The sequence below is a fragment of the Trinickia symbiotica genome (assembly GCF_003028655.1).
GTDB lineage: Bacteria > Pseudomonadota > Gammaproteobacteria > Burkholderiales > Burkholderiaceae > Trinickia > Trinickia symbiotica_A.
The window spans coordinates 114,747-172,291 of sequence record NZ_PYUC01000006.1; the positions used below are offsets into that span (position 1 = coordinate 114,747).

Sequence of the window (57,545 nt, forward strand, 5' to 3'; positions counted from 1 at the left end):
GGTATTCAGGCGGAGTGCTGGAAGGCCCGGCGCCCGCATCGCCGAGTGCCGGCGCGCGATAGCGATCGTGCGCGATCTACCGCACTGACGCGGGCCGGCCGCGGCGTAGCATTGGCCATGCCCCTGGGCACGGGAAATGCGTTCCCCCTGGTTATGAAAGGCATCGAGATCCCTTCGCCGTCCACCCTTCCCGTTCCGACGGCACGCCCGGCCGGAACGGCGGCGAGGCTTGGCCTCGAGGACGGATCGCAGCAGGCGTCGTTGGATGCCGCGGCGATGCGGCTCGACCGAGCTGTTTACGCCGCGTTCGCCCGCACGTCGGGAGGCGGTTCGCCCGCCGCGATGATGCTCGCATGGCTCGAGTGGCTGCTCCATTTCGCCTGCTCTCCCGGCAAACAGTACTTACTCGCGAGCGACGTGCTGGCGTATTGGCAATCCTTGATGACGGGGGCGCCGCCCGAACACCATGGCAACGGCGACCCGCGCGTCGACGACCCAGGCTGGAGCCTTTGGCCTTTCAATCTGTTGCGCGACGCGTTCGGCCAATTCGACTCGTTCTGGCAACAAGCGACGACGGGCGTGCGCGGCGTTTCACCGCGCAACGAGCAGATCATGCAGTTCGCCGCGCGGCAATTCACGGACATGCTCTCGCCTTCCAACTGCTGGTGGCTCAATCCGCAGGTGCTGCGCGCAATCACGGAGACGGGAGGACGCAACTTTGCCGAGGGTACGCGCAATTGGCTCGAAGACCAGGAGGATCTGCTGGAAGGCCGCGTGCCGGGCAGTTCGAGTCGCCGGTTTGCCCCCAACCAACTCGGGCATGTCGTGGCCGCCACGCCGGGCAAGGTCGTCTATCGCAATCAGCTGATCGAATTGATCCAGTACGAGCCGCAAACACCGACCGTATGGCGCGAGCCCGTCCTCATCGTGCCCTCTTGGATTCTCAAGTACTACGTGCTCGATCTCTCGCCGCACAATTCGCTCGTCCGCTACCTCGTCGAGCGAGGACACACGGTCTTCATGGTTTCCTGGCGAAATCCGCATGGCGAAGCGCGGGATCTCGGGCTGATCGATTACCTGGAGACAGGGCTCTACGAGGCGCTCGCGCAGGTGCGTCGCATAGCGAATGGGCCGGTGCATGCGGCCGGCTATTGCCTCGGCGGCACGCTGCTGGCACTCGCGGCCGCTGCGCATGCGCGGACTCGCCGCGGGGATGCGCCGGAGCTGAAGACCATCACGCTGCTCGCGGCTCAGACGGATTTCAGCGAGCCGGGCGAGTTGGGTCTGTTCGTCGACGCGAGCAGGCTCGCGTATCTCGAGGCGCTCATGTGGGAGCAGGGTTATCTGGACGGAGAGCAGATGGCGGCGGCCTTCCAGATGCTGCGCTCCCACGATCTGGTCTGGTCGCGCCTCGTGCGCGAGTACCTGCTCGGCACGCGCACCCAGCCTTCCGATTTGATGGCTTGGAGCGCGGACACGACGCGATTGCCGTACCGCCTACATCTCGAGACGCTGACGCACTTCTATTTGCACAACGACCTTGCCGAAGGCAGGTACTGCGTGCACGGAAAGCCGATACACCTGGGTGCGTTGAACATGCCGATGTTCGTGGTCGGTACCGAGCGCGACCATGTCTCGCCGTGGCGTTCGGTGTTCAAGCTGCACTTGTTGACGCATACCGAGATCGGCTTCGTACTCGCGTCGGGCGGTCATAATGCCGGTATCGTGTCTGAGCCTGGTCGCGCACGGCGTTTCCGCTTCCGCATCAGGCATAAGGGCGAGCATTACATCGGGCCGGCCGAGTGGTTCGACGTGGCGCCCGTCGAGCAAGGGTCATGGTGGCCGTGCTGGCAGCAATGGCTTGCGCAGCGCTCCGACAGTCAGATGGCCCCCCCGCCCATCGGGGCCGGCGCCGTTCTATGCGATGCGCCCGGGACCTACGTGCTCGAAAGCTGAAGGCAGGCGCCCTGCCGCCCATTCACAAAAGAAAATCCGCCGCGGGATCACTGAAATCGCCGCTCAGATCGGCGAAGCAGGTCGCACAACAAACAACGGCAAATTTCGGCCAGTGATTGACACGCTCTCGGACGTCTTCCTTCAGTTCGCCGCATTCATCGCAGCGATCGAAAACACGCACCTCGAGCGGGCGGGAATGCCACTGCTGCTTCATGTCAGCAGCCCTCGCGCTGGTCCTTGATGCCCGCTGCAATGATATTCGCCGCGATCTTCCTCAGTTCCGCTGAGTTCGGATCATCCCGGCGCAGTTCCACCAGATCTCTTGCGTTCGTGCTCATCGTCTCCCCCGTTTAATAGTCGCGCAATCAGGTACCGCGATGAGAGGAAGATAGTCCGACTGTTGAGAGAAAACGATTCTACGAACGGTCGCCGCAAGACCTCCATGGGAATGCCGCACTCATACGTCCGTATAGGGTACCGACGCGCCCACTTGCGATGTGCTGCTTCGATGGATCGGTACGGTGAACTGAAACACAGCGCCGCGCGGAGCGTTCTGGCTCGCCCAAAGCCGTCCCCCGTGCGCTTCGACGATCGAGCGGCAGATCGACAGACCGATCCCCAACCCGCCTGCCTTTGACGTGCAGAACGGCTCAAACAACCGCTCGGGGTTGTCGATCGCCAGGCCTGGGCCGGAATCGGACACTGAGATGAGGACGCCGCCGGCGTCGTCCGTTCCCGTGCTGATGATCATGTCTCGCGGGCCATCGTCGATCTCGCTCATGGCCTCGACGGCATTGATGATCAGATTCATCAACACCTGTTGCAGCTCGACGCGATCCCCTTCGATGGGGGGCAAGTTCTCCGCAAGATGCAAGCGCGTAGAGACGCGATGCTTGACGACCTCGCCGCGCGTGAGCGCGATGACTTCGCCAATTGCGTCATTGATTTGCAGATGTTCCTTCGAGGGAGGCGCGTTCTTGACGAGGCCATGAATGCGGTTCATGACTTCGCTGGCGCGCTTGGCATCCTTGAAAATCCGCTCGAACGCTTCGCGCGCTTCCGAGAGATTCGGCGGCTGCGCGCCTAGCCACAGCCGCCCGGCCTGAGCATTCGCGCCGACCGCCGCGATCGGTTGCTTGATTTCATGGCTGATCGAGGCCGCGAGCTGCCCCAAGGTCGTCACGCGGTTCGCGTGTGCGAGCGCCGTCTGTGCTTCCCGATAGCGCCGCTCGCTTTCGCGCAGTTCCGCTGCCGCACGCTTTTGCTCGGTGATGTCGCGCGAGATGCCGAGCAGGAACTGCGGCTCGCCGTGCAGGTCGAGGATCGGAATCTTCATCGTGTGCACCCAGCGCGGCCCGTGGCGCGTATGAACCGACTCCTCCGGCACGTCGACCATCTGCCGCGACTCGAGGACGGCCCGGTCTTTCAGCGCGAAGAAATCGGCCTCGTCGGCCGGAAACAGATCGTGGACAGACTTCCCGATGAGTTCCTCGCGGCGGTAGCCCAGCAGTTCCTCGCCCGCCTTGTTGAAGCGCACGAAGCACAACGTCGCCGCGTCTTTGACGAAGACGGTATCGGGGATGTTCTCGATGATGCTGTCGAGGAAGTGCTCGCTCGCACGCACGGCTTCCTCCGCGTGCTGGCGTTCGACGATCTCCGCCTTCAGGTCGGCGAGTGCCGCGCTGAGCTGGGCCGTGCGTTGCGCGACGCGCGCCTCCAGTTCGACGTTGAGCTCCTTCAACGCGGCCTCCGCTTGCTTGCGTTGGCGCCGGTCCTCGAGAAACTGCTCGACCGCGCGCGCCATGTCGGCAAGCTCGTCGCTGCCGCGCACGGGAACGCCGGCTCGCGAGCTGTCGGTGTCCCCGTGCAGCAGCGCGTGACTGACTCGGCGCAACCGTGTCACGACGTGGCGTCCGAAAAACACGTGCGCGATCAGCCACGCGAGCAGCAGGCTTACCGCGACTTCGCCGATGACCCAACGGCGCGTGCGGTCCGAATGCTCGGCCAGGTCCTGAACCGCTTCCCGGTAGGCGCGTGTGAAATAGTCCGATTGCTTTCGCGCAGCGGCGGACAACGCGTCGGCCTGGCGACGCAGATCGTCGTCGAGGCCGGCCAATGGCGCCCCGGCCGGCGCTGGGGGACCCGACGATGTCGCGCCTTGCGTGCCCAGCGCGGTCTCGCGCAACTGTGCCTCGATGTTGATCGTGGTGCGGAAGTGCTGACTCGCCCGATGCAACGCAAGCGCGTCGAGACCGATGCCGTCGCTCGTCGTCGCGGAGGCAAGACGATCGACCAGGCGATCGAACGATGTCAACTCGTCCATGATTTTGCGATGTGTCTCGCGCAGCGAGTCGACCGTATCGTTGCGGGCTAACTCAAACGTCATACGTTCAATCTTGAGCGTATGCTGCGTCAGGTCATGGGCATCTTCCTGGAGCGCCAACCGGTCCTCGGCCAACTGGCGCAGTGTGTAGGACGAGCCGGTCAACGAATAAATGGTCGTGGCTCCGACCGCGACGACCAAGGCGGCCAGGCAGGAAACCACGAGCGCGAATTGCGCGGTGAGCGACTGAGGGAGCGGAAGCTTCACGGTCGTTGCCAGATGTGGCGATAGATATCGCGGTATCCGTTGTCGGGGTCATAGACGAGGCGATCGCCGCCGTCGGCAGTGACATTGCCCGCCGTCACGAGATGCACTGGAAACACATAACCCGTGACGTCTTCGCCGGCAAGGAGCCTGTTCATCTCGTCGACGAGCTGCCAGCCGTGCAGATTCAGCGGTTCGGCCACTGTGCCGGTCTGAAACGTACCCGTCCTGATGCGCAGGAACGCGGACTCGCTGCCGTCGCCGGCAGAGAGCATCGACAGGGCTGAGTTCTGGAGCCCTGCCTGCGTGAGAACAGGGGCGGCATAGTCGAAATAGATGTCGTTGATTGCAAGCGCGTACGACCAGCGTTTGCCATAGTTCTTGAGCAATGCACGAGTCGTGTCCGGCATCAGCTCCCCGGCGCGCGAGATCGCAACGTCGCGTACTTCGAGCAGCTTGCAGCCGCTGCACGCGCGCACGACGGCGGCCATTGCATTGGCCTTGCTTTGGGCCACTTGAAAATTGGTATCAGTGAAGACGACGACCCCCGCGCTCCCGTGGGACTGGACGATGGCTGCCAGCGCGGTGACACGGGCGACCTCGAGCGGGTCTGTCGAGACATTCATCGCCACCGGCGTGCCTGGTACCGGTCCGGCCTTGGCCGCGACGTGCCAGCCGACGATCGGGAGGTGTCGCTCGGCGAACGGTTGCAGCCCGGGCAGCAGCGCACGGGCATCGCCGCCGACGATGATGAGACCGTCCGGACGACTTGCCAGCGCGTTCCCAAGCATCTTCAGCCGCAGATCCGGCATGCCGCCGGCATCGAATATCTTGACGCTCCACCCGATGACCTTCGCGGCCTCGAGCACGCCGTCGACGACGCCGAGGATGCCTCCGTTGCGCAAATCCTCGGCGACGACGGCGATCTGTTTCCCACGTTGAGCGCGCGGCCCGGTGCGTGGCCCGTCCCAGGGCGCCGCGGGCCGCGACGCCGCATCGACGACGCGCTCGGCTTCGGCCAGAAATTTATTCGTCGCGCTGACCGACGCACCTGGCGCGGCAGTCGACAGAGCCTGCGCCGCCGCAATCGCCGGCAAACATACGAGCGTCCAGACCAAAAGCAAGCCCTGGATGCTTTTGCCCAGCGTTCTCATCGGGATCGATCGGCCATTGAAAACGGATCCATATGGCGCTTTAGGGGTGAACTTGTGAACACAAGATAGTAGCCTAACGCCCACGTGTCATAGGGCCCCTCATCAGGGGGGAATAACCCTGATCACCCGCCAGTTCCTCCAAGCGCGGACTCATCGTTTGGACTCCAGTGTCGTACCGCGCGCGCAGTGGAACTCGACGCGTTCCGACTCATCGGTCGCGGACGGCCCGAACGAGATCCAGCCGTGCCCCCATAGCGTGACTTCGTCGCGGCGAAGGAGCAACTCGTGGCCCCCGTCGATGGTGATGCGCGTGCCGTTCGAGCTGCAATCGAGCAACACGTACCGGCCGTCGCGACGTTCGATCGATGCATGGATCCTCGACGCGTGCCGGTCATGCACGACGATGCTCATGTTCGCGCCGCGTCCGATCGTCACTAGGCCGGGCGTGGAGACTTGGCTCATTTCGATGCACCGGTCTGCGTAGCGCAGCGTCAATAACGACGACTCGGCCGAGGAATGCGAGTCGCTGCCCGCAACGGTCAAGTCGGCGCCCAGTTGCCAAATCGCTTCGTAGAGTTCGGTCGGCTGCCTTTTTCCGCGCACTTGTATCGAATAAAGTTGGCGCACCGTCTGGCGCCATCTCGTCGAAAGCAGGTCGACGGTGTCTTTGCTGGTGAGAATCTGTCCCGGCGATGCGAGCTCCCTCAACCGCGCGGCAATGTTCACGGTGTCGCCAAACACATCGCCCGAATCGTCTGGCAAAACGGAACCATGGTGCAAACCGATGCGCAAGGACATCGAAAGTCCGGCTATCGCAGGCAACTCCGCGACAGCGAGTTGCATGTCGATGGCGGCCTGCATCGCGTGCTCGGCCTCCGGAAACACCACCATGACTTCGTCGCCGATGGTCTTGACGATTCGCCCTCCGGATGCCTCCGCCTGCGATTTCATCAGCGCAATGCAGCGCGCGATCGCCTCGAAGGCGGCCATGTCGCCGACGGTCTCGTAAAGCTTGGTGCTGCCGCTGACGTCCGCGAACATCACCGACTTGCAAGAGGTGGCCGGTTTCGGTTGATCGTTCATGGGCAATTCGCCAGGTCGCGCATCAGAGGAATGTATCGGCGATGTTCGTCGAGGAGCGCTGTCCCAAAGCGTCGAAATTCGCTTCCAGCCAGGCATCGGCGCGGGCCCGCCCGAGCTCGAACAGTTCGGAGAGGAAAGCCCAGTCTGCATTGAATTTGCTCGCCGCGCCATACCGTGACATTTCCGCCTCGCCGTCGATGCTGTGGATCAGCATGCGGCGATAGCGCGAGCTGTCCAGCGCTCCGTCGTCGATGAGTCGGGTAACGAAATCGACGGCGCGCATCTCGCGCATCAACGATGAGTTGAAGCTAAGCGTATTGACGCGATCGAGGATTTCATAAGCCGTCGTCGGCACCTTGCCGATGCGGATGGGATTGACGCGGATGATCAGCACATCGCACGTATCGGTCTCGTAGATGAGCGGATAGATCGGAGGATTACCCATGTACCCGCCGTCCCAGTAGTATTCGCCGTCGATCTGCACGGCCTGGAAAAGCTGCGGCAGGCAACTCGAGGCCAGCACGGCGTGCACGGTCACGTCCTTCGTGGCGAACACGCGAATCCGGCCACTCAACACGTTGGTCGCGCACAAGAAGAGTTTCACGCTCGTATTGCGCCTCAGCAAGTCGAAATCGACTGTTTCGTCCAGCACGTCGCGCAACGGATTGAGGTTGGTCGGGTTGAGCTGGTACGGCGAGAAGATGCGCGTGAGAAAGTCGAAAGCGATCCAGGCAGGCGAAAACTCCAGGTGGCCGCCGGCCGTCCATTTCATCCAGGGATTGCAAAGAGGGCTCGCCCAAGCCCGTTCCGAGATCTTGCGCCAGAATGACGCCAGCGCGCGGCGCGCGCCCTCCTGTCCGCCGCTCACGAGACCGTACGCCAGCACCGTCGCGTTCATTGCACCCGCACTCGTGCCGCTGATCCCGTCGATTCCAATGCGATCGTCCTCGAGCAGTCGATCGAGAACGCCCCAGCTGAAAGCGCCGTGGCTGCCGCCGCCTTGCAACGCGACGTTGATTCGCCGCGTCGAGGTGTTGCCGGCAGTGGGATTTTCCGTGTCCATCGGGGTGTTCCTGGCCTATCGAGCGCTGCTGGAGGCAGCGGCGCGCTCACTCGAGGGGGCGCTGGGCTAGCCGCCAGGCGAGGTTCGAGCGGGCCTGCGCTTCGCAACGAGATCGGAACACGTCGGTATGGTAGACGTGCTCGCGAGCCAGCAACTCGTTCAGGAACCCTCGCACGGCCTGATCGTACGCGGCATCGTCGAGATCGGGACGCTCGGCCCTGAGCGACGCTTCGTCTCGGATAAAGCACGCGCGGTCGCTGGCGAGATCGGCCAGGTCGATATCGACGGTGAAACACGCGTCGAGATCGGCGGGTGTTCGTTGATGTGTCGTGGACAGAATTATGTCGCTAACGTGCTCGCAAACTGCGATGCGGCCTTGCGCTTCCGCCCGAAACCAATCGGCACTGCATTGCTCATTGTCGGGTGCGCCCGGGACGTAGATGACGTCGTGGCACCACAAGGCGAGTTCGACCGCATCGGGATCGGGGACGACAGCGCGCGCCCAGTCGAGGTCGCGAAGGCATCGGCGAATGTGGTGCAGCGTGTGGTAGTGGCGTGAGGGTTCGGCGTAACGTCCGACCAGGCACTCGTAGACGGATTCTCCGTCGGCGCCGCCGCAACGTGACCATACCGCGACGAACCGTGCTGTCTCGTTCATTGCCACCCCTTGCGCGAGGCGCAACCGCCGCCAACCCGCAGCCGAAGAGTCGCCAACTTCGCGAAGACCGCCAGACAGCGGCCGCTTCTATCATAATCGTTTGTCGGCGCTATCTGCCGAAACTTGACGAGGCATCTATGAGCTGGGCCGGCTCAGCATCGGACGCACGCGTCGCACGCGCGGCGCGCGCGTTGTCGACGTTCGACCATCTGCAAATCGCGTCGCTGTGGTTTGCGCTCTTCGCTCAATGGATGACCGTTGTACCGGTGCTTGTGCCCGATCAGATCGCGTGGCTGCTCGGACCGCACGCCGCGATGAAGGAAGGCGCGGCCGGATCGGTGATCGCGGCCGGCGCTCTGGTCGCGCTCGTCGTTTCGCCGATCGCCGGCGCGCTCTCGGATCGATGCGTCTCGCGCAAGGGCCGCAGGCGGCCATATCTCATCATCGGCACGTTCGGCATCGCGCTCGCCCTTTTATGGCTCGCCTCGTTCGGCTATCGAGGCAGCATCGTCGTCTACTCGATCGCGTTCCTGCATTTGCAATTCTGGTGGAACTGGGTCTCGGGCCCCTATGCCGGGCTGGTACCCGACGTGGTGCCCGAAACGGAGAGAAACCGGGCGAGCGCGTGGCTCAACGTGATGACGGTGGTCGGCATCGTGGGCGGCAACGCATTGCTCATCGCGCTCTATTCACCCCATCGACTTTATCCCGTCGTCGCCACGTTCATCGCGTTGACGTTCGCTTGCCTCTGGCTGACGATACGCGGCGCGCGCGAGCCGGCCGTTCATACGCCGCGCGAACGTTTCGATGCGCGCGCATTCGCGCGCTCGTTCTATCTCGATCCGCGCTTGCATCGAAATTTCTATTGGGTGCTTATCACGCGTTTCTTTTCCAATATGGGCGTGTGGTCCGTCTTCACATTCATGTTGTATTACCTACAGGACGTCATAGGCGTAAGTCGGCCCGTCAACATCCTCAACGTTCTGCTCGGCGCGGGCACTGTCCTCGCGATCCCCACTAGTCTGCTCGGCGCGCGGCTCGCGGATCGCCATGGGACCGTCGCCGTGGTGCGCGCGACGAGTTGGATCATGGCCGGCGCGGTGATCGGCTACGTGCTGCTCGCGCTTCGCCCCAGCCTCGCGATGGTCGTGCCGGTGGCGCTCGTGTTCAGCGCGGCATATGGTACCTACCAGTCCGTCGATTGGGCGCTGGCCCTCGAAGTCTTGCCCGACGGCGCCTCGGCCGGCAAGGATATGGGCATCTGGAATGTATCGATGGTGCTTCCGCAGATCGTCGGACCCGCCGTGACCGGTTGGATGCTCTCGTGGGTCAGGACGCTCGCCGGTGCTGGCCCCGCGTACATCGTGTCGTTTGCTGTCGCGGCGGGATGGTTCGTGCTGGCGGCATGGTTCGTCTCGCGCATCAGGCTTGCGCATCCAACACCGCCTGATTGAAACGGCAGGCCATCAGGGCCGGACACACCATCGCGCGAACCGAATGGGAATATCGGCGTCGCGGCAATGGTTAACATCCAATTGCCAATGAAAATTCTTCGTTTGAAGAATTAGGAGGCCGCGCCAATTTAGTGCCGTGACAAGCGAAAATTGGCGATATCCGCCAGTCCGAATCGGCTAGATTTTCCTTGTGGCGTTTTGATGAAATTGCGCTATAACGGACGAACAGCGGCCTTCAAGCGCTCTCGACCCACAAGGTCCCTCCAGGTGGCTTTAGGCATACCCAGGTTGTATGCCGACCCGCCGAGTCAGGCGTCATTCATTTCGCTTGACAAAGTAATTCCTCCACAAAAAACATTCCGGCCTCGCCGACAGCGTGCTGCGGCGAGCACATTCACTATCCGATCGCCCTTCTCGACGCCCGCGTCCATCGAGGAATCCTTCGGCCGCGGCAAGCATACGCGAGACGACGTCGTCTCTTGTGAGACGCGCTCGTCCTCAGCAAAGACAGAGGGTGTAACGGAGGAGATCATGCAACGTCGATTCGTAGCCGTCGGTATCGTTTTGCTTTTGGCCGCGGGCGCCGCGGGCGCACAGTCAGTGCCGAACGATCAGCAGCAGAGCGACCCACAACAAGTCACCGCGTCACCGCAGCAAAGCGATAAGGACTCGGCGGTTGGAGGCGTTCCCAGCACGCGAAGCGAGTATGGAAGCCCGATGACGCCCGGCTCCCGTTCTGATTGCGCGTTCCGGCCCGCCTGCGAAATCTACTTCGGCAACTAGCGGCCTCGTCGCTGGGGGAGAAGAGCCCATTCAATGAAAGTCGACGATCGTTGATGAGCGAAGCAGCTCACAATCGTGGCACCGACCGTATGTCCCCCGTCTCGTCGCCTGCGGCCGCCCGGTCGTCGGCAGGCGATGGCGGCACCGCGCCGGCCGCCAACGGCGTCACTACACCGCAATGGACCGCATGAGGCTCGCGCGGATAACGATCGTCGACCGTATCGCCGAAGCGCGCACGCACGAACGCTCGCGATAGCGCGACGCGAACATTCGCGCCTTCAGCTTCGGATGGACCGAGTCGATCGCCGAAGCGCGCGATGCAATGCGCCCTGCCTTCCTGTGCCTGCAGTTGCAAATCTCGGATCCGCTCCAGTATGTCGGCCGCGTCGCGCCACTCGTCGGTCGGCATGAAGCGCTGATTCAGTTTGCGAAACTCGCCGTGCGCAAGCGTCACGACGACGCCGGGCTCCACTTCGGCGAAACGGACTTCCTCTTCATCGTCGACGAGCGCCCGAGCACACCAATAGTCGAGCGCGCGCCCGTCGAGTTCACTGACTTTCATGGCTGCCTCCATCTGATTCGGACCTCGGCACCTCGATCTGCGCCACGAGCGGATAGTGATCGGATGCGCCGCGAGCCAGCGCGCTGCGATGCACGCCCACCGCGCCGAGCCATTCTCCGGGGTGCACCCAGATTCGATCGAGCGCGAATATCGGCCAGAATGTCGGAAAAGTGCGCGGCGCCGGCGCGCGCCGGAAATGCGTGACGAGCGCACGCAATGCGCGCCCGTGCACGAACCATTCGTTGATGTCGCCGAGCAGAATGACCGGAAGCGCGCGCGTATCGAACGCGGCGAGAAGCGTACGGACCTGCATGCTGCGTTCGCCGGCCGACAGGCCGAGATGTGTCGCGACGATTCGCAACAGCGTCGAGCCACATTCGATATCGGCATCGAGTGCGCCGCGGGGCTCGCGCCGGTGAAAGGAAAGATCGAGGACGCGCGCCTTGCGTATCGGCAGGCGGGATAGCACGGCATTGCCATAGCGGCGCCGCGGCGTGTCGAGCGTGGGCCCCTCGACTGCGTGCATGCCCGTGGTGTCGCGCAGATACGAAAGGACGTCGGGCGTATCTGAGCCGCCGAGCGGTACCTCCTGAAGCGCGACGATGTCGGCGTCGATCTCGGCGATCACGCGTGCGATGGGCTCGCCCGCTTCCCGCGCGGATCGCGTCTTGCGCATGCGCAGGCCGCCGTGGATGTTATAGGTTGCAATCCGCAGCGAGCAGACGGATGCCGATGCCCGGGCGGCGGTCTCGCGGTCGGCGGCATCGCCCGTCAGACGACGGACCGAATCGAGGCTGGTACTCATGCCGTCGTCTCGCTGGTCATTTGCGCGGCCTCAGCGAGCGTTGCAGAGCCACCGACACGCCCACGAGTGCGACACCGATGGCCGCCAGCGTCGCCATCGCGCCGATGCTCGGGTGACGAATGGCCGCGAGCAGTTGATGAGCGAACGTGACGGTCAGCACGATGCCGGGCGCCATGCCGAGCAGAGTGCCGATCAAATAATCGCGGAGACTGATGTGCGACGCACCGGCCACCAGATTGACGATCGCGAACGGCGCGATCGGGAGCAGCCGCAGCGCCATCATCGTGACGATGCCGCGCCTGCCGATTCGTTCGCTGAGCCGGTTGCCGCGTACGCCGGCCAGGCGCCGCACCGCGTCTCGGCCGAGCGACATACCGATGCCGTAGGTCGCCGCCGCCGCAAGCAGTGTGCCGACGAGCGAATAGAACACGCCGGGCCACGCACCGTACGCAAGACCGGTCGCCGCGATCAGCAAGGTGATCGGCACCGCGAGGATGGCGGCGATCACGTAAGCGGCCAGCACGATCGCTGGCGCGAACGGTAGCCCATCGATTCGCTTGGCGAAATGGGACAGCGAAGCAAGGTTCAAATAGTCGCCGAGCGAAGTGAAATGCCACAACGCCGCAAAGATAGCGATGACGAGCACCAGTGCGCCGAGCAATAGCAGCCGCGCGGTCAGCGATTTACCCTGCTCTCGCGGGATGAATTCGCGCACCAGCGCATCGGGCTTGAGCGGTTCCTCGGGATCGAGCCAGGCGTTCACGGGGATCACCTTGTCGAGGTCGCTGTTCGTCGCGGGCGCGAAATGCTGCAACGTGCGCCCTTCGCCGCGCATCAGGCTACCGATCGCGGCATTCAGGCGCCCTGTTCGATCGAGTGCCTGCGAAACAGCGGAGGCCGGCACCCCTAGATGCTCGGCGAGCAGCCGATTGCGCCAGGCGGCAATCACCGAGCAAATGCGCGGGTCGCCATTCGCGTCGATGACGATGTTGCACTCTGTGTCGAGCACCATCGACCGGTTGTTGAGGTTGGCACTGCCGACTGTAATCAGCGTATCGTCGACGATCATGCCTTTGCTGTGCACATTCAGGCAGCGATCGCCGAGTCCTTCGATATGTGGGCAATAGAGCCTGTAGTGATCGTACTCGTCCGCCTCGTTCAATACGCCGTGCAGGCGGGCGCGCAGTACGCCCATCGTCGCTTCGACGAGCCAGCCGCTTTGCATGCGTGGCGCTACGACGGCGACATCGGGCCCTCGCGGGTCGCCGAGCCGCGCGCGCAACGCCTCGCGCACGACAGCCGCCGTGAAGTACTGGTTTTCGATGTAGATGTGATGCCGGGAGGCGGCGATCATATCGGCGATGAGCGCACGCACCTGCTGGCGCGGGCCGTGCGAGCGATACGGCGGTTCCGTCAGCGAGATGCCGAGCGATACGTCGCGCAGATTGACGGGCGCCGAGCGCGGCCATGGATCGGCGGAATCTTCGCGCGCGCGTTCGGCTCGTATCGCGATGCGCTTGCCGCACGCGCGCCGCCAGCGCTCGCGCGCCAGCTCACCGATCGCGCGCGCGGCGTCTCCGTCGAACATCGTCTGGATGTCGTGAAACGGCCCATAGGTCGTGCCGTTCGGGTCGCGCCGGCGCGGATCGTCGGGCACATGCTCGGACGTATCCCAACGCGAGCGCGTGAGATCGATGCCGCCGACGAACGCGAGCCGGTCGTCGATGACGACGAACTTCTGATGATGCGATGCCCCGCGCGGATGCACTCCGTCCAGCCGGAAGACCACGCCTCGCTGCGAGCGCCAGCCCGTCTGATAAACGGGCATCCACTCGCGCTCGAAAGCATAGATCATCGCGAAATCCCACGCGAGCACGTAAATGCGCAGCCGGCGTCGAGCGGCCGAGAGCGCCTGCAGGAATTCGCCGAGCAGCTCCGGAAAGCCGTCGTTCGCGCCCTCGGGCACGAGCTTCACGCGGCTGTTGATGTCCCAGCCGACGATGAATACGGTGCGTTGCGCACGCGTGAGCGCATCGCGTAGGACTGCGAAATAATGTTGGGCGTCGACGAGCAGACTGAAACGATCCGCATGGCGGATCGCCTCGCAATTGCGCCCCGCTTCGAGCAGACCATGGCGCGCCATCGGCGCGGCTTGCGCCGATGGCAAGGCCGAGCGTTCGGCGGTATCCGGCGGAGGATGCCTCGATGGCTGCGTGGCGACGTCGGCGGTCATCGGCGCTCCTCGTCAAAGGATCGGCACGCCGCCCGTCACCGCGACCGTTGCTCCTGAAACATAGCTTGCTTCGTCGCTCGCCAGCAGCACGTACACCGGCGCCAACTCGGCCGGCTGGCCCGGGCGCTTCATGGGCGTCTGCTGCCCGAACTGCCGCACGTTGTCCGGCGGCAGCGTCGCTGGGATCAGCGGCGTCCAGATCGGCCCCGGCGCGACGCAGTTCGAGCGGATTCCGCGTTCGGCGAGCAATCCGGCGAGCCCGCCCGTAAAATTTTGAATCGCACCCTTCGTCGTCGCATACGGCAGCAGCGTAGGCCGCGGCTTGTCCGCATTGACCGAGGTCGTGTTGATGATCGCACTGCCCGGCTTCATGTGCGGCAGCGCCGCCTTCACGAGACGGAACATCGCGCCGATATTGACATCGAACGTGCGATCCCATTCATCGTCGGTGATTTCCTCGACCGATTCGTGGTCCATCTGGTAAGCCGCGTTGTTGACGAGCACGTCGACGCGGCCGAATTCCGCGATCGCACGGGCGACTACCTCACCGCAATGCTTGCGGTCCGCAAGATCGCCGGCCACGAGCACCGCCTTGCGGCCGGCCTTCTCGACCCACGACGCCGTTTCGCGTGCGTCCTCGTGCTCATCGAAATATGAAATCAGGACATCGGCGCCCTCCCGGGCGAACGCGATGGCGACCGCGCGTCCGATCCCGCTGTCGCCGCCCGTGATGATCGCCGCTTTGCCTGCGAGCCGGTCATGCCCGCGATAGCTCTGCTCGCCGTGATCGGGCTTTGGATTCATCGGCGCCGTCTTGCCCGGCACGTCGCTTTGCTGTTGCTCGGGCATCGGCGGTGTCGGCTTGCTTGTCATTTCGGCTCCTTTCAGTCGTAAAAGCGAAACTGAGTGAACCTCGACAGCGCAGCAACGTGCGTGCCTCGCTTTGCGCCATATGGAATGAAACCTGGAATGATGCGGGCTCGGGGTTCATTGCCGATCCGAGCTGCACGCGCTTCGGGATATCAACAGGTCTCGCATCGGCTTCCGACATGGCGCAAAAAACCCTCAAGCCGTATAGCTGGCCTTGGCCTCTTCCAGATACTCCGCAACCCGCTTCGCAGGGCGAGCGATGAGCGATTCAAGATGGTCTGTCACGATAGAAAGGTTGCCGGCTCGAATTTCCGCCTCTGCTGAGACCAATACAGGGATAAATTGGCCAGGAACCCCCGCCGCTCTCAGCCCCGCGGCGAACTGTTCGTCGGTCACCCGGACGACGGCAAGAGGCTGGCCTGTGGCCTGGCGAGCGAGGTCGGCGATTTCTTCGTTGGACAGCGCCTCGGGACCTGTGAGCGTATATGTCCGACTTTCAGGCGTCGGCGCAGTCAGCGCTGCAGCAATCGCTTCTGCCACGTCCTCCCGTGCGGCGTAAGACGTTCTTCCACCTTCAGATGCGAAATGCCATTGCCCACTCTTCAGGGCACCCGGGAGCGACATGAGCAAATTCTCCTGATACCAGCTATTTCGGAAAATCACGTGCGGCAGACCGGTGGCCTTGATGGCCCGCTCGGTTTCCAGATGGTCCGGTGCGAAGGTCAGAAGCGAGCTGTCCGGATTGGGCAGCGACGTGTAAGCGAGACGCTCGACACCTGCCGCGACGGCGGACGAGACCGCATTGCGATGCTGCTTCAGTCTTGTGCCGGCATCGTCGAGGGCATCCGTCGAAATGATGAGAACGGTACTGGCACCTTTGAAAGCTTTGGTCAGGTCTTGCGGATCTTCAAAGTCAGCTTGACGAACCTCGATGCCCGCTGCCGCAAGCTCGGCGAGCTTTTCGGGGCTGCGAGTTCCTGCGATGATGCGCTCGTGCGTCACGCCGCGCACAAGCAGGTGTTTGATGACCAGCCGACCCAGTTGACCGGATGCGCCGGTGACGAAAATCGTGTCGTTCATGGACTAGCCTCATTCTAAGTGTTACTCTCATTTTGAGAGCGACTCGATAATCAGGCTTTGGCTCTCTTCCGTAAAGAAGGCAGTTTTTCAGGAGATAGTTACCAAATGGGAACCACCAAAGCGCGGGCCAGTGCTCTCAAAACCAAGCTGGACGACGTCCGAAACAAATACGGCTCAATCACGAACTGCCCGGTGCGCGACGTCATTGACGTCATCAATGGCCGATGGAGCTCGTTGCTGATGATGGCGCTGGCCGAGCACCCGTGTCGATTCGGTGTGCTTCGCCGGTTGGTACCCGACATTTCGCAGCGAATGCTCACGCAGACACTTCATGAGTTACAACGCGACGGCTATGTGCATCGAGAGGTCTTCCCGACGAAGCCGCCGGGCGTCGAATACAGCCTGACCGACCTCGGTCGTTCGATGTTCAAGGCGTTGAAGGTCCTGATCGAGTGGGCCGACGAGAATCATGCTCGAGTCACAGCGGCTCGCCTGCGCTTTGATAACAAGAAGGAAGCTGCGTAAGAGGCGTCGCCCGGCGCTCACTGAATAGGCATGCATGCGGGGTGGTCGAGACCGCGCCGCCGCCGGGGCCGGTGGAGTTCACGATTTTCTGCCCGGCGAATCTGCGGCGAGCTCCTTGTCTGGTCGGGATGAAATAAAGGGCTCGTCGAGCTCATCGCGCTCGAAGCGCCCATAGCGCAGCGCGAGCGTCGGCAGCACGATCAGATTCAGCGCGGTGGAGGTAATCAAGCCGCCCAGAATGACGATCGCCATTGGCCCCTCGATTTCATTGCCGGCCGCGCCGCTCGTGAGCGCGAGCGGCAGCAGCGCCAGCGCGGTAACGAGCGCGGTCATCAGGATCGGCACCAGTCGTTCCGATGCGCCGCGCACAGCGGTATCGACCCGCCATGGCAGCCCATCCACATGCACGAGGTGCTCGTAGTGGCTGATCAACATGATCGAGTTGCGCAACGATATGCCGAAGAGTGTGACGAAGCCGACCATGCTTCCGAGCGAAAGATTGGCGCCGGTCAGCACGACGCTCAGCACGCCGCCCACGAGCGCAAACGGCAAATTCACCATGACCAGCCATACGCCGCGGCGGCTCCTCAACGCGAGGAAAAGCAGCAGCGTAATGCCGATCAGCGAAATCGAGCCATAGGCGATCAGATCGCGCTGCGACTGCGCGCGAGCCTCGCTTTGCCCACCGAATACCGCATAAGTGCCGGCAGGCATCGTGATGTCGCGGGCGAGCCGTGCTTGTGCTTCTTTCACGAAGTCGCTGATCGAGCGATTGCCCAGATTGACCGATACCGTCTGCACGCGTTGGCCTCCGTCGTGCGTGATCTGATAGCGGCCGGAGACTTGGCGAATCGTCGCGAGGGTGCCAAGCGGAACCGCAAGTCCATCGGTATTGCGCACCATGAGCTTGTCAATGTCGCCGAGCGTCCGGCGCGCAGCTGGGGCAAGCGTTACGGTCACGTCGTAGGTGCGGCTGCCCTCGTAAATCTGCGATACGGTGACACCCTCGTACGCCGCCTGGATCGCATCGAGGACTTCGACGGGCCTGAGGCCTAAGCGGCTCAGCTCGTCGGGCTTGAGCTTCACGTCGAGTTCGGGGATGCCTGGCGGCGAAGCGACCTGAACGCTTGCCACACCGCGAATCGTCCCGATGAGGCGAGCAATTTTCTGTGCGGTGCGGTCGATGACATCGAGGTCGTTGCCGAACACGTTCACCACGACGGGAGCCGTCACCCCTGAAATTGTCTCGTCGATGCGTTCGACGAGAAACGTATTGACGGATGTCGTGAGCCCTGGAAAGCGCGCGAGCGCCTGCCGAATCCGGTATAGGGCCCAGCGTTGCTCCGATGCGCTCATCGGCTCGAGATCGACCTCGAATTCGGAGAGCTGCACGCCGGTCGGATCGACGACACCATTCGCGCGTCCCGCTCTTTGTGCCACGAGGCGTACGCCGGGCACTTGCATCAACGCCTTGGATACGAGCGCGCCGATACGCATCGACTCGGCAAGCGAGGTACCGGGTCGAAGCCCCATATGCACCGTGTAGTTCCCCTCGCGCAATTGCGGGATGAAGTTCCCGCTCAGGAACGGCAGCGATGCCAGCGCCACCACGCACACGAGCGCCACAATCGCAATGACGGCCTTCGCATGCACCTCGATCCTCACCAACAGTGCGGTGTAGTACGACTTCAGACGCGCGATCATGCGCGGCTCGTGTTCGGGCAGCGGCGCGCGCACGAGGATCCCCAGCGCCATCGCGGGCGTAAGCGTCAGCGCCACGGCGAGCGAGGCCAATACGGCGAGGATGTAATCGCATCGTCGACCACCTCGCCCAGTGCGATGGCGAGGCCTCCGAGCGTCATCGTATTCATGCTCACGCCGAACGAGACGAGCACGATGATCGCGATGAGCAGCGAGAGCGGAATCGCCACCGCGGAAATCACGGCGGTGCGCACGTTGAGTAAGAAGAGGAACAGAACCGCGACGACAAGGACGGCGCCGACTACGAGCGCCGTGCGCAGATGACCGATCGCCATTTCGATGAAATTGGCCGGCCGGAACACGTTCGCGGTGACGTCGACACTTTGCTTCGCGAGCACCGGCTCCAGCGCAGCCAATTTCTTTTCGATGTCTCGGGTGACGGCCATCGTGTTGGTGCCATACTGGCTTTCGAGCTCCAGCATGACGCCGGGCGTACCCATGATCGGCGCTGCCCCGACAGGCGGTGCGCTGCCCCAAGCTACATTGGCCACGTCGCCCAGGCGAGCGGCCGCCCCATTACTCGTGCGCAGCACCACCCCGGCGAGCTTGCCAGGCGTGGCAATTTGACCGTCGGCATTGACGGCGATGCGCTGGTTGTCGTTCTCGACGAATCCCGCGCCGCGCACACCGGTGGACTGCCGTGCCGCGGCAATCACGTCTTGCATCGACAATCCATAGTGCATCAGCTTGGTCGGGTCGACCTGGATCTGCATCTGGCGCGCCTCGCCGCCGAATACGATGACGTCAGCCACCCCGGGTACGTTGAGCAGTTGCGGCGCGATGGTCCACTGAGCGATGTCGTACAGGTCCATCTGCGAGCGCGTCTTCGATGTGAGGCCGATGATGCGCACGACGCTCGTCGTCGTGGTGAGCGGCAGCAGCCTCGGCGGTCGAACGCCCACAGGGAGGGTGGCGGAGAGCCCGTTGATACGCTCGGTCACGAGTTGACGCACCTGCATTACGTCCGAGCGGTCGGTGAAGACAAGCGTGATGGCGGAAAGACCCTGGATCGATCTCGATCGCATCGATTGGAGGCCGAGCATGCCCCCGAGCGCGTTTTCGATCGGCTGAGTCACGAGGGTTTCGACTTGCTCACTCGTCAGCCCCGGCGCTTCAGTCTGCACGAGGCTCATCGGCGGGGCGAACTCGGGAAACACGTCGAGCTTCGCGCGCGTCATTGCGAATACGCCGTAGCCGGCTGCTATGACCGCCAGCGCGTAGACGATGCCGCGAAGGCGCAGTGAGAAGCGGATGGTCGAGTTGAGCATGGATCCGGGGGCGGCGTTGAACGGGGCTGAGAGCGACGGTCAGTCGTCACACTCGGGCGGATCCTTGCACGCCGCTCCGATCCCCTGTGGCTTGAGCTCCTCGGAGAGCAACAATTGCGCACCTTGCGTGACAACTTCATCACCCATGCGAAACCCGGAAGTCACAATGAAGCCGCGACTTCTCTCATCGCCGGCCGATACGTATCGGCGCGTAAAGCGATCGGAAGACGTGCGGACATACGCCCAGGTCTGTCCGCCGTACCAGACCACCGCCTGATCGGGAATCAAGAGCCCCGAACGCGCCTCGCTCGGCATGGGAATCTTCGCGCTCGTATGCAAGCCGGCGGGCAACGCCCGCGCCGCGACATAGAACCAAGGGTTGCCTTGCACGGCCGGGTCGGCGAAGGGCGACGCCGATAGCTTTCGCGCCGGCACGGGCTGCCCGTCGGGGGCCTGCACCGTGATCAGGGCCGGCGCGGCTTCGGCAAAGTTCGCGGGCAACGTGACACGCACGACGACCGCCTGCCCCGATTGCAACCATTCGAACAGGTCCGATTTCGGCATCGTCGCGGCGTTGGTGAGCGCATCGCCGAACTGCTGCCGCATCGCTGCATCGATCCCATCGAGCGCTGCTTTGGCCGACTGCAGTTTCGCCTCGTCGATCTGCATCGCCGAGCGAGCCTCCTCGAGGCTCTTCTGAGAGACGTTGCGATCGTCCGCAAACAGCGTGCGGTTGCGCTCGTATTGCGCCCGCGAGCTCGCCGCCTGCGCCCTGAATGTGCCCACGTCCGCTTGAGCCGCAGCCTGTCGATTGCGCAGGTCGAAAAGCGGCTGCAGATCGATCACCGTCGCATAAGCGCTGACATCGGGCTGATCGCTGACAGCGGCAAGCGGCGCGACCGTGATGTGGCTTGCGCGCTGCGCGGCTAAGCTCACGACGACCACCGTTTCCCCGTTGACGGTCTGCACGGCAGGCTGCGAGCGTGGCTGCGCGATCGCAGCGGGGGCATGAACAGCCGATGCGACGAGCGTCCGATGGATGTACCAGCCGGCGCCTCCGGCCAGCGCCAGCGAGACGACAATGAAGAGCATCAATCGAGGTTTCATCGTGCTTGTGCCTCGCTCATGGTGTGGCGCACCGCGCCGTGGCCGAACGGCTGCTGCATCGCGTCCTCGATCGCCCCGGCCGCCTGCTGCACGGCGACCTCCGCGTCCAAGCGTGCGATTTCGCTGGTTTGATAATCGGCGACGGCCTGGGTGTACGTCAGGCGGTCGATATTGCCGGCGGCAAAGGCCGAGGCCTCGCTGTTGACCTGTTTGCGTGCGTCGGCCAAATGCGCATCGGACAAGCGCAACGCCTCGAGGCTCGAGCGGTAATGTGCGAGCGCGTGATCGAGATCGCCGAGGATTGCGTCCTGCAACGCCGCCGTGCGCGTGGCCGCCTCTTTGCGCTTCGCTTCCGCTTCGCGAATGCCGCCTTCGTTCCGATCGAAAATCGGCAACGTAATACCGGCCAAACCAAACGCGATCCGGTTGATGCCCGTGTCGTACGAATAGCCCGGACCCAGATGAATGTCCGGATACTGCTTCGCGACTTCCAGCTGCAGTGCCGATTCGGCCGCGGCGTAATCGGCGAGCGACGCGAGCAGGTCGGCGCGATGGAAGATGGCCTCGCGTTGCGCATCCGCGGCCGGCGGTGCCGGCGGCGCCGCACGGAACTCATCGAGGTCGTACTGGACGCCGTCGAGCGCGGCAACAGGCAGGCCGATGGCCACCGCCAGCTGCGCGCGTGCATTCTCCTCGACGCTTCTTGCAGCGGCAAGATCGCTCTGCGCCTGGGTATCGGCCAGCACGGCCGCATCGACATCGGGCCGCGAGAACTGCCCGAGCTCGAGGCGCTTGCGGCTCATCTCGGCGATCCGCCGCTCGGCCTCGGCCTTCCGGGACAGAATCGCGATACGCTCGCGAGCCGCATAGAGCGCAAGCAGCGCGACACGCACCTGCGAACGAACCTTCCATGCTTCGCTGGCGATGGTGAGACGCGCGGCTTCGGAGAGGTGCGATGCCTGATCGACGCGATAGCCTCGCTTGTGCGCGGTCTCGATGGGAATATCGAGTGCGGGACCCGTTGTATAGGGCGCACCCGGACCGGGGTTGGGCGTCGCATATTGAAACGGCAGCGTGAGGACGGGATTGGGAATCGCATTGGCGACGTCGATCCCCGCGTTGGCCGTGCCCCACTGCGCGCGTGCGATGTCGAGTGTCGGGCTGTAGTACCACGCCGCCATGCTGAGCGTCTCGCTGTTCCACCGCGTCGGAGGCCACGGCGCGATATCGTGGCCCAATTCACGTGCGATGTAGACGTGCAGGCCTTCGCTCGTCAGCGAACGATGTTCGAATTGTCGGGCGAGCTCGATCGGGGCGATCGGCTGCGCGTGATAGGTCGCGCAACCGGCGAGCCAAGCGAACGCAATCAATGTCGCTTTGCGCATTGCGGACTCCGTTAGCCCGCTGCCAGTGGACTCGGCAGCTTTCTGGCGTGGATGCTACGGAACCGCGTGTGAAGTTTTCGTCAATAAAGCGTAAGAGCGCGGTTCGGATTCGTTCACGGATCGCGCGCATCGCGCTGCGCCGTCGGCGCCGCTTCGATAGGATCCGTTCGCTGAATGGCCGGGCTCACCGCGGCGGCGGTATGCGCGCTTTTCGCCTGTGCCGCGTGCCCGTCGAACCTCTGCGCCTGCGTCGTATCAGCCGCCGCCCCAGGCGCGGCCGAATTCGCATCGAGCGAAATGTAAAGGTATGAGTTGATGCCCGCATCGAGCGCGCGGGAAATGTACCAGCCTGCCCCCGCAGTCAATGCGATCGAGACGGCCATATAGAAAAGCAGCCGGGAATTCATCAATGTCCTACATTGGGTCCGCGGATGTCGCCCGGTCCAGCGTCATCCTGACCGCAATGCTACCCAACGCGTTGTGAAATTTTCGTCAAGAAGCCCTCTCGCCCGTCCCCTTCCCGTCCGGACTCTCGGAACGGCCGTTGCCGCTCACGGGCAGGCGCAGCCAAAGGCGAGTGCCGCGTCCGGTTTCGCTCTCGATCGAAACTTCCCAGCCATACCTTTCACCAATCTTGCGGACGATCGCCAATCCCAGACCGAAACCGTGAACATCGGATGCGGGCTCGCCGCCTCTGTAGAACCGTTCGAATACATGTGGCAATGCCTGCTCCGCGATTCCACAGCCCGTATCTTCGACGAGTAGCCGCCCACCTTCCCACGCTACGCGGATCTTCCCTTCGCTCGTGTAACGCACGGCGTTATCGATGAGGTTGGAGAGCACGATCGCAAGCGCTGCCGAATTGGCGTAGACGGTCACCGTATCATCGATGTCGACGACGCTTGCCAAGTCTTTGGCTCGCAGCGTGTCCTCGAACGGTTGCAAAGCGTCTTCGACGAGGCGTGCGAGCGCGACCGGCTCCAAGTGCATGGCCGATTCTTCACGCGCAAGCAACAGCAAGGCATCGACGAGTTCGCGCATGCCGTCGGCCGCGCGATCGATCTGGCCGAGCCGGGCGCGCGATTTCCCGGCGATCGCGGGATCCTGCTCGAGCAACTCGCAACTCGTCTTGATCGTGGTGAGCGGTGTGCGCAGTTCGTGGCTGACGTGGCTCGTGAACTCCTTCTCCCGGTCGATCGCGTCCTCCATGCGCGTGTGGTAATCGTTGAACGCATAGACGAGGTCGACGAGTTCCTCTTCGTCGTATTTGCCCGGGTTGATCGGAGCCGAGCCCGCGTGTCGCAACAATTTGACCTGGCGAGCGAGGCCGGCGACCTGCCTCACGAGCAACGCGGAGAGGCCGAACGCAAGCCAAATCGTCAATAGAGCGAATACGCCCGTGCCGGCCATCAGCGCGTTGATGACTGCCTTGAAGTGCTGCTCGTACGCACTGAAGTCGTAGACGCGGTAAAGCCGCGTCGACTCGAACGGAACGATCGCCACATGAATCTCTTGTCCGCCGAGGATGATCTCGTGGATCCCGTTCGACAGGCGGCCGACATACGCGGGCAGCCTGATCTCGATCGGTTGCCGGTAGGCAGCGGAGACGTAACCGCCCAGAGCCGCGTCGAAAGGCGGCAGGAGCGTCTCGTCGGCATGGTAGCGCCGCAGCACGCTGACCATGTCGTCGTGGATCAGCGCGTCGATGAGCCTTTCCTCCTGCCCCTCGGCCAGTACCCTGACACCGAACGCCTGCGCGACGAGGAGCACGATCGTCAGCGCCGAAAATACGAGCGCGACTTTTAAGCGCAGACTACGCCGCATGTTTTCCGCCCGCGGCGAGCCGGTAGCCGAGCCCGTGAACCGTCTCGATGAGCTCGGCCTCCCCGGGCAGGGTTAGCGCCTTGCGCAGCGTATAAATATGAGTGCGCAACGTGTCGCTGCCCGGCAGCGTTTCGCCCCAAACCTCCGCTTCGAGCTCCGCATGCCCGAATACGCGGTTTGGCGATTGCATCAGGATCCGCAGGATCTGTAGACACTTGGGTTGAAGCTTGATCGCACGGCCTGCCCGCTCGACGGTCAGCGTCGCGAGGTCGAGGCGAACGTCGGCGAAACACAGTTCGCGCGTCGCGACCTGGCCGCGGTAACGCTTGATCAGCGCGCCGAGCCTCGCGCCGACTTCCTTCAGTGAAAACGGCTTGACGAGATAGTCGTCGGCGCCGTGCTCGAATCCGGCGAGTTTGTCGTCGAGTCGATCTTTCGCCGTCAGCATCAGCACCGGCGTATCGCGATGGGCCTCCTGGCGCAGCTCGCGGCACAGGGTCAGCCCATCGACTCCGGGCAGCGCGAGATCGAGCAGAATCGCGTCCCACGCCTCGGCGAGCGCGAAACGCAGGCCCGCATTGCCACTCGCGGCAACGTCCACCTCGTAGCCGAGGCTTTCGAGATAGTCGCAAAGATTGGCGGCGATCGCCGCATCGTCCTCGATAATGAGTACTTTCATCGCTTCGCGAAAGTCCGTGGAAACGGCACGTTAGCAGAAAATGCTGCTTGCGGAATCCGCACGCATGCATGCTAACGCGACTTGAATCGAGGGGATATCTGGCCCCCGGCGAGCAACTCCCGCGGCCCTGACCAGATTCCCGGCTTTCAGGATCGGCGCATCTGCCGCGAAGCGCTCAGTGCAACAGCCGCGCACCCGAAGCACAGGCGATCCATAGGGACATGCGCCGAATCGGTGGTCAATGAAAACGCAATGGTGCATTTGCATCATTGGCCGATCCCCTCGTCTGCCCTACCTTCATACACAAAGAATCGGCGGTCGGTGTCCGCTCGGACGATTCGATTTCGCACGAGAAGTTTCAGAAGAACACGTCTGTAAATCGACCAAAGGGGAAAGGAAATGGCACAGTTATCGAGCTTTCGCAAGCGTGGTTGGCTGCCGGTCGCCGCCGCGTATGTCGTACTGGGGACGGCATGCCATGGCGGTGGGGATGGCGGGAGCGCCACTGGCGGCGGAGGGAGCACGCAACAAGCTGTCGTACAGGGCACGGTCGCGAGCGGCAACGCCGTGGCGAACGCGGTCGTTACCGCCACCGACATGAACGGCAAGACCGCCCGGGCTGCGGCTGACGCGAACGGCAACTACACGCTCATCGTAACGGGCCTGACCGCACCAATCGCGCTAGTCGCGACTGATCCAAGCGGACAGGTAAGTTCGATGGTGTCCGTGCTCGCGGGCCTTCCTTCCGCCGGCCAGTCCACCGTAGCCAACGTGACGCCCCTCACCACTGCGCTCAGTTCGCTGCTGACTCAGGACGGCAACGCGATGGATTTCGTCACGGCAAGCGGGACCACCACGCTCAGCGCAGTGACCGCGGCAAATGTCCGGAAGGCTGTCAGCACGCTCGACGCGTATCTGGTCAATCTGCTCGCCGCCAACGGCCTGTCCTCGAGCTTTGATCCCGTCGGTACGCCGTTCGTGGCGAATCACACGGGCGCCGATGCCGTAATCGACCTCGTTGCCGTGCAGCAACAAGGTGCGGCGACCTACTTGGTGAGCAAGATTCCACTTCCGAACGGCACCACCCAGGCAAGCGGCTACCTCAACCTGAGCACGACCGGCGAAGCGAATCCGCCCGCGCCGCTGCAGGCTCCGGCGGCAGGCTTTTCCACCAATTTCTCGAACCTTTCGACTTACCTCGGAGCCTTGCCCTCGGCGCTTACCTTATGCCTGACGGGCTCGAGCGCCTCGGCCTGCACCGCGGTATTCGATGCTAGTTACAAAGATAATGGCTACACTAGCATCCAGCAGTACGACACCGACCTGAGTTCGTCATCGGTCTCGCTCGGCACACCATCGATCGTCAAGATCGCAGCCGATGGATCGAACGCGGTGATTCGTGTGCCCTACTCGATCGGGAGCGGGACAGCGCTTTCGCAATACTCGTTCGTGACGACCGTGCAAGCAGTTTCGAGCCCGATCACGTTGCCGGGGGGTACCCAGGTTTCCTGGGACATCGTCGGCAATCAGCTCAAGTACGATGCGTCCGTCGAAACGCGCATCACCCGACGGATGTTCTACGACAACTACCCGAATGGATCCAACAGTAGCGATGTCAATTTCTACGATGCTGGCGTGATCCTGAATTTCAACCTTAGTGGACCCAACGCGACGAATGTCAATTCAGCGCTGGTAACGGGGCCTGGCCTGCCGACGGCAGGAGTCTACATGACGATCTCGGCCGTCACCGGTGACAATTCGCTCGCGATTATGACCAAACAGCCGGCATCGCCTCCGCTGGCTGGAACGACTACGCCGAGCAACACGGGGGAATACCGTTGGTCATGGACATCGATGTCGGCGTCGGAGCCATTCACACCGCCAACGAAGGGCTTCTGGAGCACGACCAACCTCAATGTTACGCAACTGCCTGCGAATGGGACGTATACCTTCACGCTCTACAACGGGAGCGGGGTCCAACTCGATCAATTCTCGGTCTTCAACGCCACCCCTCCGGCAGACTCGACTCTTGGCGCGCAAACGCCATGGGCGACATTGGGCAGCGACGTCCTAGCGAATTTCCTGAGCCCCACTGGCCCGGAGGCTGCAGCGATTGCGTCCGTGCCGGTCGACTTTACGGCCGCGCAGAATCAGCCGTCGCTGTACGGCGTGGAGATCATGACGGAAGACTCGGGCGGTGGCGTGCAGAACTTCGCGCAACTTGCGGCGGGCGCCTCGTCGGTGACGGTCAACGCCCCCGTCTGCAGTCAGGCTTGTCCATTCCTCGCGATCAACAATACGAACGATCCGAGTTATCGCGTCGTCCAGTTGCGCGGTAAGAATCCTCAGGGAATCCGGTTCTATGACAACCAGACTTATCGCAACAGCGCCTCGGCACCCAATGCCTCGTAGTCGGTGCTCGCCATAAGAGTCTGTTCCCCCGCCTGCCAGAGGGTACTGGGGGTGGGGGTGGGGGAACATCGGTTTCGCTATCCCAGGCGGCCCTTGCCGTCCGTATGACGCAAATAAGTCATTGTGATTTTTATTCTCCGTCGTTGGATAACCGACAGACGCAGCCAACTAGATCCGTCCGGAGCCCATTTTGTCCACCTCTCGAGCAGGCGCTGAATCCGCCCCGAATCTCTTTCTCCACGGCGGCCCCGGCCTGAGCTGTATTGCCGAGCGCGAACGCTACGGAAGCGCCTTGCCAGTCGAATGGTGGGACCAACCGCGCGGAGTGGTGCTCTTCGCGCATCCGTTCGGCGAACTCGTAGAGATGGCGACCGACCTCATCGCCGAACGGGCGCGACAGTACGGGCAGCCGGTCGGACTGATCGCCAATTCGTTCGGCGCGCATGTCGCCTTGCGCGTCGCGGCCCGGATTCCAGAGCGGATTCACGCGCTCACGCTGCTCGCTCCCGTCTTCGACGTGGTCGATGGGCTCGCCCGCGTGGCACGCCGCGTGGTTGATCGGCTACCCCACTCGGAGTCGCTCGTCCGTGCACTGGACCTGCTCTCTGCCCAACCGTATAACCGCGATTGCTTCTGGCTTCTGGTCGACGAACTAATGGCCACACCCAATTTCCTGCGCGTCTATTTTAGCGCTCGTGCTGACGCGCAATATGCCGAGTTTGCGGGCCTGATGGCGCGCGAGGCGCTGTTTGACGTCTCGGCATTCCGCACCATCCTTCAAGACTTTTGGAATGCGCCCGCGCTGGAAGGTCCCCCGCGTGTCGAATGCCCGGTCGAGATCGTCTTCGGTCGCGAGGACGTGCTGACCGACTCAGCCAGTGAAAGCAATGTATGGGCGGCGTTCTTCCCGCACGCGAAAATCCGGCACGTCGACGCCGGGCACTTCGTTCATCTCGAGTTGCCGCCGGAGCAATGGTGGCCGCCGGCTAGCCGCGCGCGCGCGTGAGCTTGGCCATTCGCTGCGCGTCGGTGCGCCAGTACTGCTCTAATGCTTATCGATTAGGCGCCTTCAGTGAGTGCGCTCTGAAACCCATAGTTGAGTAGAACCGTTTTTACTTTGGCTGGCGAAGGAAGCCGGCTATGCAACGTCGGCATGGGGACCCGGGCAATTGGTGCCGGAGACAGCACCGCTGATTTCTATGCAGATGACGAAACCGGGACATCAGGTGCTTGACCGTCCTTACTTTCCACCTGAGCGATGTCCCTCCACGAGAAGAGAGCGACAACGGTGCTCGGCGACTTTTCTGTTGTTTAGGACGAGCGCCATAATCGCCAACGCTGCGAAACATTTCCGCAGCTGCGGCGATTCGCGCTGGAAAAAGTTCGTCGCCGGTAGTCTTGGCCTGCAAAGCTATTCATAACCCATCACACAAATCCGCCGTTCCAGCAGGATACAACAACGTTCCCAGAGGAGCTTGCGCAATATGTGCTAGGACGCCTCCAAGGTTAGCCATCCGCGAAAAAGAGCTCGGTAGCAACCGAAAGTTGGCGGTAATTATGAATTAAATCAAATATCGTCTTGGCGCCAAGGTTTTTAACGATAATAAACGTCCACCGTGCATTGATACACCTCATCTCGGAATGCATCTATCGTGGGGCCCGAACACTCACATTCACTAATGCTTGAGATGTTTTTAGTTCCTGCATATCCACTGAGCACGGAATTTTTAGCTGCTTGGCATGCAGCAGCAGCCGTTGGGCCAGTGCCGGAGCCGGACGTAACATTAGCCAGCGCGGCAGCGGAAAAAAGACAAACAAGGAGAAGTGCGTATTTATAATTCACGATTAGCCTATATCGTTGAATCCAATCCAATTGGAAATAGTTGTTCTTCAATAATCAAACTTCCTTGATTATAATCTAGAACTTGTTTTGTTGAACTTTTTGACAAACCCCCTCCAGGTGAACGGTCCTGTCAAAGTTTTTGTTTGGATTGATGAGGTGTTGGTCTTCGCTTACCCTGCCACTTACTCTGTCGACGGTAAGACGAATGTCACTCATTGCGCCGCTTGATGCTTGGACGGTCTCACTTGCGAAGAGTGAGTCTTCGTATACGGACGACGTCTTTTCAATCGAATTACCATCTTTTGATTTTGAGATTGATGGACCATTTACTGTCATTTTTACTGTGTCGACAATGAGAGTAACATCGTGCGTCATACCGATGTTGTTGGGGCCAAGATGACATTCGAGTTTTATTGTTTCAGAGAAAGCTTGATTAATTGAGCTGAGAGTAAGGCTTGATAAGCAAGCAAGTATTCTGACATAAATCATTTTTCACACCTCCATAATTTATTGCAATCTAGCATCATTGCGTTTACGACGAGGCCAGCGCGGTTCTGTCTAGTTGTCTCGAGCCTCACATGCTCCGGCCAAGAGTCTATTTTTTATTTCATCTGTAAACCACCGCCGTTTTTATTGATTAAATATGAGCCGCTTGCTTTTGAAGGGTGGCTATATACGTGAGTAAAAAATTCATCATCTGCGCGGGCTGCCGTATTGACGGACATCGAGACTATTGCGGCGAGGAGGGTACGTATTTTCATGGCGATCCCTTTGGCGAGCGTTGGGGCGGGCGCCCGGCATGACGGAAAGACAATGACTCTACGCTCTCCTTCTGCTGAGCGGACGCCTGATAGCAAGTAAAGCGGTAGATGGCCGGCGACGCAATGATGCAAATGCACCATTGACCCCCGTCGTCACGCGAGATTGAATCGGCAACGCATCGAGCGGTTCCAGAGGCTCCTCGGTTGTCGGCGGCGACGGATCATGGACGGTGAACTATGTCTTCCCCGCGCCCGAGACGCGCCATGGTCGAGCGGCTGCCTCCTTCTGCATCGCTCGTCCATGCACTGGAGCAGCATGCCGCGCAGGCACACGACCGCGGCCGCTTCTATCCGTTGATCGACGAACTTATGGCGACACCGGACCTTCTGCACGTCTATTTTGGTGATCGTGCCGACACGCTCTTCGCCAGCATCTTGAAGCTTGATGGCGCGTGAACCGCTGATTGACGTATCCGCGTTCCGCACCCAGTCACGAGGTGCCGACCGATCCGTCCAGCGAAGTGGCGACCTCACGGCGTCGTTCCCGCGCACGCGGCCCGATGCGTCGATGCGGGGCACTTCTTCCATGTCGAGTTACCGCCGCAGGAGTGGTGGCCCGAGCTAGCCGCGCGCCTGCCTGAGTTTCGCCACCAGTTGCGCGTTGTTGCGTACGTCGAGCCGCTCGTGGATCGACTGGATCTGGTTACGCACGGTCGCGGGCGACAGGGCAAGCCTGCGGGCGATCTCCTTGTGTGTAACCCATCGGCGATCTCCGCAGCGATCGCCCGTTCCCGCGGCGTGAGGCTGTCAGCCGCGACGCGGGAGCGAATCTTCAGGAACAGCAGGCGTCCCGCCACGACCGTCGTGACGACGATCTGGGTGCCGTCGAAGCGTCGACCGGATCGTTCAAGCAGGACATGAATGGCATGCTCCGGCAATCGGTGTGTGGGCATGCCCGGCCATTCTGCCTCAAGTAGCGGCCAGGCATCAGGCTCGACAAAGTGCAGGAAACCCGCAGGGTCGGCCATTGCGACTGTCCACTGACGCTCATCCGGTTCAATGCGGATTTTCTCCGCGTGTAACGCCTGATTGATCGACCATGCTTCCATTAGGTGCGGAAAAAGCCACTGCATGGTTTGCCGCTGATACTCCGCAAAAGGACGCTCCGGCATGGCGCCATAGAGCGAAATCGTGCGGCCGAGACCGGGCGCATCAATCTCGCCGGCAATCAGCGCGTGTGCGTGACGAAAGCGTCGGGCGTAGCCCCAGATGCCCGCTTGATCCGGCGACGAACAACTTTTGCGCTGGTTAAAATTCCCTGTGCATCGGAAATGGGTTCCTACCAAAGTGCTGCTGTGTCGTGCGCGCGAACGGCGTCGTAGTGGATCCCGATTTCCGGATCATTGTCAAAAATATGATTGACCGGAAACGTGCATCCGCCGCCGTCCTGTATTCCAATGCCCCATCGAGCCATATCGAACGGCACGGCTGTCTTTAGCAGTCCCAGTGCCCAGTCAAGAAACTGATCGACAGGGACTTCCCGGGCGCGCCGCGATATAACGATAGCAGGATTTCATGTCCGCTCACGGGAGCCTCCCCCCTAGAGCAGGTCGCCTCACCCGGCGAACCGATGAACGTTCAGTCTGACCGTAGTGCATTGCCGAAATCCCCTTTGCGCTCAATATCCCGCCCGCAGCAGCACGGCGACGAGCTCTGCGTTGGTGCCGACCTCCAGTCGATTGTGAATGGCCTGAATCTGATTGCGCACGGTCGCCGGTGAAAGGTGCAGGAGCCGCGCGATTTCCTTGTGGGTGTAGCCGCGAGCAATAGCCTGCACCACCGACAGCTCGCGCGGCGTCAGGCCATCAGCGGGTACGCGAGGCCGCGCCCGGACGAAGATGATGCCCGCCTCGGCGACGTAGCGCATGATCAGCGTCCGCCCCGTGTACTGTCGGCTCCCATCGCCAGAGGTCAGTGCAACGTGTGCCGCGCCCGGCAGCCGCCGCACGGTACCGGCGGGCCATTCCGCCTGGATGAGAGCCTCGAACTCCGGGTCAGCGAATTGCAACACGCCGGCATGATCGACTATTGCGACTGCCCAGTGCCCTTCCGCTGCCGCACGAAAGCGTGTCGCGGCAAACAGCCGGCTGATTGTCAGCGCCTCGTTCAGATGCGGCACGATGTATTCGATGGCGCGCCGTTCATTCTCAGAAAACGTATTGTCCGAATCGCCCCGATAAATCGACACGGACTGTATGGCACGGTCATCGACGCCGGGTAGACCCGTGATCAGCGCGTTCGAATGGCGATAGCGGCGCGTGTAGTCGGCGATCGCTGAGAGGCCCTCGTAGAACGACGCGAAATGAAAGTTGCCTGTCTGCCCCCGATGGCTAATCGCCCAGAACGCGGCACGGTCCTGATGACGCACCTCGTTATAGACTGCCGCGCCCTCGGGATCATCTTCGTGAAAATGAACTGACTGAAAGAGCACGCCGTGATCATCGATCGCGCTGGCTCCCCACTTGCACCCGTCGAACCGGACGTGCGACTTGACGAGCCGCAGCGCAGCGTCCTGAAATTCGGCTATGGGCGCTTCCCGCGCCGCCCGGTACAGCGATAGCACCAGCGGATTGAGCCGATCCATGACCGTTCCCCGTGTGATGTCGGTCCGTTCAATAGCCGGCGCGCTTCAATTGTGTCGCCAGTTCAGCGTTATTGTGGACATCAGCTCTTTTCAATATCGCCTGGGCATGATTGCGCACTGTCGCCGGGGCGATACACAGCCGCCTCGCGATCTCCTTGTGTGTCATTCCTTGCGCAATGAGCTGCGCGATCTCGCGTTCGCGTGCGGTCAGGCTATCGACCGGGAGGCGTCGACGCGCCTTCAGAAAACACAATGACCTCGAAGGCGTGCCCGTCGCGATGAACGTTCGGCCTGCGTACCGGTTCTGATTCGTGCCAAAGATGGTGTCGTACATCGGCGCAGGGAGGACTATGTGTCGCGACGCGGGCCATTCGGCGCAGAGCATGGATTCAAAATCGCTCTCCGCGAAAACGAGATGGCCCGCCGCATCGGCGATCGCCATGCTCCACCGCGCTTCTGCTGCCGTCGCCCGGATCTGCTCGAGGTGGACGATGTGATTTACGGTCCACGCCTCCATCAGATGCGGAGCGGCGGCCTGCATCATTCGTCGCTGTTGCTCTGTGAACGGCCGGTTACTATAGGCGCCGTACAGGGAGACGGTTTTCAGTAACCCGGTCTCGGGGTTCCGGAAAGCGGTGATCAGACCATGTTCATGACGGAAACGCCGCGCGTACGCGAAAATGCCGGCGGTTTTCCGGCTGGCCCTGTACTGCGCGGTGAGGGCAAAGTTGCCGGTCCGGCCGGGCCGGTCAATGACATACCGCGCAGCGCTATCCTGCTCGCGAATTTCGGCGTAGTTTTCGAGCGTTTCTGGCGGATCCTCCAGCACGCAGGGGCGATGAAAATCCACGCCTCGGTCATCCCTTGCGCTGGTCCCCCATCGCGCCATGTCGAACGGAATCACGGCCTTGAGCTGCCGCAGCGCATAGGCCTGGAAGTCGTCGGCCGGGATCTCGCGCGCACCGCGGTAGACGTCGAGCAACAACTGACCAAATGTTTCCATCTCTCCCCCCGGAAGCGCACGTTGTATGGCCCGACATTGAGATGTCCGTGCGGCTTTCGGTGATGGTCCGTGCGTTGCGCCGTGCCGCTCGAGTCAACGCTGTTGCATAGTTCTTTGCGCGCTGCCGGAATCGCCTTCAGCGGGCAGTCATCGCGCCGGCTACCCCATGCCACCGCCTGCGTTTTTTACGCTTTGCGCAATGATACCGACGAATTATCGGAGGAACAATCATCAATGGCGCGCCGAATTCGGTTTGTTCCACTTTCAATCCAGACCATCGCGGCGGGCCCGCAGTTCGGAACGCAGATCTGCAACGTTGATCTCGATCGGTTGTCGGTAGGCCGCGGAAACGTGACCGCCCAGAGCCGCGTCGAAAGGCGGCAGAAGCGTCTCGTCGGCATGGTAGCGCCAATCAGGCTGCACGTAATCCTGCACAACACGCTGACGAATCGGCCGATCGAGGAGCCGCCGCGAGGAAGGCGGGCACATCGGCGTGCGCCCGGCAAGAAAAAAGGCTCCTCGAAAGGAGCCTCTTCCAAAGACTAATCGGACCTCTTGGCTATCACCACACTTGGGTGGCGACCCTTTCGGGGCGGGAGTAACGCACGGCTTTCGCCGCTCCGTTCATACGCTACCAATAGCAATCATACAAGGCTCCCGCGCTCGCTAGAAAGTGCCCTTCCCCCACCATCCAGCTCGGCGCCGAGCAACCGCTTTGCCAGCACCTCACGGGCGAGCCATATCGGCGTCTCCGGCTAGCGCCGGCGCATCTGCCGAGATGCGCTCAGTGCAGCAGCCGCGCACCCCGAAGCACAGGCGATCCACAACGCCGTGCCAATCGGCCAGCCCGTCGATGAGCCTTTCGCGACTGCCTCGCCCGCCTGGGTGAAATTCACCAGCACGACGGCGACGAGCGCGGCGCCGATCGATTGCCCGAGCGTGCGCGCCGTCGCCAGCACACCCGAGGCCATGCCGGTGCGTGGCTTGTCGACGACGCTGAGCATTTCGCGATTGTTCGGCGTCTGAAACAGTCCGAAGCCGGCCCCTGCTACAGCCGCGCGCCAGATGATCGCCGCCTCAGCCGGATGCGCACCGGCACCGGGCAGCATGGCAAGCGCACCGAGACCGAACGCGAATAGTGCGAGCCCCGTGGTTGCTACCCGACGGCCGTCGGCTCGGTCGGCGAGCCGCCCGGCCAGCGGCGCGGCGACCGCCACCGCGAGGGGCCAGGCGAGCAGGATCAGGCCCGACTCGATAGGCGTGTAGCCATAACCGGTCTGCAGCAGGAACGGCAGCGCGACGAGCGCGGAGCCCTGAGCCACGAAGGTGAGCATCGATGTGATTGCCGCTGTGGAAAAGCGCCGCGAGCAGAGATCCAGCGGAAGCAACGCGCGTGGCCCAGCGGCCTGCTGCACTAGCGCGAAAGCGAGTATCAGAAGAGCGCCGCACGAAAACAGCACGATCGACCCGACGTGCGAGCGCCGGCCCAGCCCATCCACGCCCGCGACGACGAGGCTCATCGCGGCCGCGGCGAGCACCGCGCCAGGCCAATCGAAGCCGCCTTGCAGGGGCGGCGCGACGGTCCGCACGGCGGCGAGCGCCTTGCGCGCGATGACCCAGCCGGCGGCTCCCAAGGGCACGTTGACATAGAAGAGCGCGCGCCAATCGGCCACCGTCAGCAAGATGCCGCCGACGGCGGGTCCCGCCGCCGCGCCGGCTGCCACCACGAGAGCATTGATGCCGAGCACGGAGCCTAACATGCGTGCGGGCACCACACTTCGATAGAGCCCGATGCCCACGCTGACGATCGCGGCACAAGCGAGCCCTTGCGCGGTCCTGAACGCGACGAGCCAACCGATCGTCGGCGCCAGCGCGCAGGCGAGCGATGCGGCCACGAACGCGGCAAGCCCGCGTGCATAGACCGTGGATGGTTCCAGACGTTGCGCGAGTGCCGCGAATGTCAACACCGTCGCGGCGCTTGCCATCTGATAAGCGGTGACGGCCCACGTGGCGGTGGCTGCATCCGTGTGCAAGCGAGCGGCGATCGTCGGCAACGCGATGTTGACGATCGAACTATCGAGCGTGGCCATGAACACGCCGATCAGGATCGCGGCCGCGGCCCAATAGCGCAGCGGCGCACGCAAGCCGTCGGCGGCCTCGTGGCCCGTGCTCTCATCGATGAGTGGCGGTGACACCGCCAAGGATTCGCTGGCGATGTCAGGCTCCTTCGTGCAAAGCCGCTTCGGTCAGCTTCGAGCTCGACAAGCGGTTGGTCACGAAACGACGCGAGCGGCCAAAGCGTGCCGCTTCGACATACTCGTAGCACTGCGGGTCTTTCAGGATGCCGTCCTGGTGAATGCCGGCCGCCGTCGAGAAGACATGTTCGCCGATGACGGGCTTGTTCGATGGGATCGGCTTATCCGCGTAGCGAAATACTTGCTCGCAAGCCGCGACGAGCGCCTCGGCGTCGAGCTTGACTGCGGCGCCATACTGCTCGCCTTTGTAAAGCAGGCACGCGTAGATCTCTTCGAGCGCGCAATTGCCCGCGCGCTCGCCGATGCCGCCGAGCGTCGCGTGCACGACGTCGGCGCCCGCGCGCACGCCGAAGAGCGTATTGGCGGTGGCAAGCCCCAGATCGTTATGGAAGTGAACGCCCCAGCTCACACTCTCGCCGAACTCCGCGACGAGCCCGCGCATGGCCGCCTCGACCTCGGCAGGTGTGCAGTAGCCGACCGTATCGGCGTAAGTGATCATCGATGCGCCGGCCTCGAGCGCGACAGCGATCTGCCGCTTAAGAAAAGCCGGATCGGCCCGCGAGGCATCCTCGAAGATGACCGCCGGCACAAGATCGCCGCGGGACTTCACACGCTCGATCGCCGCGATCAGCTCGATATGCGCGGCGGCTTCGTCGATGCGCCGTTTGCGCAGCAGATGGATCTCGGAGCCGACCCCGAGCAATTGCACAATGCCACCGCTCGCCCGCAGACTGTCCGCGGCACGATCGACGTCGCGCGGGGCAAGACGCGCGAAAGCCACGGGTTCCGAGCGAGTGTGCCGGCGCAGATGCACGGCCGCCCGCTCGACGAACGCGTACTCCGCCTCGGCGGAAGCGGGGTAACCGAGCTCGACATAGTCGGGCTCGATGGAAGCCACGGCCTCGAACACACGCCATTTGTCCGCGTGGTCGAGCAGAAAGCCGATGCCCTGCTCACCGTCGCGCAACGTCGTATCGAACGTCTTGATCGTCTTCATCGTCTATCTCCGATGAGGTCCATGACGGAAAACGCGAAGGGCGCCCACAAAAATCGCGGCGCCACAAACGTTTGCGAACGCCGCGCAATCGTTTGCGCCCTTGCGCGCATTCAAGCGCTAGGCGGCAAGGCCAAGCTCGCCCGAGAGACGCTGCTGATACGGGCCGACCTTCTCGGGGAATTTCCAGCCGATGTATCCGCCTCGCACGGTACCCGGCTCCGTCGAACCGTTGTAGGCATCGACGAACGTGGCCGGCAGCGGCCGACTATTGCGCGTCGCGAACCACAGGCGGTACAGATGGCGCTTGTGGTCCGTTTCCTCGTGATCGTGAAACTCCGTGCGCGAGTGGTAGATCACGTGGTTCGACAGCAATTGCAGGTCGCCAGCCTCGAGGGTCATCGGCAGCGTCAGCTCCGGGTCGCCCGCGATCGTCTCGATCAGCTCGATCGCTTCGCGCTGCGCGTCGGTGAGCCGAGGCGCGTTCGGCAGCTCGGAAGCCGCGTAGATCCGCTTCGCGTAGAACTGGCTCGTGAAATGGCCTTCACGGAAGCCATAGATCGGCGAGAGGTAGTACGGCACCGCTTCGCTCTTGGCGAGCTTGATGAACGGGAACGGCCGATAAAGGACTTGCAGCAAGTCCGGCCTGCGGCGCGCGATTTCATTGTGCACGGTGAGCGAGCTCGTCACGAGGCTCAGTCCGCCCGCCTTCGCGCCGCGGCGGCAGAGCAAACCGACGACGTCGCACGGATCGACGTGATAGCGGATCGCATCCTTCGAACTGTTGCCACGCAACGTGACCGCGCTGTCATACCCCTTATCGCGCACATCGACGATCATCTCCACGTCGTCGTTCTGTGGCAGCGCAACCCCGAGATACATTCCCACGCCCCAGGCGATCAGGCGCGCCTGCTCGGGCGACTTATCCGCGACGGGCAGCCCGCGAATCACGAGGAACCCGTAGCCGCGCTCGAGCTTGTCGAGCAGCGTGGCGAGCTTCGGGCCGAGCGTCGGCAGCGGAAAATCGCTTTGCGCGGCCTCGAGAAGGCCGATCCGTCGATCGGTAAAACGCTGAAACGCCGCTTCAACTTCGTTGGCTTCGGCATCCGTGAGCCGATATTGCCAATCGTCGCGCCCGACGAGCTCGGTTCCTTTCCAAGCCGAGGGCGATTTCAGTTCGCAAGGGAGATTCGATGCGTGCATGGGTTCCTCCGTGACGTGACGGTTCAGAGATGCGATCGATGACGCGGGAACAGCGCGAGCGCCGCCAGCCGACGGCCGGCGACCGGCGGCACTCGCAGGGAAGCCGAACGGCCAAGAACTACTTAGCTAAAAGCGGCTGCATCTTGGGAGCCTTGGGCGAGGCCATCCTCGTGGACGGAGAAATGCCGCGCGACTGAAATCCGCCGCCGGACATCGCCGCGCCCTGCTCGATGCGGAACGAGCCGACCGCCACGGTCAACCCTCGAGCCTGCTGCTCGAGCGCTTGTGCTGCGCCGGCGGCCTCTTCGACGAGCGCGGCATTGTGCTGCGTCACTTCGTCGAGCTGCGCGACCGCACGGCCGATCTGCTCGACGCCCGTGCTTTGCTGATTCGAAGCGGTCGAAATCTCGCTCATGATCGAGACGACGCGCGCATTCGAGCGCTCGACATCGTGCATCAGCTCGCCGGCGCGATCGACGAGCCGCGTGCCCGACACGATCTTTTCGACCGAGCCTTGGATCAGGTCGCGAATTTCCTTCGCGGCCGTCGCGCTGCGCTGCGCGAGCGAGCGCACCTCACCCGCGACGACCGCGAACCCGCGGCCGAGCTCACCCGCGCGTGCCGCTTCGACCGCGGCATTGAGCGCCAGGATATTTGTCTGGAACGCGATGCCCTCGATGACCGTGATGATGTCCACCATCTTCTGCGATTCGCTCGAGATCTCCTGCATCGTCTGCACCGCCTGGGCGACTACGTTGCCCCCTTCCTTCGTGACATCCGAGGCGGCCACGGCCAGTTGCATCGCCTGCTGCGCATTGTCGGCGTTCTGTTTCACGGCTGCCGAGAACTGCTCCATGCTCGCCGCCGTCTGCTCGAGCGAGGCCGCCTGCTGCTCGGTGCGGGAGGACAGATCGGCGTTGCCGCTTGCGATCTGCTCCGTCGCAACCGAAATGCTGTCCGCCGATTCCTTGATGCGAACGACCATGTCGCGCAGCGCATCGCGCATCTGTCCCATCGCGGCGAGCACGCTTCGCGAATCGCCGTCGGCCGTCTCCAGGCGCACGCTGAGATCGCCTTGCGCAATGGTTGTGACGACGTGGCGGGCGTAGGCGGGCTCTCCGCCTAGTTGGGCGTAGAGCCTGCGGCGAATCCATATGCCGCAGGCGACCGCGAAACCAATGCCGATGAAGGCCACGACCGACAACACTTCGATCAGCGTCGACGCCTCCGCGCGCGCCTCCTCGTATTCGGTCTTGGCGGCATCGAGCTGAAGCACCTTGAGCGCGCGCAAAGCCAGCTTCGTTTTGAGCACGAGCGGCGGGAGCGTGACATGCGCGAGATCGGCCGCCTTCGCCGCGTCGCCTGCTTTCAGCGCGGTCACGATCGGGCGTATCCCTTGCGCCACCATCGTGTCATATGCGCTGCGGAACGTTTGCGCGACCTCCCGCTCGTGGGCGTCCGCGGTGGTCTTCTGGTAGCTCTCCCAATACGGCTCGAACTCGGTCAGATCGGTGTCGATGAGCTTGACGCCCTCGCCTACGCGCGAGTGATCGGTATCGATCGAAACGTTCGTTGCGACGGCTGCCGCCTCGAAAAGACGATATTCGAGCTTCGAGAGACTTTGCAGCGCCATCGTGTCGTTTTCGTAGACCGACCGCAGACGCTCATTGGCGAGGCGCATGCCAACGAATGCGATGACGGCGATCACCAATGCGACCCCGCACGCGACGCCGATTGCCGCCGTCAATTGTGCCCTCATCGAGAGCCCTCGATTCATTTCCTGCTTCATTCTTATCCACCTATTGTCCTGCCCGATCAACCCTACCGAGCTTCTTAATGGATATCGGTAACTTCCCTTAATAACTTGAGTTCGGCTACCTACATATCCATGTAGTAGTGGACAGACTCGCCTGCCTGGGAAAATCGTGACGAAGCTCTCACGTCCGCCTGATGGGGCGAACCAGCGTTTGACAGGCCATCGGGTGGCCCTCGAAAACGACCGCGCCGGGCGCACTAAAGCGCGCCCCTGATTTGCCGTTTACATGCTGACCCAGGTGCGAAGTCGAATTGCGTGATCCGTTATACGCTCTTTCGATTACTTCTTTGATTTTTGTCAAACATCGTTCGCATCCTGGCTGCCAAATTTCGAATATTTCCTTGCCTTACGGCTGATTGTGATGCGGGCCTGATCCATGAATGTCGATACCTTGAGCGCCGCGTGCCTGACGGCGTTCGAAGCATGCGAAGACGAGGCCGACGCAAAAACGCGGCTCACTGAAATCTGCCGGTTGTTGAATGTCGACGGCTTTTTGTACTGGGCCGGAGCGGCCGAGGATAAGGCCAAGGCGAGTGAGATCACCATTTCGAGCTACGACGAAACGTGGCACAGGGTCTACGCCGAAAACGATTTCAGGGCCATCGATCCGACGGTCGCTCATGCGCTCACCGGCATCGCGCCGCTCCTATGGGACGATGCGCTCTATGCGGGCGAGGCGCCGCAGGCGTTGCGCGCCGAGGCTCGCCGCCACGGGATGGACTGCGGCGTGACGATTCCTATTCATGCGCCGGACGGCGGGCTCGGCAGCTTCAGCGCATTCGTCGACTCGCGTCGCCTGCCGGTCCCCGCCGCGCGCCAGCACCTCCTCTCCGCGCTGCCGCATCTGTGCCTGCTTTCGGTGCAGTTGCACCACTTCGTGACGCGCTCGGTGAAAGCGCGGGCGGCGCCGACGGTCCACCTGACCAAGCGCGAACGCGAGTGCCTCCGCTGGATCGCAGCCGGCAAGAGCACATGGGAGATCGGCTGCATTCTGAACATCTCCGAGCACGGCGTGACGCATCACATCCGGAACGTCATGCGCAAGTTCGATTGCACGAGCCGTCACGTCGCCGCCGCTCGTGCGCTCGCGCAAAAGCTGATCTGAATCGCCGCGGGCCGACTATCGCAGCCGGTAGTGCCGCGAGGCTTACGCATCACCGGACGTGGGCGTGTAAGCGGGCCGGTGACGCATCGGTATGCCAACGCCGCAATGTCGGCAAATCGATCCACCGGCGGTCGTGTCCGCGAACGACACCGAGAGGCATGTCCGGATCGCCCAAGTGCGCGAGAACCGCCAGCGCTTCATCGAAACGGTGATGACGCGTATAGGCCGTGGGCGTCACGATCGTCGGAACGCCAGCGGCTGTGGCGGCATGCAAGCCGTTTTCCGAATCTTCGAACGCGACGCAGCGTGAACCCTCGATCTTCAATTCATTGAGGACTGCCAAGTAAACGTCGGGCGCGGGCTTCTTGACCGGTGTGGTCGAAGCGTCGCCGATCGCGGCGAAGCGCTTGCGCCAATCGCCGCCGAGCCGTGCGCTCAGCAATACATCGAGGTTGGCCGGCGTCGTGGTCGTCGCGATCGCGACCGGCAGCCCGGCTTCGTTCGCCTCAACGATCAGGCGCTGAACGCCCGGGCGCAACGGCAACATGCCCTCACGCACGCGTTGCGCATAGTGTCGTGTCTTGATCGCGTGAAGCGCTTCGACCGTTTCCCACGCCTTGGGGCCGCTCGCTTCCTCAGGCTCGATGCAGCGCCAATAGTGCAGAATACGTTCCTTTCCACCGGCGACATCCAGCAGTCGGGTGTAGAGCGCTTCATCCCATTGCCAATCGAGCCCCACCTCGGCAAACGCGGCGTTGAAGGCTTCGCGGTGCGCAGCCTCGGTATCCGCGAGCGTCCCGTCGACATCGAAAATCAAGGCTTCCATGCGCTCCTCCCCTCCCCTGGCTCGACCAAGCGCAACCCGCCGCGCGCGCGTGGCCGCATGGCCCCGCTTCGCTCGTTGGTCCCACTCCGCTTCAAAGTCACCAGGATAGGCAGGCTCGGACCGGTCGTGAATTCACGAATTCTTTGGTTCTGCTTAAGAAGCACTGAATGAGCGCGATCGCTACCGAGAAGAGTCGGATGACGACTCCGACCACGATTCGGGACGGCCGCCCAGCTCGCTGCAGACGTCGACGGCGATCGATCGCAGTTTTTCTTCGGAAATCGACCCTGAGAGGGCGTAGCCGAAATGATCGCTGACCCAATAGAATGTTCGCCGGTCGCCGTCGCGCAAGAGGCGGAACGCCGTTTCGTCGGTCGGGATCGAGGCGACGTAAAGCGTGAGCCGCGCCCCTTGCAGACTCTCGTACATGAATTGCGCGGCAGGCCCGCTGTCGCCCGGCAGCAATCGTCCGCCGACGAGCGTGTAGCCGTACTCTTGCAGCGACGGAATCGACAGCGACCGACCGAGCCGTTTGGAGAGCCAGCTCGCGAGATGCGCCTCGTCCTGCGCGCCGACTTCGACGGGATGCCGAACTTCGGGCGCATACACGGCATAGGCGATGTCGGCGCGACGCGCGAACGTGGCCGGCTCGTGCGCACTGTGCAGCGCGCGCGGCACGAGATTGCCGGCTATCGTGCCGAGCGCGATGCCGACGAAGAGCCAGCCGGCGGCCACGGCCATGCGCAGCATCCGCGAATGAGGTCGACGCAAAACCACCACCGAGGGGGCCTCGCGTTCGGCGTCGCCGAACAACGCCTTCAGCGCCGCCTTCTGGGCCCGCCAGGCGGCGACGCGCGCCATCGACTCGGGATCGCGTTCGAGCTCGGCGCCGACGGCGGCGTGCGCCGCATCGGGCAGCTCGCCGTCGACGAATGCGGACAGCGTCTGCAAGTCGAGGCGCTCCGAAGAGCCGGAATCGCGATAGTCGTTCATCACTTGTCTCTCACTACTTTGAGCGGGGCCGCCTTAGGCGCGGCCGGCTTAGGCGGGGCCGCCTTAGGCGCGGCCGACTCGCCCGAGAGCAATGTCCGCATGTGCTCGCGCGCACGCGAGAGCCGCGACATCACTGTACCGATCGGCACGCCGAGCACAGTCGCCGCTTCTTGATAGGTCAACTCCTCCACGCCTACCAGCAAGAGCACTTCCCGTTGCTCGACCGGCAGGTGATAAAGCGCATGCTGGACGTCGCGCAATACGAGACCGTCGACTTCGGTGCGCGGCGCTTCGAGGCTTCGCCACGGCGCTGTTTCATCGTCGACGGCGATTTCACGCCGTGCCCGCAATTGATCGATATAAATGTTCCTCAGAATCGTATAGAGCCACGCACGCAGGTTGCTGCCGTCACGGAACGCCCGATGACGCGCGAGCGCCCGCTCCGCCGTATCCTGCACGAGATCGTCGGCCCATGCGGGGTCTCCCGTCAGCGCACGCGCATAGCGGCGCAGTCGCGGAAGCCCCAATACCACTTCGTTTTCGAAACTCACTCCGTCGTTGCCGGCAATGGCGAGCGATTTCAATAAGCGCCGCTGCTGTTCGAGCTGCCGTTGTTGCCTTGTTGCGGCGGATTGCCGTCCGTCGACGAGCACGCCGTCGCGGACAATGTCGACACGGCCAGCATCAGCGCGACGAAAACGGCGGATAGTATCCGGTGCGATTTCATTTGCATCTCCTTGCCGACCAACGATTGCGATTCGCGCGCGGAATCGGCCGGCGGTTGAAGGTTCAAGGTCGAAGGAGGATCGATGCTTCAAGGGTTGAACGCTACTTCGCAATGGTCTCCTCACGACTTAACGGAGCAACGCCGCCATTTATTCCATTTGCTCTTTGGTCATTCTTTGTCGGCAGGAAATGGAAACCGCCCTAGGTAAAACCCTGAAATCGCAATTCGACAAGCGGCGAATGCAACACTGCGGGTTTTGGCGCCGCTCTCGGTGCCGGACCCCTGTGCTATGCTGCGAACACCTCGCCGGCGTAAGCGCCGCAAGGTTCGCACCAAGCGGAGGAGCGAACCGCACTCTCAATACTATGGACTATCGGCATCTCAAGAATCGCAAGAGCATGCACGCGCGAATCGTGCAGGAACTCGGCATCGAGATCGTTAGCGGCAAATTCGCGCCGGGAGAGCGCCTGCCCCCTGAGCCCGGTCTCTGCGAATCGTATGGCGTGAGCCGGCCCGTTTTGCGCGAGGCCACCCGCGTGCTGGTCGCGAAAGGACTCGTCACGTCGAAGCCGCGTGTCGGCAGCGTCGTGAAGCCGCGTGAAGAATGGCACATGCTCGATCCTGACGTGCTCTTTTGGACGATCAGCAGCACGCCCGAAGGCGATTTCTTCCGCTCGCTGCTGACCGTGCGGCGCATCATCGAGCCGGCGGCGGCCGCGCTTGCCGCGACCGAAAGCACGGACGAGGATTTGGCGCGCCTGCGCAGCGCCTTCGATAGGATGGAACGGGCGGAAACGGCGTCCGAATTGCTGGAGCCGGACCTGGAGTTTCACCGGGCGATCATGGCCGCCACGCACAACGACATGCTCGCCTTCATCGGCAATATGATGTCGCTGGCGCTCTCGGAGTCGATCAAGCTGACGAGCCGCCACCCCGATACGCACGCGCTCTCGCTGCCGCGGCACAAGGCCATTCTCACGGCCATCGAGAACCGCGATCCGCTCGGCGCTCGCCAGGCGAGCCTCGTGCAACTCGAGAACGCGCGCGCCGACGCCGAGACGATTCTCGAAGTCGCCACGCGCAGCGTTCGTTGAGTCAGCCTAGGGCCTGTTCCTTCTAGTGTGAATGCGGCGGCACCTCGGCGCCGCGGCAGCCGACCAGGAAGTCGAAGTCGCATCCCTCGTCGGCTTGCAGGACATGGTCGACATAGAGGTTGCGGTAGCCGCTCGCATCGGCCGCCGACGGCCGCTGCCCTTCCCTCCACTCGGCAAGACGCGCTTCCAGTTCACGATCGTCGATCTCGAGATGCAGCCGCCCGTTCTCGCAATCGAGCTCGATCCAGTCGCCGTTGCGGACCACCGCGAGCGGCCCGCCCGCGCGGGCCTCCGGCGCAACGTGAAGCACGACGGTGCCGTACGCTGTGCCGCTCATCCGCGCATCGGAGATCCGCACCATATCGGTGACGCCCTGCGCGAGCAGCTTTGGCGGCAACCCCATGTTGCCGACCTCCGCCATCCCCGGGTAACCCTTCGGTCCGCAGTTCTTCATGACGAGGATCGAGTCGGCTGTCACGTCCAGATCCGGATCCGCGATGCGCGCTTTGTAGTCGTCGAAGTTCTCGAACACAACGGCGCGGCCGCGATGCTGCAAGAGCGACTGCGTCGCCGCCGAAGGTTTCAGCACCGCGCCGCGCGGCGCGAGATTGCCGCGCAGCACGCAAAGCCCGCCGTCGGCGACGAGCGGCTTGTCGAGCGGCCGGATCACCTCGTCGTTGTAGATCGGTGCCTCTTTGCAGTTCTCCCACAGCGAGCGTCCGTTCGCCGTCAACGCGTCGGGATACGGCACGAGGCCCTTTTCGCCGAGGCGGCGCACGACGGCGGGCAAGCCCCCCGCGTAATAGAACTCTTCCATGAGGAAGCGGCCCGAAGGCTGCAGATCGACGATCGTCGGCGTGCCGCGGCCGATGCGCGTCCAGTCGTCGAGCTCGAGCGGCACGCCGATGCGGCCCGCGATCGCCTTCAGGTGGATGGCCGCATTGGTCGAGCCCCCGATCGCGGCATTGACGCGAATCGCGTTTTCGAATGCCTCGCGCGTCAGCAGCTTCGAAAGACGCAGGTCTTCGAGCGCCATTTCGACGATACGCATGCCCGACAGATGCGCGAGCACGTAGCGGCGCGAGTCGACGGCGGGAATCGCCGCGTTGTGCGGCAGCGTCACGCCGAGCGCCTCGGCCATGCTCGCCATCGTCGATGCGGTCCCCATCGTGTTGCAGGTGCCGACCGAGCGCGACATGCCGGCTTCGGCCGACATGAACTCGTGCAACGTGATCTTGCCGGCCTTCACCTGCTCGTGCAGTTGCCAGACGATGGTGCCCGAGCCGATGTCGCGGCCCTCGTGCTTGCCGTTGAGCATCGGACCGCCGCTGACGACGATGGCCGGCACGTCGCAGCTCGCCGCGCCCATCAGCAGCGCGGGCGTGGTCTTGTCGCATCCCGCAAGCAGCACGACCGCGTCGATCGGATTGCCGCGGATCGCTTCCTCGACGTCCATACTCGCGAGATTGCGCGTGAACATCGCCGTCGGGCGCAAATTCGACTCGCCGTTGGAGAACACCGGAAACTCCACGGGGAAGCCGCCCGCTTCGAAGACGCCGCGCTTGACGTGCTCGGCGAGCTTGCGGAAATGCGAATTGCAGGGTGTGAGCTCGGACCACGTGTTGCAGATGCCGATGATCGGCTTGCCCTGGAACTCGTGATCAGGGATGCCCTGGTTCTTCATCCAGCTTCGGTACATGAAGCCATTCTTGTCGGCTCTGCCGAACCATTCGGCGGAGCGCAGCTTGCGGGGTTTGTCAGTCATGTTGGCGTCAGGTGATGACCTAAAGTAGTATTACTATATATCGACTAGCGTCGCTTGACCACTATTTGAGAAAAGCAAACTTTTCGTAACGGTGAAGCAGTGGTCGGGATCGGATCGGCACGGAAAATGCCTGCTGCTCGCGGATTTCCAGCGCTTCGACCCCCGAGAAATAGCATTACTATTTGCCGGCGTGATCTGGGGAAAACGCTAATCGTCGCCGGGGGCGCGTGTGCCTATAGTTTGGCTATTTCCGAGTTCGTTCTCGTGGGACGCGCTCGGGCCGGGCAGCAAGAGCAAGCAGTAGCAAGAACGACAAACCAACAGAGCTATCGGAGACTTGAAATGAGACGCACCCTACGCCAGGCGCTTCAAGCATTGCTCGCAGTTACCCTCGTCGGGGCAGCCGCCGCCGGCCACGCCGAGGACAAGAAGATCGTCCTCGGTTTTGCTCAGGTAGGTGCCGAAAGCGCATGGCGCACGGCCAACACGGTCTCCGTCAAATCGGCCGCCAAGGACGCCGGCATCACGCTCAAGTTCTCGGACGCCCAGCAAAAGCAGGAAAACCAGATCAAGGCGATCCGTTCGTACATCGCGCAGAAAGTCGATGTGATCGCGTTCTCGCCCGTCGTGGAGTCGGGCTGGGAGCCGGTGCTCGAGGAAGCCAAGCGCGCGCATATTCCCGTCGTGCTGACGGACCGAATGATCGACGCGAAGGACCCGTCGCTCTATGTCACGATGATCGGCTCCGACTTCCTTGAGGAAGGTCGTCGCGGCGGACGCTGGCTCGAGGAGCACTACAAGGACGATAAGGGCCCGATCAATATCGTGGAGTTGCAAGGCACCGTCGGGTCGGCCCCCGCGAACGACCGCCATGCCGGGCTGATGGAGATCATCAAGAACGATCCGAAGTTCAAGGTCATCGCTTCGCAAAGCGGCGACTTCACTCTCGCCGGCGGCAAGCAAGTGATGGAAGCGTTCGCCAAGACGTACGGCAAGCAGATCAACGTCGTCTATGCGCATAACGACGATATGGCGCTCGGTGCGATCCAGGCGATGGAAGAAGCCGGCATGAAGCCCGGCAAGGACGTGACCGTCGTGTCGTTCGATGCGACGAAGGGCGGCTTGCAGGCTGCCGCCGCGGGCAAGATCAACGTCGATGTCGAGTGCAGCCCGCTGCTCGGGCCTCAATTGATGGACACGGTCAAGAAGATCGTCGCCGGTGAGCAAGTGCCGCATCGCATCGTGACGAACGAGACAGTGTTCCCGATGAACGTCGCGGCGCAGGTTCTGCCCACGCGCAAATACTAAACCCGCAACGAGCGAACGCGACCCATGCACGCCGCCGAATCGACTGAGAACTCCGCCTTGATGCGCGCTCCGACGACGGTTGCCCCCGTACTGGAGACCATCGGCCTCACGAAGTCATTTCCCGGCGTGCAGGCGCTTCGCAACGTCGACTTCCGCCTCTTCCCCGGTGAAGTGCATACGCTGATGGGGCAGAACGGCGCGGGCAAGTCGACGTTGATCAACGTCCTGACCGGCGTTCATTCGCACGACGCCGGGGAGATTCGAATCGACGGGAAACCGGTCGGCTTCGCTGCTCCACTCGAAGCCGAAGCGGCCGGGATCCGCACGCTCTACCAGGAAGTCAACCTCTGCCCCAATCTCTCGGTGGCGGAGAACGTCTTCGCGGGCCGCCAGCCGACGCGCGGCGGCGCCATCGATTGGAAGGCCATCCGTATCGGCGCCGAAGCGGCGCTCGCGGAGCTCGACGTGTCGCTCGACGTGACGAAGTCGCTCGATACGTATCCGATCGCCGTTCAGCAAATGGTGGCCATCGCGCGCGCCGTCTCGGTCGACGCGCGCGTGCTGATTCTCGACGAGCCGACCTCGAGCCTCGACGACAACGAGGTCGCGCGACTCTTCGAAGTGCTCAGGCGGCTGAAGCGCAACGGTATCGCGATTCTGTTCGTCACGCATTTTCTCGAGCAGACGTACGCGATCTCCGATCGCATCACCGTCATGCGCAATGGCGAACGCGAAGGGGAATATCTGGCGAAGGATCTGCCGGTCGCGGTGCTCGTCGAGAAGATGGTCGGAGACGCACGCGTGGCCGAACGCCAGGCGAACGCCGCGGCGCGGCAGGCCAAGACGCCGACGTCCGCCGGCCAGACCGCGGCGGGCTTCCGGATGCGCGGCGTCGGACGGCGCGGCGTGCTGCATCCCGTCGATCTTTCCATCGAGCCGGGACGCATCGTCGGCCTCGCAGGCTTGCTCGGATCGGGCCGCACCGAGACGGCACAGCTGCTCTTCGGCGCCGAGCGCGCCGATACGGGGACGGTCAGCGTCGACGGCAAGACCGTGAAAATGGGCTCCCCTCGCCATGCCGTGCGGCAAGGCATCGGCTACTGCGCGGAAGATCGCAAGAAAGAAGGCATCATCGCATCGCTCTCGCTGCGCGAGAACATCGTTCTTGCGCTGCAAGCGCGGCGCGGCTGGTGGCGACCGCTCGGCCGCAAGCGCGAGAAGCGCATCGCGGACGAGTACATCGCCTCACTGGGCATCAAGGCGCGCGACGCGGAGCAACCGATCGAGCTGCTGTCTGGCGGCAATCAGCAAAAGGCGCTGCTCGCGCGCTGGCTCGCAACGGAGCCGCGCATGTTGATTCTCGACGAGCCCACGCGCGGTATCGACGTTGCCGCCAAGTTCGAGATCATGGACCGCGTGCTGGCGCTTTGCGCAAAAGGCCTTGGCATTCTGCTGATCTCGTCCGAACTGAGTGAAGTCCTGCGAATCAGCCATCGCGTCGCCGTCTTGCGCGACCGCCGCAAGATCGCGGAGCTCGACGACGATGGGCTCGACGAAGACCAGGTATATCGACTGATAGCCGGAGGCAACGCCCCATGACGGAAGGCACCGGGGATCCGTTTCGTTTCGTGCGTGCCGTGACGCGCCATGCGTTGTTCTGGCCCGCGCTCACGCTCGTGCTGCTGTTGGCGCTCGATGTCGCACACCGCTCCGATTTTCTCAAAGTGACCGTGATGAACGGCCACCTGTTCGGCGCGCCCATCGACATCCTCATTCATGCGTCGCCGCTCATCATCGTTTCGCTCGGCATGACACTCGTCATCGCCACACGCGGCGTCGACATCTCGGTCGGCACGGTCGTCGCAATTGCCGGCGCGTCGGCGGCGATGCTGCTCGCCGACGATCCGGCGCGCGTTCCGACCGCGCTCGCCGCCTGTCTCGCCGTAGGCCTCGTCGCCGGAGCCTGGAACGGACTGCTCGTCGCGTTCGTCGGGATGCAGCCCATCATCGCGACGCTGATTCTCATGGTGGCCGGGCGCGGTGTCGCGCAGCTGTTGACCGATGGGCAAATCATCCCGATCTCAGGTACCTGGTATCTGCGGCTCGGCGACGGTTACCTCGCCACCGTGCCCTGCTCCGTCTGGATCGCGATCGCGGCAACCGCGCTCACCGCCTTGCTCGTCAATGGGACCGCGCTGGGCCTCTTCATTCGCTCGATCGGCATCAACCCCGTCGCCACGCGCCTCGTCGGGCTGCGTTCCGCGGCCGTCGTCTTCGGCGTCTATGTCTTTTGCGGCGTTTGCGCCGCGCTGGCTGGCGTGTTGATCAGTTCGAACGTGCGCAGCGCCGATGGCAACAACGCTGGCCTGCTGCTCGAGCTCGACGCCATCCTCGCGGTCACGCTCGGCGGCACGTCGCTCGCGGGCGGACGCTTCTCGCTCGGCGGCACGGTCCTCGGCGCACTCATTATCCAGACGCTCACTTACACCACTTATTCGATCGGCGTGCCGCCCGAGGCGACGCTCGTCGTCAAGGCCGTCGTGGTGCTCGTCGTCACTGTCATCCAGTCCGCGGCGGCGCGAGACCTGTTCTTGCATCTGATCCGGCGCGGCATTGCGGCGGGACGGGTGAAATCGGTCGACTCGGTCGGCGAGGCCGTGAAATGAAAGCATTCTTCCTACGCTTCGTCGATCCGCGCGTCTTGCCGATCGCTGTCACCATCATCCTCTTCGCGGCGCTGTTCGGCTTCGGCTCTGCCATGTACACGGGCTTTGGATCGCTCCGGGTCCTGCTCGGCCTGCTCGAAGACAACGCGTTTTTGCTGATCGTCGCGATCGGAACGACATTCGTCATCATTTCGGGCGGCATTGACCTGTCGGTCGGCGCCGTCGTCGCATTCACGACGATCGTCTGCGCGATTTGCGCCGAGCGCCTGCATTGGCCGATCTGGATCATCGCGCCGCTCGTGCTCGCGATCGGCGCCGCGTATGGCGCGGCGATGGGCGCGATCATCCATTTCTTCCGCCTGCAACCTTTCATCGTGACGCTGGCCGGGATGTTCCTCGCGCGCGGTGCCTGCTTTCTGATCACCACGCAGTCGATCGAGATTCACGAAGCGTCGTTTCACGCAGTGTCCGGTTTTCATGTGCCTCTAGGCAGCGGCGAGCTCAACGCGGGCGCGCTCATTGCGCTCGTGACGCTCGCTGCTGCCATCTTTGTCGCACATTTCACACGTTTCGGACGTAATGTCTATGCGATCGGCGGCAACGAACGCTCGGCGCTGCTGATGGGTTTGCCGGTCGCGCGCACGAAGATCGGCGTTTATGCGCTCGGCGGGTTGTGCTCTTCGCTCGGCGGCCTCGTGTTCACGCTCTACGTGCTGTCCGGCTATGGGCTGCAAGGCCAGGGCATGGAGCTCGATGCGATCGCGGCATCCGTCATCGGCGGCACGCTGCTCACGGGCGGCATCGGCTACATCATCGGCTCGGTATTCGGCGTCGGCGTGCTCGGCACGATCCAGACGCTGATCACGTTCGACGGCACGCTGAGCTCCTGGTGGACGCGGATCGTCATCGGCGCCCTCTTGTGTATCTTCTGCCTGCTGCAACGAGTGATCGAGCGGCAGGCGGCGCGTCGCAAATCGAACGGCACGGGGCTCGGGGGGCGGGCGAAGCCCGCACGCGAAGCGAGCCTCGCCGGCGACGGACGGCACGAGCGCGCGATCCCGCTCGGACTGAACGAGCCGCCCCTGAAGACCTGATTCGATGATCATCAAACGGATTTAACGAGGAGTCGTACAGTGGTCAATGTTTCTCGCCCGTTCTCAGGGCTCTTTCCGGTTGCGCCCACGCCATTCACCGAAACGGGCGAGCTGGATCTCGACGGACAACGGCGCGTGATCGACTGCATGGTCGATCAGCAGGTAGACGGCATCTGCATACTCGCGAACTACTCCGAGCAGTTCCTGTTGACCGATGCCGAGCGCGATACGCTCGTGGACCTGTGCCTCGGGCACACGGCGGGCCGCGTCCCCGTCATGGTCACGTGCAGCCATTTCAGCACGGACATCGCGAGTGCGCGCGCGAAGCGCGCCGTCGCCGCGGGCGCGAGCATCATCATGTTGATGCCGCCCTATCACGGCGCGACGCTGCGTGCCGACGAGGCATCGATGTTCGATCATTTCAAGCGCGTCGCCGACGCGGCGGGCGTGCCCATCATGATCCAGGACGCGCCGCTTTCGGGCGTGCCGTTGAGCGTTTCGTTTCTCGCTCGCCTCGCGCGCGAAATTCCGCTCGTGCGCTACTTCAAGATCGAAGTGCCGCAAGCCGCGGCCAAGCTGCGCGCCCTCATCGCGGCGGGTGGCGCTGCGATCGAGGGTCCGTTCGACGGCGAGGAAGCGATCACGCTGATGCCCGATCTCGACGCGGGCGCGACCGGCACGATGTCGAGCGCATTGCTGCCCGACCTGATCCGCCCCGTCTTCGATGCGTTCCGCGCGGGACGGCGCGATGAAGCGCGCGCGGGCTATGCGCGGATTCTGCCGCTCATCAACTATGAAAACCGCCAGTGCGGGCTGCGTGCGACGAAGACCGTGATGAAGGAAGGCGGCGTGATCAAGAGCGACATGGTCCGTCATCCGCTCGAGCCGCTCACCGGCGCCACGCGCAGCGAGCTGCTCGAGCTCGCGCGCGAAGCCAATCCGCTCGCGTTGCGCTGGGGCCTGTAAGTCTCGGAGCGAACATGACGAAGAAACTGACGGTAGGACTCGTCGGCATCGGCAAGATCGCACGCGATCAGCACTTGCCCGCCATCGCCGCGGACCCGGGCCTCGAATTGACCGCCTGCGCCAGCCGCCACGCGGAAGTTCAAGGCGTGCGCAACTATCCGACCATCGAGGCGCTGCTCGCCGCCGAGCGCGATCTCGATGCCGTTTCACTATCCGCTCCACCCCAGGTTCGCTTCGCGCAGGCGCGCGCGGCGCTCGCGGCCGGCAAGCACGTGATGCTCGAAAAGCCGCCTGGCGCGAGCCTGCACGAAATCGAAGTACTGCGCGAGATGGCGCGCAAGGCCGGCCTTACGCTGTTTGCGAGCTGGCATTCGCGCCATGCGCCGGCCGTCGAGGCGGCACGCGAATGGCTCGCGCAACGCGCGGTGCGCTCGGTCGACGTTCGATGGAAAGAAGACGTGCGCAAGTGGCACCCGGGGCAGAAATGGATCTGGGAACCGGGCGGGCTGGGCGTCTTCGACCCCGGCATCAATGCCCTTTCGATCGTCACGCGCATCCTGCCGCATGAAATCGTCTTGCAGACGGCAACGCTCTTCGTCCCATCGAATACGCACACGCCGATCGCCGCCAACCTGGACTTCGTCGATCTGAACGGTGCCTCCGTGCGCGCCGAATTCGACTGGCGGCACGGCCCGCGCGAGCAATGGGAAATCGAAGTGCAAACGAGCGACGGCACGCTGCTCATCGAGCAAGGCGGCAAACGCCTCTCGATTGCCGGCGAGCTCGTCGATGTCGGTCCGGAACGCGAGTACCCGTCGCTTTACGCGCATTGGCGCGAGCTGATCGAGCGCGGCGAAGAGGATGTCGATGTCCGTCCGCTGCGCCATGTCGCCGATGCATTCCTGCTCGGCGCACGCCGCGAGATCGAGGCGTTCGTGGACTGATTCCCGAGTTACCGCAGCGAAAGCATTGGAGCGAGCGCGCCAGCGTTCGGCTCCGCGGCCCATGCTGCGCCGTTTTGTTACCACGCGCCGGCCGGGGCAAGCACTCAGGTACTTGCACCGGCCTCATGCAAAAACCGGCCCGTCGGGGCCACCCCAAGGAGACTGAAGTATGACCAGCAAGCTTCGCCGCTTCACGTTGCGCGCCGCGTTGGCGATGACCTTCGCCGCGCCGTTCGCCCTGCATTCGACTGTTCAAGCCGACGAGCCGCTCAAGATCGGCTTTCTCGTGAAGATGCCCGAGCAGGCATGGTTCATCAACGAGCAGAACGCCGCCACGGCGCTCGGCAAGCAGGAAGGCTTCAGCGTCGTCAAGATCGGCACGCCCGACGGCGAGAAGGTGCTCGCCGCGATCGACAACCTCGGTGCGCAAGGTGCGAAAGGCTTCGTCATCTGTGCTCCCGACGTGCGCCTCGGACCGGCGATCGCCGCTCGCGCCAAGCGCTACGGCATGAAGTTCGTGACCGTCGACGATCAGCTCGTCGACACGTCCGGCAAGCCGCTCGCGGACGTTCCGCACCTCGGCATGTCGGCTTTCAAGATCGGCAATCAAGTCGGCCAGGCCATCTCCGACGAGATGAAGCGCCGCGGCTGGAAGCCTGAGGAAGTGGGCGCCATTCGCATCAGCGACTACGAGCTGCCGACGGCGAAGCTGCGCACGGACGGCGCCACGCAGACGCTGCTCGCCAACGGCTTCAAGAAGGAGAACATCTTCGATGCGCCGCAAAAGACGACCGACGACGAAGGCGGTTTCAACGCGGCTTCGCCGGTGCTGTCGAAGCACCCGAACATCAAGAAGTGGGTCATCTACGCGCTCAACGAAGAGACGGTCCTTGGCGGCGTGCGCGCGACCGAGCAGCTCCATATTCCGTCGAGCGACGTGATCGGCGTCGGCATCAACGGGGCGGGCGAAGCGTTTGCCGAGTTCCAGAAGAAGGAGCCGACGGGCTTTTACGGCACGATCGCCGTGAGCTCGACGAATCACGGTAAGCAAAGCACGCAAAACCTCGTCGACTGGATCAAGGCGGGCAAGCAGCCGCCTGCCGATACGCAGACGACGGGCGTGCTGATGACGCGCGAGAACTGGCAACAAGTCCGCAAGGACCTCGGGATCTAAACGCATGCAAAACGCGAACGACATGATCGAAGCCGCCGCGCCGGGCGGCGCATCGACGCAGTCCGTGCGCCCGGCGTACCTCGAGCTCGACGGGATCACGGTCAGCTTCCCCGGCGTGCGCGCGCTCGATAGCGTGTCGTTGAGCGTGCGGGCCGGCGAAGTGCACGGCCTCATGGGCGAGAACGGCGCAGGCAAGTCGACGCTGCTCAAGGTGCTGTCGGGCGTCAACATTCCGCAAGCCGGAACGTTGCGCCTCGACGGCGTCGAGCGCCGCTTCTCGAGCACGAAGGCCGCCATTGACGCCGGGATCGCGATCATCTACCAGGAGCTGCACCTGGTGCCCGAGCTGACGGTTGCCGAGAACCTGATGCTCGGGGCATTGCCGAGCCGGCTCGGGATCGTCGATGAACGCTCGCTCAGAGCACGCGCCGCCGATACGCTCGCGCGGCTCGGCGAGCATATCGATCCCGATACGCCGGTCAAGGAGCTGTCGATCGGACAGCGGCAGATGATCGAGATCGGCAAGGCGCTGATGCGCGACGCGCGTGTGATCGCCTTCGACGAGCCGACGAGCTCACTCTCGTCGCGCGAGACGACGCAGCTCTTCAAGATCATCAACGGGCTGCGGGCGGAAGGTCACGCGATCATCTATGTGACGCACCGCATGGACGAGGTCTATGAGCTCTGCGACCGCGTCACCGTTTTCCGCGACGGCCACTCGATCGAGACGTTCGAGACCGTCGATGGCCTCGAGCGGGACCGCCTGATCAGCTGCATGGTCGGCCGATCGATTCGCGATGTCTACGGCTATCGCCCGCGCGCCGCGGGGGAAACGCGTATCGAAGCGAAGGCGCTCATGGGGCCGGGACTCTCCGAGCCCGCTTCATTCTCGGCGCGGCGCGGCGAGATCGTCGGTTTCTTCGGACTCGTCGGCGCGGGCCGCACCGAACTGATGAAGCTGATTTGCGGCGCTGAGCGTCCTACGAGCGGGCACGTCGAGCTGAACGGGCGGCCCGTCGCTTTCTCGACACCGCGCGACGCCGTTCGAGCGGGCATCGCGCTTTGCCCTGAAGACCGCAAGCAGGAAGGTATCGTCGCCATCGCATCGGTGGCCGACAACCTCACCATCAGTGCGCGGCGTCACTTCAGCATTGCGCGGTTTCTGCTCAACGAGCGGCGCGAACGCGAACTGACCGACGATTACATCGAGAAGCTGTCGATCAAGACGCGCGACGGCGAAACGCCGATCGGCACGCTTTCGGGCGGTAATCAGCAAAAAGTGATTCTGTCGCGCTGGCTCGCCGAGCAAATCGACGTCTTCGTGATGGACGAGCCGACGCGCGGCATCGACGTCGGGGCGCGCGCGCAGATCTACGAGCTGCTCTACGGCCTCGCCGAAACAGGCCGCACCGTCCTGATGGTTTCGAGCGATCTCGCCGAAGTGATCGGCGTCGCCGATCGCGTGATCGTCATGAAGGAAGGCCGCATCGTCGGCGATCTGCCAAAAGCCGACGCCACGCCCGATCAATTGATCAAACTCGCTTTGCCGCAATAACGCTTCGACCCGACGCGCGGCCACGGCTGACGAGAAGTCCGAGCCCGCGCGCCAACGATTGAGAGAAATCATGCAACAACCTCCGAGCATACGCCCCGCTGCCGAGCCAGCTCTTTCATCCGCGCAGACCTCGCAAGCCTCGCATGGCGCGACGCGCGATGCCGCCCCTGCCCCGGGCAACGCCGCGAAGCTCTGGCGGCTCGTGAACAAATCCGGCATCGTGATGGTCTTCGTGATCCTCTTCGTTGTCCTGTCGCTCGTCGTGCCCGACTTTCTCACGAGCCGCAACATACAGGGCCTGCTGCTGTCGGTGACGCTGATCGGGTCGATCGCGGTCACGATGATGTTCGTGCTCGCGCTAGGCGAGGTCGATTTGTCGGTGGCCTCGATCGTTGCGTTTTCGGGCGTCGTCGCTTCGATGTTGATCACGGCGACGCACAGCGTGCTCTTCGGCGTGACCGTCGGCGTGCTCGCGGGCGGCGCCGTCGGCCTCGTCAACGGGGTGCTCGTCGCCCGCTACAAGATCAACTCGTTGATCGTCACGCTCGCCATGATGGAGGTCGTGCGCGGCCTGGCCTATATCGTCTCGAACGGCGATGCGGTCATGATTTCCGAAGAGCGATTCTTCGATCTCGGCGGCGGCTCGTTCCTCGGCATTTCGTATCCGATCTGGAGCAACATCGTCGGTTTCATCGTGTTCGGTTTCGTGCTGCGCAAGACGGTGTTCGGCAAGAACGTGCTCGCCGTCGGCGGCAATAGCGAAGCCGCGCTGCTCGCCGGTTTGCCCGTTACGCGCATCAAGATCGCCGTGTTCGTTCTGCAAGGCCTCGTGACGGGCTTTGCCGGCGTGATGCTGGCCTCGCGCATGAGCCTCGGCGACCCGAAAACCTCGGTGGGCCTCGAGCTCGGCGTCATCTCGGCCTGTGTGCTCGGAGGCGTATCGTTGACGGGCGGCGTCGCGACGATTTCAGGCGTGCTCGTCGGCGTGCTGATCATGGGATCCGTGCAGGACGCCATGAGCCTCATGAACGTGCCGACGTTCTATCAATATCTGATCCGCGGCGGCATCCTGTTGCTGGCCGTGCTGTTCGACCACGTGCGGCGCACTCGGCGCGTGCGTTGATCCCTCCCGGCGGGATCGTCCCCGCTCAGGCCGGACTGCTCGCGGCGAGCACGTCCGGCTCCTCGACCGGCTCGCGTCGCACTGGCAGTATGACGATGAAGACCGCACCCTGCCCGGGCGCGGTCGCCACTTCGATGCGACCGCCGTGGCGCTTGACGATGCTGAGCGATACCGAAAGCCCGAGACCCGTGCCTTGCCCGACGGGCTTCGTCGTAAAGAACGGGTCGAAGATCCTGCCGACGACCTCGGTCGGTATGCCCACGCCGTCGTCGGCGATCTCAATCGAGACGATGTCGTCCGCCGCGTACGTCCGAATCGTGATCGTGCCGCGGTGAGGAATCGCCTGCGCCGCATTGACGAGCAGGTTCATGAACACCTGATTGATCTGCGAAGGAATGCACTCGACGTGAGGCAACTCGCCGAATTCCCGCACGATC

Annotated in this window: 49 protein-coding genes and 2 pseudogenes (1 of these 51 only partly in view); 18 read left to right on the forward strand and 33 right to left on the reverse strand. The window is 63.1% G+C overall.

Annotated elements, in window-relative coordinates; all coding sequences use genetic code 11:
- Positions 1–153 precede the first annotated feature (153 nt).
- Entirely contained in the window at positions 154–1,956 is a 1,803-nt protein-coding gene (locus tag C9I57_RS13430) for a PHA/PHB synthase family protein (protein ID WP_107151175.1), read from the forward strand.
- Positions 1,957–1,978: 22 nt separating this feature from the next.
- Here C9I57_RS13430 and C9I57_RS13435 read toward each other — a convergent pair whose 3' ends face one another.
- The 7 genes from C9I57_RS13435 to C9I57_RS13460 all read right to left on the reverse strand — a co-directional run bounded on the left by C9I57_RS13435 (position 1,979) and on the right by C9I57_RS13460 (position 8,501).
- Complete coding sequence (locus tag C9I57_RS13435; RefSeq protein ID WP_107151176.1) at positions 1,979–2,170, reverse strand: hypothetical protein; 192 nt, start codon at positions 2,168–2,170, stop codon at positions 1,979–1,981.
- A gap of 1 nt (position 2,171) precedes the next feature.
- Positions 2,172–2,294 (reverse strand): hypothetical protein, encoded by a 123-nt coding sequence (locus C9I57_RS33225; RefSeq protein ID WP_018439583.1) that lies wholly within the window; start codon positions 2,292–2,294, stop codon positions 2,172–2,174.
- A 119-nt stretch (positions 2,295–2,413) separates the two neighbouring features.
- On the reverse strand, positions 2,414–4,546 hold the full coding sequence (locus C9I57_RS13440) for an ATP-binding protein (RefSeq protein ID WP_107151177.1): 2,133 nt from the start codon (positions 4,544–4,546) through the stop codon (positions 2,414–2,416).
- The gene (locus C9I57_RS13445; protein ID WP_107151178.1) at positions 4,543–5,697 is read right to left on the reverse strand and encodes a substrate-binding domain-containing protein; all 1,155 of its coding nucleotides are present in this window, start codon (positions 5,695–5,697) and stop codon (positions 4,543–4,545) included. The genes C9I57_RS13440 and C9I57_RS13445 overlap by 4 nt, the downstream gene beginning before the upstream one ends.
- 150 nt (positions 5,698–5,847) lie before the next feature.
- On the reverse strand, positions 5,848–6,780 hold the full coding sequence (locus C9I57_RS13450) for an adenylate/guanylate cyclase domain-containing protein (protein WP_107151179.1): 933 nt from the start codon (positions 6,778–6,780) through the stop codon (positions 5,848–5,850).
- 22 nt (positions 6,781–6,802) lie between these two features.
- Positions 6,803–7,843, reverse strand: a complete 1,041-nt coding sequence (locus C9I57_RS13455; RefSeq protein ID WP_107151180.1) for a patatin-like phospholipase family protein — start codon at positions 7,841–7,843, stop codon at positions 6,803–6,805.
- Positions 7,844–7,889: 46 nt separating this feature from the next.
- A complete protein-coding gene (locus C9I57_RS13460) occupies positions 7,890–8,501 on the reverse strand; it encodes an HD domain-containing protein (protein ID WP_107151181.1) in 612 nt (203 codons plus the stop codon).
- 137 nt (positions 8,502–8,638) lie between these two features.
- Here C9I57_RS13460 and C9I57_RS13465 point away from each other — a divergent pair, with 137 nt between their 5' ends.
- Together C9I57_RS13465 and C9I57_RS32750 are read left to right on the forward strand one after the other, a co-directional pair.
- A complete protein-coding gene (locus tag C9I57_RS13465) occupies positions 8,639–9,955 on the forward strand; it encodes an MFS transporter (RefSeq protein WP_107151182.1) in 1,317 nt (438 codons plus the stop codon).
- 531 nt (positions 9,956–10,486) lie between these two features.
- Positions 10,487–10,738 (forward strand): hypothetical protein, encoded by a 252-nt coding sequence (locus tag C9I57_RS32750; protein WP_107151183.1) that lies wholly within the window; start codon positions 10,487–10,489, stop codon positions 10,736–10,738.
- Between the two features lie 67 nt (positions 10,739–10,805).
- On the opposite strand, the gene C9I57_RS13475 is transcribed toward C9I57_RS32750, so the two are convergent.
- From C9I57_RS13475 to C9I57_RS13495, 5 genes are all read right to left on the reverse strand, one after another.
- Positions 10,806–11,300: a phage protein NinX family protein gene (locus tag C9I57_RS13475; RefSeq protein ID WP_107151184.1), complete on the reverse strand. Its 495-nt coding sequence runs from the start codon at positions 11,298–11,300 to the stop codon at positions 10,806–10,808.
- Complete coding sequence (locus tag C9I57_RS13480; protein WP_107151185.1) at positions 11,287–12,105, reverse strand: endonuclease/exonuclease/phosphatase family protein; 819 nt, start codon at positions 12,103–12,105, stop codon at positions 11,287–11,289. The genes C9I57_RS13475 and C9I57_RS13480 overlap by 14 nt, the downstream gene beginning before the upstream one ends.
- A 16-nt stretch (positions 12,106–12,121) precedes the next feature.
- Positions 12,122–14,338 (reverse strand): VTT domain-containing protein, encoded by a 2,217-nt coding sequence (locus tag C9I57_RS13485; RefSeq protein WP_107151186.1) that lies wholly within the window; start codon positions 14,336–14,338, stop codon positions 12,122–12,124.
- Between the two features lie 12 nt (positions 14,339–14,350).
- A complete protein-coding gene (locus C9I57_RS13490; protein ID WP_107151187.1) occupies positions 14,351–15,211 on the reverse strand; it encodes an SDR family oxidoreductase in 861 nt (286 codons plus the stop codon).
- Between the two features lie 192 nt (positions 15,212–15,403).
- Positions 15,404–16,288 carry an SDR family oxidoreductase gene (locus C9I57_RS13495; RefSeq protein WP_107151188.1) on the reverse strand — a complete coding sequence of 295 codons (885 nt, stop codon included), beginning with the start codon at positions 16,286–16,288 and terminating at the stop codon, positions 15,404–15,406.
- 57 nt (positions 16,289–16,345) lie between these two features.
- On the opposite strand from C9I57_RS13495, the gene C9I57_RS13500 reads away from it, so the two are divergent.
- A complete protein-coding gene (locus tag C9I57_RS13500; protein ID WP_258187630.1) occupies positions 16,346–16,813 on the forward strand; it encodes a winged helix-turn-helix transcriptional regulator in 468 nt (155 codons plus the stop codon).
- A 78-nt stretch (positions 16,814–16,891) separates the two neighbouring features.
- Here the strand turns inward: C9I57_RS13500 and C9I57_RS13505 are convergent.
- The 6 genes and pseudogenes from C9I57_RS13505 to C9I57_RS13530 all read right to left on the reverse strand — a co-directional run bounded on the left by C9I57_RS13505 (position 16,892) and on the right by C9I57_RS13530 (position 24,837).
- Positions 16,892–19,842 (reverse strand): annotated as a pseudogene (locus C9I57_RS13505) (efflux RND transporter permease subunit).
- Between the two features lie 39 nt (positions 19,843–19,881).
- Entirely contained in the window at positions 19,882–20,949 is a 1,068-nt protein-coding gene (locus tag C9I57_RS13510) for an efflux RND transporter periplasmic adaptor subunit (protein WP_107151190.1), read from the reverse strand.
- Positions 20,946–22,334, reverse strand: a complete 1,389-nt coding sequence (locus C9I57_RS13515; protein ID WP_107151191.1) for a TolC family protein — start codon at positions 22,332–22,334, stop codon at positions 20,946–20,948. Before C9I57_RS13515 ends, C9I57_RS13510 begins: the two co-directional genes overlap by 4 nt.
- 113 nt (positions 22,335–22,447) lie before the next feature.
- Positions 22,448–22,741: a hypothetical protein gene (locus C9I57_RS13520; protein WP_146166214.1), complete on the reverse strand. Its 294-nt coding sequence runs from the start codon at positions 22,739–22,741 to the stop codon at positions 22,448–22,450.
- 85 nt (positions 22,742–22,826) lie between these two features.
- Positions 22,827–24,158, reverse strand: a complete 1,332-nt coding sequence (locus C9I57_RS13525) for a sensor histidine kinase (RefSeq protein WP_107151193.1) — start codon at positions 24,156–24,158, stop codon at positions 22,827–22,829.
- Positions 24,148–24,837, reverse strand: a complete 690-nt coding sequence (locus C9I57_RS13530; RefSeq protein ID WP_107151194.1) for a response regulator transcription factor — start codon at positions 24,835–24,837, stop codon at positions 24,148–24,150. The genes C9I57_RS13525 and C9I57_RS13530 overlap by 11 nt, the downstream gene beginning before the upstream one ends.
- 399 nt (positions 24,838–25,236) lie before the next feature.
- Here C9I57_RS13530 and C9I57_RS13535 point away from each other — a divergent pair, with 399 nt between their 5' ends.
- Together C9I57_RS13535 and C9I57_RS13540 are read left to right on the forward strand one after the other, a co-directional pair.
- Positions 25,237–27,249: a carboxypeptidase-like regulatory domain-containing protein gene (locus C9I57_RS13535; protein ID WP_107151195.1), complete on the forward strand. Its 2,013-nt coding sequence runs from the start codon at positions 25,237–25,239 to the stop codon at positions 27,247–27,249.
- A gap of 190 nt (positions 27,250–27,439) precedes the next feature.
- Complete coding sequence (locus C9I57_RS13540) at positions 27,440–28,255, forward strand: alpha/beta fold hydrolase (protein ID WP_146166215.1); 816 nt, start codon at positions 27,440–27,442, stop codon at positions 28,253–28,255.
- Between the two features lie 912 nt (positions 28,256–29,167).
- Here C9I57_RS13540 and C9I57_RS32435 read toward each other — a convergent pair.
- Positions 29,168–29,581, reverse strand: a complete 414-nt coding sequence (locus C9I57_RS32435) for a hypothetical protein (protein ID WP_146166216.1) — start codon at positions 29,579–29,581, stop codon at positions 29,168–29,170.
- Positions 29,582–30,117: 536 nt separating this feature from the next.
- Between C9I57_RS32435 and C9I57_RS13545 the strand changes: the two genes are divergently transcribed.
- Positions 30,118–30,309: a hypothetical protein gene (locus C9I57_RS13545; RefSeq protein WP_107151197.1), complete on the forward strand. Its 192-nt coding sequence runs from the start codon at positions 30,118–30,120 to the stop codon at positions 30,307–30,309.
- A 74-nt stretch (positions 30,310–30,383) separates the two neighbouring features.
- On the opposite strand, the gene C9I57_RS33825 is transcribed toward C9I57_RS13545, so the two are convergent.
- From C9I57_RS33825 to C9I57_RS13585, 8 genes are all read right to left on the reverse strand, one after another.
- Complete coding sequence (locus tag C9I57_RS33825) at positions 30,384–31,199, reverse strand: hypothetical protein (RefSeq protein WP_258187631.1); 816 nt, start codon at positions 31,197–31,199, stop codon at positions 30,384–30,386.
- Positions 31,200–31,531: 332 nt separating this feature from the next.
- Positions 31,532–32,497 (reverse strand): helix-turn-helix transcriptional regulator, encoded by a 966-nt coding sequence (locus C9I57_RS13555; protein WP_107151198.1) that lies wholly within the window; start codon positions 32,495–32,497, stop codon positions 31,532–31,534.
- A 28-nt stretch (positions 32,498–32,525) separates the two neighbouring features.
- A complete protein-coding gene (locus C9I57_RS13560) occupies positions 32,526–33,500 on the reverse strand; it encodes a helix-turn-helix transcriptional regulator (protein WP_107151199.1) in 975 nt (324 codons plus the stop codon).
- Between the two features lie 264 nt (positions 33,501–33,764).
- Entirely contained in the window at positions 33,765–33,989 is a 225-nt protein-coding gene (locus C9I57_RS13565) for a hypothetical protein (protein WP_107151200.1), read from the reverse strand.
- 266 nt (positions 33,990–34,255) lie between these two features.
- Positions 34,256–35,695 carry an MFS transporter gene (locus C9I57_RS13570; protein WP_146166217.1) on the reverse strand — a complete coding sequence of 480 codons (1,440 nt, stop codon included), beginning with the start codon at positions 35,693–35,695 and terminating at the stop codon, positions 34,256–34,258.
- A 22-nt stretch (positions 35,696–35,717) separates the two neighbouring features.
- Positions 35,718–36,752, reverse strand: a complete 1,035-nt coding sequence (locus C9I57_RS13575; RefSeq protein ID WP_107151202.1) for a LeuA family protein — start codon at positions 36,750–36,752, stop codon at positions 35,718–35,720.
- 117 nt (positions 36,753–36,869) lie between these two features.
- Entirely contained in the window at positions 36,870–37,952 is a 1,083-nt protein-coding gene (locus tag C9I57_RS13580; RefSeq protein ID WP_107151203.1) for a TauD/TfdA family dioxygenase, read from the reverse strand.
- 118 nt (positions 37,953–38,070) lie between these two features.
- Positions 38,071–39,711 carry a methyl-accepting chemotaxis protein gene (locus tag C9I57_RS13585; RefSeq protein ID WP_181321827.1) on the reverse strand — a complete coding sequence of 547 codons (1,641 nt, stop codon included), beginning with the start codon at positions 39,709–39,711 and terminating at the stop codon, positions 38,071–38,073.
- Positions 39,712–40,144: 433 nt separating this feature from the next.
- Here C9I57_RS13585 and C9I57_RS13590 point away from each other — a divergent pair, with 433 nt between their 5' ends.
- Complete coding sequence (locus tag C9I57_RS13590; protein WP_107151205.1) at positions 40,145–40,873, forward strand: helix-turn-helix transcriptional regulator; 729 nt, start codon at positions 40,145–40,147, stop codon at positions 40,871–40,873.
- Positions 40,874–40,922: 49 nt separating this feature from the next.
- Here the strand turns inward: C9I57_RS13590 and C9I57_RS13595 are convergent, their stop codons facing one another.
- The 4 genes from C9I57_RS13595 to C9I57_RS32755 all read right to left on the reverse strand — a co-directional run bounded on the left by C9I57_RS13595 (position 40,923) and on the right by C9I57_RS32755 (position 43,419).
- On the reverse strand, positions 40,923–41,699 hold the full coding sequence (locus tag C9I57_RS13595) for an HAD family hydrolase (protein ID WP_107151206.1): 777 nt from the start codon (positions 41,697–41,699) through the stop codon (positions 40,923–40,925).
- Between the two features lie 180 nt (positions 41,700–41,879).
- On the reverse strand, positions 41,880–42,692 hold the full coding sequence (locus C9I57_RS13600; protein WP_107151207.1) for an anti-sigma factor family protein: 813 nt from the start codon (positions 42,690–42,692) through the stop codon (positions 41,880–41,882).
- Positions 42,692–43,243: a sigma-70 family RNA polymerase sigma factor gene (locus C9I57_RS13605; RefSeq protein ID WP_107151392.1), complete on the reverse strand. Its 552-nt coding sequence runs from the start codon at positions 43,241–43,243 to the stop codon at positions 42,692–42,694. The genes C9I57_RS13600 and C9I57_RS13605 overlap by 1 nt, the downstream gene beginning before the upstream one ends.
- A 29-nt stretch (positions 43,244–43,272) precedes the next feature.
- Positions 43,273–43,419, reverse strand: coding sequence for a hypothetical protein (locus C9I57_RS32755; protein WP_181321828.1), 147 nt, complete (start codon positions 43,417–43,419; stop codon positions 43,273–43,275).
- Positions 43,420–43,784: 365 nt separating this feature from the next.
- Between C9I57_RS32755 and C9I57_RS13615 the strand changes: the two genes are divergently transcribed.
- Entirely contained in the window at positions 43,785–44,513 is a 729-nt protein-coding gene (locus C9I57_RS13615) for a FadR/GntR family transcriptional regulator (protein WP_107151209.1), read from the forward strand.
- 22 nt (positions 44,514–44,535) lie between these two features.
- On the opposite strand, the gene C9I57_RS13620 is transcribed toward C9I57_RS13615, so the two are convergent.
- Entirely contained in the window at positions 44,536–46,278 is a 1,743-nt protein-coding gene (locus C9I57_RS13620; protein WP_107151210.1) for an IlvD/Edd family dehydratase, read from the reverse strand.
- A gap of 342 nt (positions 46,279–46,620) precedes the next feature.
- Between C9I57_RS13620 and C9I57_RS13625 the strand changes: the two genes are divergently transcribed.
- From C9I57_RS13625 to araH, 9 genes are all read left to right on the forward strand, one after another.
- Entirely contained in the window at positions 46,621–47,586 is a 966-nt protein-coding gene (locus C9I57_RS13625) for an ABC transporter substrate-binding protein (RefSeq protein WP_018439548.1), read from the forward strand.
- A gap of 24 nt (positions 47,587–47,610) precedes the next feature.
- Positions 47,611–49,185, forward strand: coding sequence for a sugar ABC transporter ATP-binding protein (locus C9I57_RS13630; RefSeq protein ID WP_440130205.1), 1,575 nt, complete (start codon positions 47,611–47,613; stop codon positions 49,183–49,185).
- The gene (locus C9I57_RS13635) at positions 49,182–50,252 is read left to right on the forward strand and encodes an ABC transporter permease (RefSeq protein WP_107151211.1); all 1,071 of its coding nucleotides are present in this window, start codon (positions 49,182–49,184) and stop codon (positions 50,250–50,252) included. Before C9I57_RS13630 ends, C9I57_RS13635 begins: the two co-directional genes overlap by 4 nt.
- Positions 50,249–51,346: a galactofuranose ABC transporter, permease protein YjfF gene (gene yjfF / locus C9I57_RS13640; protein ID WP_107151212.1), complete on the forward strand. Its 1,098-nt coding sequence runs from the start codon at positions 50,249–50,251 to the stop codon at positions 51,344–51,346. Before C9I57_RS13635 ends, yjfF begins: the two co-directional genes overlap by 4 nt.
- 39 nt (positions 51,347–51,385) lie before the next feature.
- Positions 51,386–52,312: a dihydrodipicolinate synthase family protein gene (locus C9I57_RS13645; RefSeq protein ID WP_107151213.1), complete on the forward strand. Its 927-nt coding sequence runs from the start codon at positions 51,386–51,388 to the stop codon at positions 52,310–52,312.
- Between the two features lie 14 nt (positions 52,313–52,326).
- The gene (locus C9I57_RS13650; protein WP_107151214.1) at positions 52,327–53,256 is read left to right on the forward strand and encodes a Gfo/Idh/MocA family protein; all 930 of its coding nucleotides are present in this window, start codon (positions 52,327–52,329) and stop codon (positions 53,254–53,256) included.
- Between the two features lie 169 nt (positions 53,257–53,425).
- Positions 53,426–54,430, forward strand: a complete 1,005-nt coding sequence (locus tag C9I57_RS13655; RefSeq protein ID WP_018439542.1) for an arabinose ABC transporter substrate-binding protein — start codon at positions 53,426–53,428, stop codon at positions 54,428–54,430.
- A gap of 22 nt (positions 54,431–54,452) precedes the next feature.
- Entirely contained in the window at positions 54,453–55,985 is a 1,533-nt protein-coding gene (gene araG, locus C9I57_RS13660; RefSeq protein ID WP_107151394.1) for an L-arabinose ABC transporter ATP-binding protein AraG, read from the forward strand.
- 70 nt (positions 55,986–56,055) lie between these two features.
- Positions 56,056–57,108, forward strand: a complete 1,053-nt coding sequence (gene araH, locus C9I57_RS13665; RefSeq protein WP_107151215.1) for an L-arabinose ABC transporter permease AraH — start codon at positions 56,056–56,058, stop codon at positions 57,106–57,108.
- Positions 57,109–57,133: 25 nt separating this feature from the next.
- On the opposite strand, the pseudogene C9I57_RS13670 reads toward araH, so the two are convergent.
- Positions 57,134–57,545: pseudogene (locus tag C9I57_RS13670) on the reverse strand (histidine kinase); its annotated part runs 689 nt beyond the window's last position; the annotation flags it as partial.

Excerpts from the sequence above, each read along its gene's own strand:
- C9I57_RS13430 (WP_107151175.1), top strand. The coding sequence starts at position 154 with ATGAAAGGCATCGAGATCCCTTCGCCGTCCACCCTTCCCGTTCCGACG.
- C9I57_RS13480 (WP_107151185.1), bottom strand. The coding sequence starts at position 12,105 with ATGAGTACCAGCCTCGATTCGGTCCGTCGTCTGACGGGCGATGCCGCC.
- C9I57_RS13595 (WP_107151206.1), bottom strand. The coding sequence starts at position 41,699 with ATGGAAGCCTTGATTTTCGATGTCGACGGGACGCTCGCGGATACCGAG.
- C9I57_RS13460 (WP_107151181.1), bottom strand. The coding sequence starts at position 8,501 with ATGAACGAGACAGCACGGTTCGTCGCGGTATGGTCACGTTGCGGCGGC.
- C9I57_RS32435 (WP_146166216.1), bottom strand. The coding sequence starts at position 29,581 with ATGATTTATGTCAGAATACTTGCTTGCTTATCAAGCCTTACTCTCAGC.
- C9I57_RS13590 (WP_107151205.1), top strand. The coding sequence starts at position 40,145 with ATGAATGTCGATACCTTGAGCGCCGCGTGCCTGACGGCGTTCGAAGCA.
- C9I57_RS13515 (WP_107151191.1), bottom strand. The coding sequence starts at position 22,334 with ATGCGCAAAGCGACATTGATTGCGTTCGCTTGGCTCGCCGGTTGCGCG.
- C9I57_RS13565 (WP_107151200.1), bottom strand. The coding sequence starts at position 33,989 with ATGTGCCCGCCTTCCTCGCGGCGGCTCCTCGATCGGCCGATTCGTCAG.
- C9I57_RS13655 (WP_018439542.1), top strand. The coding sequence starts at position 53,426 with ATGACCAGCAAGCTTCGCCGCTTCACGTTGCGCGCCGCGTTGGCGATG.
- C9I57_RS13485 (WP_107151186.1), bottom strand. The coding sequence starts at position 14,338 with ATGACCGCCGACGTCGCCACGCAGCCATCGAGGCATCCTCCGCCGGAT.
- C9I57_RS13600 (WP_107151207.1), bottom strand. The coding sequence starts at position 42,692 with ATGAACGACTATCGCGATTCCGGCTCTTCGGAGCGCCTCGACTTGCAG.
- C9I57_RS33225 (WP_018439583.1), bottom strand. The coding sequence starts at position 2,294 with ATGAGCACGAACGCAAGAGATCTGGTGGAACTGCGCCGGGATGATCCG.
- C9I57_RS13635 (WP_107151211.1), top strand. The coding sequence starts at position 49,182 with ATGACGGAAGGCACCGGGGATCCGTTTCGTTTCGTGCGTGCCGTGACG.
- C9I57_RS13555 (WP_107151198.1), bottom strand. The coding sequence starts at position 32,497 with ATGGATCGGCTCAATCCGCTGGTGCTATCGCTGTACCGGGCGGCGCGG.
- yjfF (WP_107151212.1), top strand. The coding sequence starts at position 50,249 with ATGAAAGCATTCTTCCTACGCTTCGTCGATCCGCGCGTCTTGCCGATC.
- C9I57_RS13435 (WP_107151176.1), bottom strand. The coding sequence starts at position 2,170 with ATGAAGCAGCAGTGGCATTCCCGCCCGCTCGAGGTGCGTGTTTTCGAT.
- araG (WP_107151394.1), top strand. The coding sequence starts at position 54,453 with ATGATCGAAGCCGCCGCGCCGGGCGGCGCATCGACGCAGTCCGTGCGC.
- C9I57_RS13585 (WP_181321827.1), bottom strand. The coding sequence starts at position 39,711 with ATGAGGGCACAATTGACGGCGGCAATCGGCGTCGCGTGCGGGGTCGCA.
- C9I57_RS13510 (WP_107151190.1), bottom strand. The coding sequence starts at position 20,949 with ATGAAACCTCGATTGATGCTCTTCATTGTCGTCTCGCTGGCGCTGGCC.
- C9I57_RS13615 (WP_107151209.1), top strand. The coding sequence starts at position 43,785 with ATGGACTATCGGCATCTCAAGAATCGCAAGAGCATGCACGCGCGAATC.
- C9I57_RS13625 (WP_018439548.1), top strand. The coding sequence starts at position 46,621 with ATGAGACGCACCCTACGCCAGGCGCTTCAAGCATTGCTCGCAGTTACC.
- C9I57_RS13530 (WP_107151194.1), bottom strand. The coding sequence starts at position 24,837 with ATGAAAGTACTCATTATCGAGGACGATGCGGCGATCGCCGCCAATCTT.
- C9I57_RS13490 (WP_107151187.1), bottom strand. The coding sequence starts at position 15,211 with ATGACAAGCAAGCCGACACCGCCGATGCCCGAGCAACAGCAAAGCGAC.
- C9I57_RS13475 (WP_107151184.1), bottom strand. The coding sequence starts at position 11,300 with ATGAAAGTCAGTGAACTCGACGGGCGCGCGCTCGACTATTGGTGTGCT.
- C9I57_RS13525 (WP_107151193.1), bottom strand. The coding sequence starts at position 24,158 with ATGCGGCGTAGTCTGCGCTTAAAAGTCGCGCTCGTATTTTCGGCGCTG.
- C9I57_RS13545 (WP_107151197.1), top strand. The coding sequence starts at position 30,118 with ATGGTCGAGCGGCTGCCTCCTTCTGCATCGCTCGTCCATGCACTGGAG.
- C9I57_RS13495 (WP_107151188.1), bottom strand. The coding sequence starts at position 16,288 with ATGAACGACACGATTTTCGTCACCGGCGCATCCGGTCAACTGGGTCGG.
- C9I57_RS13620 (WP_107151210.1), bottom strand. The coding sequence starts at position 46,278 with ATGACTGACAAACCCCGCAAGCTGCGCTCCGCCGAATGGTTCGGCAGA.
- C9I57_RS13520 (WP_146166214.1), bottom strand. The coding sequence starts at position 22,741 with ATGAATTCCCGGCTGCTTTTCTATATGGCCGTCTCGATCGCATTGACT.
- C9I57_RS13580 (WP_107151203.1), bottom strand. The coding sequence starts at position 37,952 with ATGCACGCATCGAATCTCCCTTGCGAACTGAAATCGCCCTCGGCTTGG.
- C9I57_RS13630 (WP_440130205.1), top strand. The coding sequence starts at position 47,611 with ATGCACGCCGCCGAATCGACTGAGAACTCCGCCTTGATGCGCGCTCCG.
- C9I57_RS13650 (WP_107151214.1), top strand. The coding sequence starts at position 52,327 with ATGACGAAGAAACTGACGGTAGGACTCGTCGGCATCGGCAAGATCGCA.
- C9I57_RS13560 (WP_107151199.1), bottom strand. The coding sequence starts at position 33,500 with ATGGAAACATTTGGTCAGTTGTTGCTCGACGTCTACCGCGGTGCGCGC.
- C9I57_RS13575 (WP_107151202.1), bottom strand. The coding sequence starts at position 36,752 with ATGAAGACGATCAAGACGTTCGATACGACGTTGCGCGACGGTGAGCAG.
- C9I57_RS32750 (WP_107151183.1), top strand. The coding sequence starts at position 10,487 with ATGCAACGTCGATTCGTAGCCGTCGGTATCGTTTTGCTTTTGGCCGCG.
- C9I57_RS13450 (WP_107151179.1), bottom strand. The coding sequence starts at position 6,780 with ATGAACGATCAACCGAAACCGGCCACCTCTTGCAAGTCGGTGATGTTC.
- C9I57_RS13445 (WP_107151178.1), bottom strand. The coding sequence starts at position 5,697 with ATGAGAACGCTGGGCAAAAGCATCCAGGGCTTGCTTTTGGTCTGGACG.
- araH (WP_107151215.1), top strand. The coding sequence starts at position 56,056 with ATGCAACAACCTCCGAGCATACGCCCCGCTGCCGAGCCAGCTCTTTCA.
- C9I57_RS13535 (WP_107151195.1), top strand. The coding sequence starts at position 25,237 with ATGGCACAGTTATCGAGCTTTCGCAAGCGTGGTTGGCTGCCGGTCGCC.
- C9I57_RS13455 (WP_107151180.1), bottom strand. The coding sequence starts at position 7,843 with ATGGACACGGAAAATCCCACTGCCGGCAACACCTCGACGCGGCGAATC.
- C9I57_RS32755 (WP_181321828.1), bottom strand. The coding sequence starts at position 43,419 with ATGAAATCGCACCGGATACTATCCGCCGTTTTCGTCGCGCTGATGCTG.
- C9I57_RS13465 (WP_107151182.1), top strand. The coding sequence starts at position 8,639 with ATGAGCTGGGCCGGCTCAGCATCGGACGCACGCGTCGCACGCGCGGCG.